The organism is Sulfitobacter sp. G5_S2_6_S6 (assembly GCF_054968505.1).
This window is the reverse complement of sequence record NZ_JBQKUI010000006.1, coordinates 110,224-166,020: the sequence shown is the minus strand read 5'-3', so window position 1 is coordinate 166,020 and position 55,797 is coordinate 110,224. Positions and strand designations below refer to the sequence as shown.

Here is a 55,797-nt window from a genome sequence, read left to right as displayed (position 1 = left end):
GCTGGGGGCAACCCGATGACCCGCTATGCCCGCCAGATGATCCTGCCGCAGGTCGGCCCATCGGGCCAAGAGGCGCTGGCGGCGGCGCGTGTGGTGGTGGTCGGCGCGGGCGGGCTGGCGGCACCGGTACTGCCCCTGCTGGCAGGGGCCGGTGTGGGGCATATCACGCTGGTGGACGGTGATGACGTGGCCCTGTCAAACCTGCACCGCCAGACGCTCTTTACCGAGGCCGATATCGGCACGCCCAAGGTCACCGCCGCCGCCCGCGCCCTAACCGCGCGCAACAGCGCGTGCACCGTGGTGGCCCACCCCGTGACCCTTGGGCCGGAAACCGTGGCAAAGCTGTGCCATGATGCGACGCTCGTGCTGGATTGCGCCGACAGCTTCGCAGCAAGCTATGTGCTATCGGATCATTGCCTGAACGCGGATCTGCCCTTGATCAGCGCCTCGGCCCTTGGGTTTGGCGGCTATGTCGGCGGGTTCTGCGGCGGCGCGCCGTCGCTGCGGGCGGTCTTCCCCGATCTGCCGGACCGCGCGGCGAGCTGCGACACGGCGGGGGTGATGGGGCCGGTTGTCGCCACGATCGGTGCCACACAAGCACAGATGGCGCTGGCCTGCCTCCTTGGACTGTCGCCGTCCCCTCTGGGGCAATTGATCAGCTTTGATCTTGCCTCCTATCGTTCTGGCGGCTTCCGCTTTGATACCGCGCCGGAGCCTGACCACGGTTTCGGATTCGTCGCGCCTTCGCAGATCCGCGCAAGCGATTGGGTCGTCGATCTGCGCGGCCCGGATGAGGCCCCCACATCCGCGACACCCACAGCGCAGCGCATCACCCTGCCCGATTTCCTCCGCAACGCTCCCCGCCCGACACATCAACCCCGTGCGGTGATCGCCTGCCGTTCGGGACTGCGCGCGTGGCAGGCGGCGACCCATCTGGCCAGCTACTGGCACGGCCCCATTACCCTGCTCGCCATGGGCGAGCCTTCCCCGTTGAAAGGACAAACCGATGAAACTTCGTAACATTCTGGCCGCGCTGGCGCTGACCTCTGGCCCGGCGCTGGCGCAGGACGAGATGGTCTTGCTGCTGGACTGGTTCGTGAACCCCGACCACGGGCCGATCATCGTGGCGCAGGAAAAAGGATACTTCGCCGAACAGGACCTGAGCGTAGAGGTCATCGCCCCCGCCGATCCTTCTGACCCGCCCAAGCTGGTCGCCGCAGGCAAGGCGGATCTTGCGATTTCCTATCAGCCGCAGTTGCACCTGCAAATCCACGAAGGTCTGCCCCTGCAACGGGTCGGCACGCTGGTGGCCACGCCGCTGAACTGCCTGCTGGCGCTGACCGATGGTCCCATCGCCTCTCCTGCGGATCTGGCGGGCAAAAAGGTCGGATTCTCGGTAGGCGGTGTCGAAGAGGCCGTGCTTGGCGCGATCCTGACCCATCACGGGCTGTCGCTGGATGATGTGGAGCTGGTAAACGTCAACTGGTCGCTGTCACCGTCGTTGATGTCCGGTCAGGTGGATGCGGTCATCGGAGCCTTCCGCAATTTCGAGCTGAACCAGATGGATATCGAAGGCGTCGATGGCACCTGTTTCTACGTCGAGGAAGAGGGTCTGCCACCCTATGACGAGCTGATCTACGTCGCCAACCGCGACACGATGGACAAGGACATGATCGCGCGGTTTCTGGCCGCGACCGAGAAAGCGACGCAATATATCGTCAACCACCCCGAGGAAAGCTGGGAGGTGTTCGCCGCCACCTCTGCCGATCTGCAGGACGAGCTGAACGCCCGCGCGTGGAAAGACACGCTGCCCCGTTTCGCCCTGCGCCCCACGGCGATGGATGCTGGACGCTACGCCACATTCGAGACGTTCTTGCATGACGCGGGTCTGATCCCCGACATCTCGCCCGTGTCGACCATCGCCATCGATGTGACCGCCCGATGACCGCGCCGGACTATGGCCGCAGCTTCGCGATTTGGCGCGCTGCTGCGGCGGAGGAGTGGCAAGACTATACCCACCATGCCTTTGTCGAAGGGCTGCGCGATGGCAGCCTGCCGCGCCGTTGCTTTGTGAACTATTTGATCCAAGACTATGTTTTCCTTGTGCATTTCTCTCGCGCTTGGTCCATGGCGGTGGTCAAATCGGAAACGATGGAAGAGATGAAGACCTGCGCCGCCACGGTAGATGCGCTGGTCAATCACGAGATGGCGCTGCATATCCGCACCTGTGCTGCGGCGGGTATCGACGAAGCGGCGCTTTTCACCGCGACGGAAGCCCCCGCCAACCTCGCCTATACGCGCTATGTGCTGGATGCCGGGATGCAGGGGGATTTCCTTGATCTGATGACGGCGCTCTTGCCATGCGTCATGGGATATGGGGAGATCGGGCAGCGCCTGGCCCAGACCTGCAGCGCCGACACGCCCTATGCCGAGTGGATCGAGACCTACGCCGACCCCGACTATCAGGCGCTGTGCCAGACGGTGGGCGCGATGGTCGACGCGGCGGTTGCGCGGCGGATCGGAGATTTTGAAACCGCCCCCCGTCGCGCGGCACTGCAAAACCGCTTTTCCACGGCCACACGGCTAGAGGTCGGCTTTTGGCAGATGGGGCTGGACCTGCCATGACCCCACCGCCCGCGCTGCGTCTGACGGGACAACACCGGATTGACGCGCGCCCCCTGTTTGACGTGGATATGACCCTCGCCGCGGGGGCGTGGACCTGCTTGCTCGGCCCGTCGGGGGTGGGCAAATCCACGGTGTTGCGGCTGCTGCTGGGGCTTGAGACGGGCGGCGCGTTTGACGGCACGATCACCGCCTCTGACGGGCAACCACTGGCGGGGCGGATCAGCTATATGGCGCAATCCGACTTGCTGTTACCGTGGCTTACGGTGATCGAAAACATCATGATCGGCGACCGGCTGCGTGGGACCACGCCTGACAGGGACCGTGCCTCCGCCATGCTTGAACGGGTCGGCCTGCAGGATCATGCCCATAAGAAACCCGCCGCCTTGTCGGGCGGCATGCGGCAGCGGGCAGCGCTGGCGCGGACCTTGCTGGAGGATCGCACGGTGGTCTTTCTGGACGAGCCATTCTCGGCGCTGGATGCGGGCACCCGCGCCGCGATGCAAGAGCTCGCGGCAGAGCTGTTGCACGGGCGGACCGTGCTGCTGGTCACCCATGATCCGGCAGAGGCGGCGCGGCTGGCCGACCACATCCTGATCCTCTCTGCCACGGGCGTACAAAGCTGGCCTGTCCCCGCGCTTCCCGCGCCGCGTTTCGTCACCGCGCCCGAGGTTTGGGCCTGCCAAAGCGCGCTGCTGTCCCATCTGCGGGGGGTGCCTGCATGAGACGATACGACATACCACTTGCGATCCTGCTGGGGCTTGGCCTTTGGCAGGCCGCGGTGCTGCTGACCGACGCGCCGCACTATATCCTGCCCTCGCCGTGGCGCGTGGCGCAGGCGGCATATCGCGCCCGTGAGACGCTGATCGAGAACGCATGGGTCACCACTGTCGAGGTGCTGCTGGGGCTGCTGATCGGCACCGCCTTGGGGGCTGTTACCGCGATCCATCTGGCGCTGTCCAAAACGGCAGAGCGTTTGCTGCTGCCGCTGCTGGTCTTTACCCAAGCCGTGCCGGTTTTTGCGCTGGCCCCGTTGCTAACGCTGTGGTTCGGCTATGGCATGGGGTCCAAGATCGTGATGGCGGTGTTGATCATCTATTTCCCGGTGACATCTGCCTTTCACGACGGGCTGAACCGCGTGCCTGATGGCTACCGCGATCTGGCGCAATCGATGGGCGCGCGACCGTTGCGGTTCATGCGCTACGTGCAAATCCCCCACGCGCTGCCAAGCCTTGCGACGGGGCTGCGGCTGGCGGCGGTCTATGCGCCGATCGGCGCAGTGATTGGCGAATGGGTCGGCGCGTCAAAGGGGCTGGGCTATCTGATGCTGCTGGCCAATGGTCGCGCCAAGATCGACCTGATGTTCGCCGCGTTGATCATGCTCGCCTGTTTGACGGTGCTGCTGCATCTCTCTGTCGGGCTGCTGGCGCAACGTCTGACCCGCTATGCCGAAGGGCGCAGCGAAAGCGGGATCACGCGCAGCACCCGCGCGTGATCCTTTCGGTTCTTATTCCGCGTTGGGCCGCACCCGCGCGCCGCTTTTGTCAGCAAAGGCCGCAAGGCGCGCGCGTGCGTCAGGCTGCGTATTGACCACACCGGCGACCACAGCTTCGGCATAGGCGGCATCCATTGCCGACATATTCTGCATATGGCTCACCGCGCTACAGATCGCAAAGTTCGACAGCGGCAGGTTCTGCGCCGCCTTGCGCGCCAGTTCCATCGCCTTGTCCATGCTGGACCCTTCGACGATATACTGCGCGAGGCCCAGATCGACGGCCTCTTGCCCCTGATAGACGCGCCCGGTCAGCATCATGTCGATCATCCGCGCCTTGCCGACCAGATCGGTCACACGGATCGTAGCCCCCCCGCCGGTGAACAGCCCGCGCTGGCCTTCGGGAAGTGCGAAATACGCGCTTTGGTCCATCACCCGCACATGGGCAGAGCTGGCAAGCTCTAGCCCGCCGCCGACAACGGCCCCTTGCAATGCGGCAATCACGGGCACGCCGCCGTATTCCATCTTGTTGAACGCCTCGTGCCACCGCAAACAGACGTGCATGAAATCGGCGGGGCTGCGGTCTTCGTCATGGTGTTCGATCAGATCAAGCCCGGCGCAAAAGTGATCCCCCGCGCCAGCCAGTACCACTGCACGCACACCAGCGCGCGGTGCGGCGGAAAAGAAGGTGACCAGCTCCTCGATCGTGTCGATGTCCAGGGCATTCCGTTTCGTGGGACGGTTCAGGGTCACCACCCAGACGCCATCGTCATGCGCCTTGATGTCCAGGTTACGGTAGCTGGTCGGATCAATCTGAACGGCCATGTGAATTCCTCCTCCTATGGGGCCGGCAATTGTGGTCGGCCCCGGTGCCTTGCTGCTGCAAGGGCTTGCTGAATATATGCAAAAGGCTCTCCCACCTTTTACGTGACTGTGCATTGAGTAGCGCGCCAAACACAGCCCGTCTATCGGTCATCCGCCGATTTCAGCGCGGTTACTTCCCCAAGGGCAACGGAGGCGCAGGGATTCGCCCCGTCGCAATCTGCCGGAGGCGGCAAAACCGTTTGAAAACGCAATGTTACCGTGTGAATCCGCGCCAATCCGGGGCACCGTCAGAAAAAAATCGAAAATAATCACCGGGGCGGCAAAAATGGGGTTGAACCCCGGCTGAACCTTGGGGTAGTAGAGCGCTACCGGGTCGTTAGCTCAGTTGGTAGAGCGCTTCGTTTACACCGAAGATGTCGGGAGTTCGAGCCTCTCACGACCCACCATTCCACCAATACAATTCAGTTCTACCAACGCAACCTGCGCCGACGGCGACAGGGTTTTATGCGTTTGATGTCAAGGGATTGCCTGCGCGGCCCGTGGCATCAGCAAGGCAAAGACCTTGATACGACAAAGCCCCTCACCAAGGTGAAGGGCTGCTGCGGGCGTCGCAAATTTACGCCGGAGATCTTGAGCGATTTTCGCCCTCAGTCGTCGGGTTGATCAGCGGTATCGCCGCCGCCCTGCCCCTGTGTCACCTGCCGCACTTTGACGCGGATCATCTTGCCGTTTTTCAGCTCTTTCTCGTTGATCACTTTCAGCTTGCCGAACGGCAGCAAGTTCAGCTCGCGGCTGTCCGACAGTGCTTCGCCCAATACGGCGAGCATGGCATCAACGACGGGTTTCGCATCGCGCTTTTTCACGCCCGACCTTTCGACCACTGTGTCGATCAGCTCTTTCTTGCGCATCACGGGGCCGAGGATCACAGGGCGCGGTGCTTCGACCACAGCGGGTGCTGCGGCGGTGTCGGGTGCGGCTGGTTTAGGCGTGGAGGTTTTCTTGGGCGTGGCCATTTGACGTCTCGTCCGTTGGGGAGGTTTCATCAAACCCTAGCGGGGCCACCGGGGGAAATCCAGCGGTGCTTGGGGATGACGCAGCCCTGCGCGAAAATCGGGGACGCGCCCACGAAAAAGGCCGCCCCGAAGGGCGGCCTGATGTCGGTTTGATCGATGCTTAATGCGCTGTGGCGCTATCGCCTGCAGCGTTGCGACGGGCCAGCGCGGCGGCTGCGGCGGCATCTTCTGCCTCCTGATCCCATTCGATCGCTTCGGGCTCGCGGACCAGCGCATGTTTCAGCACTTCGGACACGTGTTTGACGGGAATGATGGTCAACCCTTCTTTCACGTTATCCGGGATATCCGGCAGATCCTTTTCGTTCTCGGTCGGGATGAGAACCGTTGTGATCCCACCACGCAGCGCCGCCAACAGCTTTTCTTTCAAGCCGCCGATTGGCATCGCATTCCCGCGCAAGGACACCTCCCCCGTCATCGCGATATCGCGGCGCACGGGGATCTGGGTCAGCACCGACACGATCGATGTCACCATTGCCAGACCGGCAGAGGGGCCGTCTTTCGGCGTCGCACCATCGGGCACGTGGACGTGGATATCCAGCGTGTCGAACTTGGGCGGCTTCACCCCGATCTTGGGGCTGATCGACCGCACATAGCTGCTGGCCGCGTCGATGGATTCCTTCATCACATCGCCAAGCTTACCGGTGGTTTTCATCCGACCTTTACCCGGCAGGCGCAGGGCTTCGATCTGCAACAATTCGCCCCCAACCGAAGTATAGGCCAATCCGGTCACGACGCCGATCTGATCCTCAAGCTCTGCCAAGCCGTAGCGGTGCTTTTTCACGCCGAGGAAATCCTCGATGTTGTCGCCCGTTACGGTGATCTCGTCGGCTTCCTTCTTGACGATCTTGGTCAGCGATTTCCGCGCAACCTTGGCGATCTCGCGCTCAAGGTTCCGCACGCCGGCCTCGCGGGTGTAGTAGCGGATCATGCTGGTCAACGCACTGTCTTCAATGGCAAATTCCTTTGCCTTCAGACCGTGGTTCTTGACCTGCTTGGCCACAAGGTGCTGTTTCGCGATCTCGCGCTTTTCATCCTCGGTATAGCCAGACAGGGGGATAATCTCCATCCGGTCAAGCAAAGGCCCGGGCATGTTGTAGCTGTTCGACGTGGTCAGGAACATGACATTCGACAGATCGTATTCCACTTCCAAGTAGTGGTCGACGAATGTGCCGTTCTGTTCCGGATCAAGCACCTCAAGCATGGCCGACGCAGGGTCGCCACGGAAATCCTGACCCATCTTGTCGATTTCGTCGAGCAAGATAAGCGGGTTCGTGGTTTTCGCCTTTTTCAGCGCCTGAATGATCTTGCCGGGCATGGAGCCGATGTAGGTCCGACGGTGACCGCGGATCTCGGATTCGTCACGCACGCCCCCCAGCGAGATGCGAATAAACTCGCGCCCCGTCGCCTTGGCAACAGACTTCCCGAGCGAGGTTTTACCCACACCGGGAGGGCCGACAAGGCACATGATCGGGCCTTTCAGCTTGCTGGACCGTTGTTGCACGGCAAGATATTCAACGATGCGTTCTTTAACCTTTTCAAGGCCATAGTGATCATCATCCAGCACCTGCTGTGCCTTGGCGAGGTCTTTCTTGGTGCGCGACTTCACGCCCCACGGGATCGACAGGATCCAGTCGAGGTAGTTGCGCACAACAGTAGCTTCGGCAGACATGGGCGACATGTTCTTGAGCTTCTTCAGCTCGGCGTCGACCTTTTCCTTGGCCTCTTTGCTCAGCTTGGTGTCCGCGATGCGGGCTTCCAGTTCGGCGACTTCATTCTTGCCATCCTCACCATCGCCAAGCTCGTTCTGAATGGCTTTCATCTGCTCGTTCAGATAGTACTCGCGCTGCGTCTTCTCCATCTGGGATTTGACGCGGGTCTTGATCTTTTTCTCGACCTGCAGAACGGACATTTCGCCCTGCATCAGCCCGTATACTTTCTCGAGCCGCTCGGAGACGGACAGGGTTTCAAGCAGGTCTTGTTTCTGCTCGACCTCGATGCCGAGATGCCCCGCGACCAGATCGGCCAGACGTGCAGGCTCGGACGCTTCGGTCACCGCCGACAGCGCTTCCTCGGGGACGTTCTTCTTGACCTTGGAATAACGCTCAAACTCTTCGGCGACGGACTTCAGCAGCGCCTGAGTGGTGGTCTCGTCACCGGGCTCTTCCGTCAGATATTCGGCAGAGGCTTCAAAGAAGCTATCGTTTTCAAGGTATTCCGTGATGCGCACCCGCGCCTGCCCCTCGACCAACACCTTTACGGTGCCGTCGGGCAGCTTCAGCAGTTGCAAGACATTCGCCAGGACGCCGGTGTTGAAAATACCATCGGAATCGGGGTCATCCACGCCGGGGTCAATCTGGCTCGACAGCAGGATCTGCTTGTCATCGGCCATGACTTCTTCAAGGGCGCGAACAGATTTATCGCGGCCCACGAAAAGCGGTACAATCATGTGGGGGAACACCACAATATCGCGCAAAGGCAATACCGGGTAGGACGCGTTCAGAGGCTCTAACATGCTCTTTTCCTTATACTGCAAGATGACACTGGCCCCTATCTTAGGCGACCGTTCGTTCATCTCCTGTTCTGAGTAGGATATCTGGGGACCCTACCCGCCTGTTTCAATCCCCATGATGCTGTGATCCGTTCGTATGCGGGCCATCTGGCGTGAGGGTCACCCTAGAATGAACCGCCACCGGCGGACAGACAAGCGCGGATCGTATGATTATCCGCGAAAACCGCCAAGAACCATGGTTAACCGGCCCGAATGACAAAAAACGGGCCGGAAATGTGCTTTTTCGCGTTTAGCGAGCTTACTCTGCCGCGACCTCTTCGAGGAAGGGATAATCGGTATAGCCCTCTTCGCCACCGGCATAGAAGGTTTTCGTATCCCCCTCGTTCAGCGGTGCGTTAAGTTCCAGCCGTTTTGCCAGATCGGGGTTGGCTATATAGGGCCGGCCAAAGGCAACCAGATCAGCTTTGCCGCTGGCCACGGCATCGATCGCCATGTCGCGGTCATAAAGGTTATTTGCCATGTAGACGCCGTTGAACAGCGACCGGAGCTTGCCAAGGTCTTCGCCGCTGTCCAGATCGCGCGACTGGCCGGTCGAGCCTTCGACCATGTGCAGATAGGCCAGATTGTACTTGTTCAGCGCATCCACGACGTAGGTGAACGTCTCTTGCGGGTCATCATCCGCGATGCCGTTCGCAGGCGAGAAAGGCGACAGGCGCAGGCCGACGTGATCGCCATCCCATGCGTTTACAACACCGTCCAGCACTTCGAACAGCAGCCGCGCGCGGTTCTCGACCGACCCGCCATAGGCGTCATCGCGTTTGTTGCTTGAGGTCTTGAGGAATTGGTCCAGCAGATAGCCGTTCGCCCCGTGGACCTCGACCCCGTCAAAGCCTGCCTTGCGCGCCATCTTGGTTGCGTGGACATAATCGGCGACAATGCGCGGCATCTCGTCCAACTCCAAGGCGCGTGGTTCAGATGTCGGAGTCATACCGTCTTTGGTAAAGGTCTTCACCTCTGCCGCGATGGCCGAGGGGGCGACGGGCTTTTGTCCGTCAGGCTGGATGTCCACATGGCTGATCCGGCCCACGTGCCACAGCTGGATCACGATCTTGCCGCCCTTGGCGTGCACCGCGTCCGTCACCTTTTTCCAGGCAGCAACCTGCCCTTCGGTGTAGATGCCGGGGGTCTTGATGTAGCCTTTGCCTTCGGCGCTAATCTGGGACGCTTCGGTGATGATGATCCCGGCACCGGCGCGCTGTGCGTAGTATTCGACGTGCATGTCGCCGACTTCGCCACTGTCGTCATTGGCGCGGCTGCGGGTCAGCGGGGCCATCACGATGCGGTTCGCGGCCTCGATGCCGCCGACCTTCAGGGGGGTGAATAATGCCTCGGTCATGGAAAACTCCTTTGCGGTGTTGTTTCTTGTCTACAGCACCTAACCTTCCGCCCCGTCATCGCAAGGACGGGGCGGAAGGTTTATTCCATTCACCGCAGGGTTTTCCTAAAGCGGGTCGATGTCGCCTTGGGCGCGCTGGCTATGAAAATCAGCCTGCCAAGCGTCAAATGTCCCCGCCGCAATCGCGTCGCGCATACCCGCCATGATTTCCTGGAAATAATGCAGGTTATGCCATGTCAGCAGCATCCCAGAGATCATTTCCTGACTACGGAACACATGGTGCAGATAGGCGCGGCTGTAGTTCGAGCACGCAGGACATGTGCAGGCTTCGTCCAGCGGACGCGGGTCATCGGCGTGGCGTGCGTTCTTGATGTTCACAACGCCGTGACGCGTGAACACCTGCCCCGTCCGGCCAGAGCGTGAGGGCAAAACGCAGTCCATCATATCGATGCCGCGCGCCACGGCCCCGACGATATCATCCGGCTTGCCCACCCCCATCAGATAGCGCGGCCGGTCCACGGGCAGCATATCGGTGGCAAAATCGAGACAGCCGAACATCGCCTCTTGCCCCTCGCCCACGGCAAGGCCGCCCACAGCGTAGCCGTCAAAGCCCACGTCGATCAGGGCCTTGGCGCTTTCCTCGCGGAAGTCACGTTCCAGCCCGCCCTGCTGGATACCAAAGAGCGCATGGCCCGGACGGTCGCCAAAGGCTTCGCGGCTGCGCTTGGCCCACCGCATCGACATCCGCATCGAGTCCGCGATCCGCGCGCGATCCGCAGGCAGCGCGGGACATTCGTCAAAGCACATGACGATATCGGAGCCGAGCAGCTTTTGAATCTCCATCGACCGTTCGGGGGTCAGTTCGTGTTTCGACCCGTCCACATGGCTTTTGAAGGTCACGCCCTTTTCCGTCAGCTTGCGCAGCCCCGACAGGCTCATCACCTGAAACCCGCCGGAATCGGTGAGGATCGGCTTGTCCCAGTTCATGAACTTGTGCAGCCCGCCCAAACGGTCGATCCGTTCGGCAGTGGGGCGCAGCATCAGGTGATAGGTATTGCCCAGCAGGATGTCCGCACCGGTCGCGGCGACGCTTTCGGGCATCATCGCCTTGACCGTGGCGGCCGTGCCCACAGGCATGAAAGCCGGCGTGCGAATATCGCCCCGCGGGGTAGAGATAACACCGGTACGCGCCGCACCATCGCGGGCCTGAAGATCGAACGAGAATTTTTTCATGACTGCGGCTATAAGATGTCCCCCGCATAGGCGCAATCGCGCAGTTTAGCCGCGCGTTCCACAAGGCTGTCATGGAAGCACCGTAAATCTGCGCTATGTCCAGCCGGAACCGCCGGGGCGCTGCCCCGGACCCCGGGATTTATGCCATTTGGAAGCCCGTGTCGTGGCTTGAGTAGACGCAGGCGACCTGCTAGGCGGCGGGATGATTTAGCTGTGCCGGAGTGCGTGACATGCAAGAATTGACGTTTGGCTGGGAAGAATGGGTCGCCCTTCCCGAATTGGGGCTTCCCGCGATCAAGGCAAAGATCGACACCGGCGCGCGCACATCGGCGCTGCACGCCCATGACATCGAAGTCTTTGGCCCCGCCTCCAAGCCCAAGGTCCGGTTCAACGTGCATCCTGTGGCCGGCAACGAAGACATCACCATCACATGCTCCGCGCCCATTATTGACCGGCGCGAGGTCACCTCGTCGAATGGCGAGGCAGAGCTGCGCTATGTCATCTCGACCAAGATGGATGTCGCAGGGCAAAGCTGGCCCATTGACGTGACCCTGACCAACCGTGCGGGCATGACCAGCCGCATGTTGCTGGGCCGTCAGGCGCTGACAGATCACATCACCATCTCGCCCACCGAGAAACGGTTGCAACCGGATCTGAGCTATGACGTCTACCATACCGCCGCTGTGCGCCACCGCGCGCCCAAACGCGCTTTGCGGGTCGCCGTGCTGAGCCGTGAAGCCAGCAACTATTCCACCTCGCGTCTGGTCGAAGTCGGCGAGGCCCGTGGCCATACTGTCGAAGTGATCGACACCACCCGCTGCTATATGGCGATCAACGCCATGGCTCCCGAAGTGCATTACGATGGCAAACGTCTGCCGCGCTATGACGCGGTAATCCCGCGGATCGGTGCCTCGGTCACGCCCTATGGCTGCGCGGTGATCCGGCAGTTCGAAACCATCGGGACCTACTGCGTCAACGGCTCTGCCGGTATCTTGTCGAGCCGCGACAAGCTGCATGCGCATCAGGTCTTGGCGTCGAAGAAAATCGGCATGCCGACCACCGCTTTTGCCGCCTCGCCCAAGGACACGTCGAACCTCATGGCACTGGTCGGCACCGCGCCGCTCATCGTGAAACTGCTGGAATCCACCCAAGGCAAAGGTGTTGTGCTGGCCGAGACAAAGAAGGCCGCGGAATCCGTCATTGATGCCTTCCGCGGGCTCAAGGCAAACTTTCTTGTGCAGGATTTCGTCAAGGAAGCCGCGGGCGAGGATCTGCGCTGTCTTGTGGTGGATGGCAAGGTCGTGGCCGCGATGAAGCGCACCGGCGCGGAGGGCGATTTCCGCTCCAACCTGCACCGTGGCGGCACCGCTCAGGTCGTGCGCATCACCAAGGTTGAACGCGACACCGCCCTGCGCGCGGCACGGGCCTTTGGTCTGGGCACTGCCGGTGTGGATCTGCTGCGGTCGGACAGCGGGCCAAAGGTGCTAGAGGTCAACAGCTCTCCCGGGTTCGAAGGGATCGAGAAAGCCACCGGCAAGGATATTGTCGGCATGGTCTATGATATGATCGAAGCGCGGGTAAAGCCGCAGCCGGTGCGCAAGCGCAAAGCCTAAGTTCTGCAGTGGTTCGCGGGTCCGCCCTCTGGACGGTGCCCGCTGCAATCCCTATATAAACGATAAGAAAAAGGAGCGAGGCCCTGATGACCGACAGCACACAACCTCTTGAAGGCACCCCTCTGATTGCGCCCTCGTCAACGGATCATCCGCTGTACGAGCAGATCACCGAAGCCTGCCGCACTGTCTATGACCCTGAGATTCCAGTGAACATCTATGAGCTGGGGTTGATCTACACGATCGACATCAACGCGGAAAACGAGGTCAACATCAAGATGTCCCTCACCGCGCCCGGCTGCCCCGTTGCAGGCGAGATGCCCGGCTGGGTCGCCGATGCGGTCGAACCCCTGCCCGGCGTGAAAACCGTCGACGTGGAACTGGTCTGGGAGCCACCATGGGGCATGGATATGATGTCTGACGAAGCCCGTCTTGAACTGGGCTTCATGTAAGCCAATAGGCTGAAACCGGGGCGCATTTCACGTCCCGGTTGATTTTACATGAGTTTCACGCAATGGTCGCATCATTGTAACATAGGGTAGCCACACCGCTGCCAGATGATTTTATTTGGAGCGATCATGCGACTAACTACTGCCCTTACAGCTTTGGCTTTGGCCCCCACCGCGCTGCTGGCCGACGCCCACAGCACCCCCGTCCCTGTCGAATACGGTGCCCGTCCTGCCTATCTGGTGGACAAGCTTCCCGATGGCGACCTCAAGGACAAGCTGGCGTCCTGCATGGGCCAGACCGCGTCCAAATCCGATTTCTCCATCGGGCACCGCGGCGCCCCGCTGATGTTCCCCGAGCATACCGTACAGTCCAACGTTGCCGCCGCCCGTCAGGGTGCAGGCATTCTGGAATGCGACGTGACCTTTACCGCCGATCACGAACTGGTCTGCCGTCACGCGCAGAACGATCTGCACACCACCACCAATATCCTCGTCTCCGATCTGGCCGAGAAATGCACCACCGGCTTCACCGCGGCTGCGGGCGAAGAAGGTGCCAGCGCGGAATGCCGCACCTCGGACATCACCTTGGCAGAGTTCCGCACCCTGACGCCCAAGATGGACAGCGCCGACGCCACCGCCACCACCGCCGAAGACTATCAGGGCGGCGTGGCCAGCTTCCGCACCCAGCTGTACAGCGACGGTGCCGATCTGATGACCCACGCGGAATCGATCGAGCTGTTCAAATCCCTCGGTGCGAAATTCACCCCCGAGCTCAAGTCCCCTTCGGTCGAGATGCCCCATGACGGCTTCAGCCAGGAAGACTATGCGCAGAAGATGATCGACGAATACAAAGCCGCGGGCATCCCTGCCTCGGACGTTTGGGCGCAGTCGTTCAACCTGGATGACGTGCTTTACTGGATCAAGGCAGAGCCAGAGTTCGGCAAACAGGCCGTCTATCTCGTGGAATGGAGCGAAGGTTTCGACGAACAGGACCCCAGCACCTGGACACAGGATTTCGCCCAGTTGAAAGAGCAAGGCGTGCAGTACCTGGCCCCATCGCTGAACATGCTTCTGACCAACAAAGACGGCGCTCTGGCCGCCTCTGACTATGCCAAGAAAGCCAGCGAAGCCGGTTTGAACCTGATCGCCTGGACGCTCGAACGCTCCGGTCCGCTGTCCACGGGCGGTGGCTGGTATTTCCAATCCGTTGGCGACATCATCACCGACGACAGCGACTATCTGGTCGCGCTGGACGTGCTGGCACAGGACGCTGGCGTCAAGGGGGTCTTCTCTGACTGGCCCGCAACCGTCACCTACTATGCCAACTGCATGGGTCTGTAACCTACGGGGTCTGATCCGGCGCAATCGCGCATGACGACATGGGCCGTCCCTTCGGGGGCGGCCTTTCGCTATTGTGCATCCCCCCGCTTGAGAAACCCTGCCAAAGCCCTTATCTTGTCGGTAACAGGAGTATTCAGCATGTTCGCAATCCCAGGCAAGCAAGCCGTCACCATCACCCCCAAAGCCGCCAATCAGATCACCAAGCTGATGACGTCCGCCGGCCACGCCGGTCTGCGCATCGGCATCAAGAAGGGTGGCTGCGCCGGCATGGAATATACGATGGAGTATGTGAACGAGGCCGACGCCAATGACGAGGTCGTCGAACAGGACGGCGCGCGCGTGATGATCGCGCCAATGGCGCAGATGTTCCTTTTCGGCACCGAGATCGATTATGAAACCTCGCTGCTGGAATCCGGCTTCAAGTTCCGCAATCCCAATGTGACCGAAGCCTGCGGCTGCGGCGAATCCATCAAATTCGGCTAACGGTATCGCGCCGCGCTGGCGGGGCGTGACCGCAGCTTGCCGTTGCCCTGTCGGGGTGGCGCTGGTATCCCTTTGAAAAACCACATGAAGGATATGCATATGCGCCGCAAGCTTGCCGCTGGAAACTGGAAGATGAACGGCACGCTGGCCGGTCTGGACATGTTGGCCGAAGTGGCCGCCGCGATGGACAGCACCCGTGCAGAGGCGGTGATCTGCCCGCCCGCCCCCTACCTTCTGTCAGCGGTCACCAAGGCCCAAGGCACCCCCGTTGCCATCGGCGCGCAGGATTGCCACGCAGAGCCGAAAGGTGCCTTCACTGGCGATATCTCTGCCTCGATGATCAAGGAGGTCGGCGCGACCTATGTGATCCTCGGCCATTCCGAACGCCGCGATGCCTATGGCGAAACGGATGCCGACGTTGCGGCCAAGGCGCAGGCCGCTTGGAACGCGGGGCTGACGGCCATCATCTGCATCGGCGAAAGCGAGGCGGATCGCAGCTCCGGTACCACCCTGGATGTCATCGCCGAACAGCTTGCAGGCTCCCTGCCCGACGGCTGCACCGGCGAGAATACCGTCGTCGCGTATGAACCCATCTGGGCGATTGGCACCGGCAAAATCCCGACGCTTGACCAGATCGTCGAGGTGCATGACGTCATCCGCGCAACACTGGCCGAACGCTTCGGCACGGATGTCAGCGACGCGCTGCGGCTGCTGTACGGCGGCTCGGTCAAACCGGACAACGCGGCGGAGATCTTCAAGGTCGACAACGTGGACGGTGCCCTGATCGGCGGGGCGAGCCTTACACCCGCTGATTTCGTCCCGATCCTTCAGGCGCTCGCTGCCGCGTGATCTTCATTTTGCCAAATAAACTCACAGCATGACATAGACAAAAAGGCGGCGCATCCGATGGGGTGCGCCGCCTTTTTCGTTTCCCTTGTAATGTCTCGCCCTAGCGGGTGATGATCTCCGGCCCCATCATCAGGGTCGGCAGCCAGGTCGAGATGACCGGGATATAGGTCACCATCAGCAGGAAGATGAACAGCACCACGGTGAAGGGCAGCGCGGCCTTGACCACATTCATCATCGGCATATTCGCCACGCCCGAGGTCACGAAGAGGTTCAGACCCACCGGCGGGGTGATCATCCCGATTTCCATGTTCACCACCATGATGATCCCCAGATGGATCGGGTCGATGCCCAGTTCAATCGCGATGGGGAAGACCAGCGGGGCGACGATGATCAACAGGCCCGACGGCTCCATGAACTGCCCGCCAATCAGCAAGATCACGTTGACGATGACCAGGAACATGATCGGCCCGAAACCGGCGCTCAGCATCGCGGCAGAGATCTGCTGCGGGATCTGCTCGTCAGTCAGCACGTGCTTTAGGATCAACGCGTTGGCGATGATGAACATCAGGGTGACGGTCAGCTTGCCGGCCTCGAACAGCGTATCGCGGGTATCGCGGTGGAAAAAGACAGTGACCAGCGCCAAGGGCTTGCGCATCAGCGACAGGTTGCGCCCCTCGCCTTCGACGTGCAGCGGGCCCATATCGCGATAGACAAAGGCCGCAATGAAGAAGGCATAGACAGCAGCCACCGCGGCGGCTTCGGTCGGGGTAAAGATACCGCCATAGATACCGCCAAGGATGATCACGATCAGCATCAGCCCCCAGCCCGCTTCACGCCCCGAGGCAAAGACCTCGCCCCAGCCGCGCCATTCGCCCTGTGGCAGCTTCTTGACCCGCGCCATGATATAGATGGTCAGCATCAGCATGGTGCCCGCCATCAGTCCGGGGATAACGCCCGCAAGGAACATCCGGCCCACAGAGACATCCGTGGCAGAGGCATAGACAACCATCACGATGGACGGCGGGATCAGGATGCCCAGGGTGCCCGCGTTGGCGATGACACCGGCGGCGAATTCCTTGGTGTAGCCGGTTTCCCGCATCCCCGCGATCACGATGGACCCGATGGCAACCACCGTGGCGGGCGATGATCCCGACAGGGCGGCGAACAACATACAGGCAAAAACACCCGCAATCGCCAGACCACCCGGAAAATGTCCGACCAGCGCGATAGAGAAACGGATGATCCGCTTGGCCACACCGCCCGTCGACATGAAGGACGACGCCAGCACGAAGAACGGGATCGCGAGCAGCGTGTAGTGCCCCGCCATCGCCTGAAAGAAGGTCTGCGCGATGGACGCAAGCGAGCTGTCGGACAGCACCAGCAGAAAGACGATCGACGAGAAGCCAAGGCTGACGGCAATCGGAACGCCCAGCAACATCAGCCCGACGATCATGGTAAATAGGATAAGGACTTCCATGCGCTCAGGACTCCGCGTTCATGTGTTTGACGGCTTCGATATCATCTTCGGCCTCGTGACTGACGATCAGCGCTGTGGCCTGCCCGGTAAAGACACGCACACCGGCCTGGATGAAACGGAACAACAGCAGCGCCATACCGAAGGGCAGCATGAAATAGGGGATGAACCGTGGCAGTTTGCCGTAGGTTTCGCCCTCGTTCATGATCGGCTCGATAAAGCGCAGCCAATCCGGCATGGGGATATCGACGGTTTCATACCACGCCTGATCGCGGCTATCGGCAAAACCTGTGGGGAACCAGCGGCCCGTGGTGGCGTCCAGCCCCGCAAAGGGGGCCCAGTAATCCCACGCGCCTTTCATCAGCAAGGCCCCGTAGACCACGCAGATCACTGCCGCAACCAGCGCGAGCACCCGGCGTTTGGGCAGCGAAAACAGGTTCACGACCGCGTCCACCCCCAGATGCGCCGTGACCTTGACCGCATAGCTCATGCCAAACAGCACCAGCCAGGCGAAAAGGAAGGTCACCGCTTCAAGCCCCCAGATGATGCCGGTGTTGAAACCATAGCGCAGGACGACGTTGATAAAGGTGATAAGCGTCATCAGACCAAGGATGATGGCAATCGCCGTTTCCTCAAGCTCGTTGACAATGCGCCCGAGCGCAGAATGAGATTGAACACCATGTGACATGGGAATGCTCCGCTGTGAGAGGAGAGTGGATCAGGCCCGCACGCCGCGGGGCATGTCGGGGCCTGACGCAAGTGATATGCCCCGTCCGTCGCCAGACGGGGCAGAACAGGGTTTAGTGCTTAGCGTTGATCGCTTGGGCTTCGTCGATGTTTTCCTGACCGACGTCTGCGGTGAACTCTTCCCAGACGGGCTTCATCGCGGTGACCCAGGCTTCGCGCTGCGCGTCGTCCAGTTCACGGACCACACCACCGGCATCGATGATCGCCTGTTTGGCTTCGGCGTTCACTTTGGACGATTCCGCGTTGCGGGTGTCGGTCACTTCCTGAACGATGGTCGCCAGCTGGTCACGCACATCGGCGTCCAGGCTGTCCCACCAGTCGGTGGAGGTCACAAGCATGTAGTCCAGAACACCGTGGTTGGTTTCGGTTGTCCCGTCCTGCACCTCAAAGAACTTCTGGCCATAGATGTTGGACCAGGTGTTTTCCTGACCGTCGACAACGCCGGTTTGCAGCGCGCCGTAAACTTCCGAGAAGGCCATCGGCTGGGGCGATGCGCCCATTGCCGCCATCTGGGCCTTCAGCACGTCAGAGTTCTGCACGCGGAATTTCAGACCATTGGCATCCGACGGCACGTTAAGCGGCTTGTTCGCCGACATCTGCTTCATGCCATTGTGCCAGAACGCCAGTCCCAGCAGGCCACGGCGCGTCATGGATTCTTTCATCGCAACACCGGTTTCGGAGTTCTGGAACTCGTCTACAGCGTTGATGTCCTTGAACATGAAGGGCAGATCGAAGATGCGGAACTGCTTGGTGAACTGCTCGAACTTCGACAGCGACGGCGCGGCCATCTGAACGTCGCCTTGCAGCAGCGCCTCAAGAACCTGGTCATCGTTGTACAGCGTGGAGTTCGGGAACACTTCCATGCAGGCTTTGCCGTTCATCTCGTCATTGACGCGCTGTTCCAGCAAGGACGCGGCGATGCCTTTGGGGTGACGGTCTGTGTTGGTCACGTGGCTCAGCTTGATGACGACTTCGCCATCGTCGCACGCCGCGGCAACAGCACCGGCGCTTACGGAAAGGGTCATAGCCACCAGAGTGGTTGTCAGGAATTTCATGTGATGTCTCCTCCCAGAGAACTGTTTTTCAAGTCTCGGCATCCGGTCGTTCCAAATGCGGTGGCGTTACTAGAGCGTTATTTCGCCGACCTCACAAGGAAGAGAGGTTGAAAGATGAGGATCGCGTTAAATATGTTATTTATCAAAGCGTTGATGTGTCTAGTTAAGGTTACAAACCAACCCGCCACACGCTAGCTGTGCGGATTACCGCACAGCACGCAGCGCAGTTGTGCGAAAATCCGCACAGGCTAGCTGCGAAAGTCCTCGGGCCGAATCCCGTAGCGGGCCAGCTTGTCATAGAAGGTCTTGCGCGGCAGTTTCAGCGCCTGCGCCGCCGCACTCGCCTGCCCCTCGGCACGGCGCAAGGCCGCGCGCAGCAGGGATTGTTCCACCTGCGCCATCTGGTCCGCCAGCCCGAGGTTCGCATCCGGCGTCACCTCGTCCGAGACCCCCATGACAAAGCGCATCGCCTCTGACATCAGCGCGCGCGCGTTGCCGGGCCAGTCCCGCGCCATCAGCCCCGCGATCATTTGCGGCGTCACTTCGGGCGGCTGCACGCCCGACTGCTCTGCCGCCTGATCGACGTAGCGGCGAAACATCGTGGCGATATCCTCGGGGCGTTCAGCCAGCGACGGGATGCGCACGGTCATGACCTCGAGCCGGTAATAGAGATCCGCGTGGAACTGCCCCTCGGCCACCAATGACTGTAGCTCCCGCGCGCTGCCCGCAATGAGACGCACATCTGGCACCTGCTCAAGCGCTTCGATCAGGCTCAGTTGGGTCTGCGCGGGAAGCTGCGCGACCTCGTCCAGAAACAGGCACCCGCCCGAGGCGGCGTGCAGCGCATCGCTCACATCATCGGGACTAAGCCCCGCGGCAGCACGTTTGACGAAGGGCCCTTTGGAGCGGCGCGAGGATAGGTGGATCACCTCTGACACCTTCGAAATACCAGAGCCCGACGGGCCGGTGACCAGCACCTCGGCATTGGCCTGCGCCACGCGCCGCACCTTGTCGCGCAGCCGTTCTGACAGATCCGACGACCCGAAAATCATCCGCGCCGCCGGATCGCCGGTTTCCACGATATGCAGCAGCCGACGGTTTTCCAGCACCAGCGCGCGGGTTTTCAGTGCGCGTTCAATCACAGTGACCAGCGCGGCGGGGGCGCAGGGTTTTTCAAGGAAATCAAAGGCCCCTGCCTCCATCGCGCGCACGGCCATGGGGATGTCGCCTTCGCCTGTCAGCAGGATCACCGGCAGGTCGGGATCCTGTTCATGGGCATAGGCCAGCAGGTGAAACCCGTCGCGCCCGGGCATGCGCATGTCCGATAGGATGATGCCATCGAACCGCTCGGTGATCCTATCCTTGGCAGCCACGAACGACCCCGCGGCGACAACATCAATATCGGCAAGCTCCAGCGTCTGCGCCAGCGCCTCGCGGACAGAGGCATCATCATCGACCAAAAGAACGGTTCTGCTCATGCCTGCCCCTCCTCGCCCGTATCGGCGCGTTCCAGCGTGACAGAGAACATCGCACCGCCCGCGTCAAGGTTGGTGCCACGGATCCCCCCGCCAAAGCTTTGCACAATCCCGTAACTGATCGACAGCCCCAGCCCCATGCCCCCCATCGCACCCTCGGCACCGCCCCCCACGGATTTGGTCGTGTAGAACGGGTCGAACACCTTGTCTGGCATCTCGATCCCCGGTCCGGTGTCTCGGAACTGCACCCGCACGGGGTCGGCGGGATCGATTGTGATGCTCAGCCGTTTGGTGTCGCTGCTGCTCATGGCATCGACGGCGTTGGTGATGAGGTTTACAAAGACCTGCCCCAAGCGCACCTCGCCGCCGCGCACCCAGACGGGGGCATTGGCGGGCTGGTAGTCAAGGGTCACGCCCGCGTCGCGCAGATAGCTTTGGGTCAGCTCCACCGCGCTGGCGACCACGCGGGTCACATCCACGCGGGTCTGCGGCACGCTTTCTTGCCGCGCAAAGGCCCTCAGGTTCTGGATGATCCGCGCCATCCGGTCGGCCATCTGCGAGATGCGGGTCAGGTTTTCAGCCGTCCTGTCGGGGCGGTCACGCTCAAGGAATTGCACCGCGTTTTCTGCAAAGGACCGGATCGCCATCAGCGGCTGGTTCAGCTCGTGGCTGATGCCCGCCGACATCTGGCCAAGCGCCGACAGCTTGCCCGCCTGCACCAGATCCGCCTGCGCGCGGCGCAGTGCGGCCTGCGCCTCTTCCCGCTCGGTCGCTTCGCGGCGCAATTCGGTGTTGCTGGCGTTCAGGGCGGCGGTGCGTTTGGCGACCTGCCGCTCAAGCGCCGCGTTCGCCTCTGACAGGGCGCGGCGGCGCTCGGTCGCGAGAAACAGCAGCGCGCCAAAGGCAAGGCAAAGCGCTGCCACCGCCGCCGCCTGTGCCCGTGCCAAACGTTGCGCGCCCTCGATATCCAGCAGCACCTCGCCCGTCATCCCCACCACCGGCAAGGCGCGGGTCAGATGCAAGGCGGCGTCGGGCAGATACGGCCCCCAGCCCATATGCCAGATCTCGTGGCCGCGCACGTCAGACACCGCGAAATCCAGCGCCGCACCATCTGGCGGCACCAGCCCCTGCGCCGCACGGGGACGCGCCCAGAACAGCAGCTCTGACCGGTTTGCGATCTGGACGACCCCGTCGGTGTCGGTGAAGAACGCCGCCGGATTGCTGCCGCGCCAGTCATAATCGATGCCGTTCAGATCAGTCGACACCACAACGGCACCGCGCACCTGCCCGTCGGGCGCGAAGACAGGGGCGGCGTGGAAATAGGCGCGGTCGGTCAAGGGCGCGGCGGGGCCGTGCCCCCATCCAAGTGCACCGCGCAAGGCCCGCAGGACAAAGCGTTGATCCGCCCGTGGCACCCGCACCGCTTCCGCGCCAAGTGCCGCGACGATCACATCGCCGGATCGGTCAAGCACCTGCACATCCAGCGCCGTGGTCTTATCCGCGACCTCTTGCAAAAATGCCTGCGCCTCGACCGCCGGACGCCGGTCCAGCACCTGCGCCACCTGCGGGTGATCCGCCAGAAACACCGCCAGATCGCGGTACCGCTGCAACTGCCCGACCAGACGGTCGCTGACCAGCGACAGATCCGCCTGCCCCCGCGCGCGCAGCTGGTCCAGCCCTTGCAGATAGGCATAGCGCCAGACCCCGCCGGAGAGGACCGACACGGTGATCAGAAACAGCACAAAGGTCGCGACGCGGCGGCGCATTCCGGAGGTCATGGCGTTATTTGGCACAGACCCGCTTGCAAAGACCAGAGCCACAGCTATTGCTAGGCCCCATGAAAACACTGAACCTTTCCCCGCTTGATCCCGACTTCGTCCAAAACCCCTATGCCGCCTATACGCGCGCACGTGCGCAGGGCCCCGTGCTGTTCTGGCAAGACTACGGGATGATGGCCGCTTTTGATGCGGCGACGGTGCAGGCCTTGCTGCGTGACCGCCGTTTGGGCCGCGAGACCCCTGCCGACCAGCGCAAGCCCACGCCCGATCACATGCGCGACTTCTATGCGGTGGAAGACCAATCGATGCTCGAGCTTGAGCCGCCAACCCACACCCGCCTGCGCGGGTTGGTGCTGCGTGCCTTTACCTCGCGCCGGATTGCCGGTCTCGCCCCCGAGATCGAAGAGATTGCCCAAGCCCTGCTGGCCGACCTGCCCAAGGGCGAAGCCTTTGACCTGATCCCCGCTTTTTGCACCCAATTGCCCGTGCGCATCATCGCGCGGCTGCTTGGCGTGCCAGAGGATATGTGGCCCGACCTGCTGCGCTGGTCCAATGATATGGTCGCCGTCTACCAGATCGGCCGGACCCGCGCGACCGAAGAGGCCGCCAATACCGCCGCCGCAGATTTCACCGCCTTCCTGCGCCGCTATGTCAATGAGCGTCGCCAAGACCCGCGTGACGACCTGATCACCCAGTTGATCGCTGCCGAAGAAGACGGCGAAAAACTGAGCACGGATGCGCTGATCGGCACGTGTATCCTGCTGCTGAACGCAGGCCACGAGGCGACGGTACACGCGCTTGGCAACGGGATCGCCTGCTTGCTCGAAAATAACACGCCCGCCAGCGCCCTCGCCCCCGATGCGATCAACGCCACGGTCGAAGAGATCCTGCGCTACGACCCGCCCCTGCATGTCTTTGAACGTTTCGCCTACGAGGATATCGAACTGGGCGACGTCACGCTGGAAAAGGGCCGCAAAATTGCACTGGTGCTGGGGGCCGCGGGTCGCGATCCCGCGCTTTACGACCAGCCCGATGTGTTCGACCCGACCCGTCCGGCCAAGGCCCACGCGGCCTTTGGCGGTGGTTTGCATTTCTGCGTCGGCGCGCCGCTGGCTCGGCTGGAAATGCAGATCGCGTTGCGTGCGCTTTTTGACCATGCGCCAAACCTGCAACTGGCCGAAGCACCGCGCTTTGCCAATACCTACCATTTCCACAAGCTGGAACGGTTGATGGTGACGATCTAAGTCGCGCCTCCCCGCGCCACGGCGTTACAGCGGCAGCATCGTGGTCGATTTGATCTCTTCCATCGACAGCAACGCTGTGACGTTGTGCACGCGGACCTCAGAAATCAGCGCCTGATAAAAGGCATCATAGGCGCGGGCGTTCTTGACGCGGACCTTCAGGATATAGTCGATGTCCCCCGCCAGCCGGTGCGCCTCTTGCACTTCGGGACGGTTTTTCAACGCCTTGAGGAACGCCGCCTGCCAGTCGGCCTCGTGGGACGACGTACGGATCAACACGAAGAAACACGCTTCGAAGCCAAGCGCCTCTGCGTCCAGCACAACCGTATGCTGCCCGATCACCCCGGCCTCGCGCAGTTTACGAATCCGGTTCCACACAGGGGTCTTGGAACTGCCGACCTCGCGCGCGATATCGTCCAATGACTGGCTGGCATCGCGTTGTAACTGCGCTAGAATTTTCCGGTCCACGTCATCGATCCGAACGTCCATTCTGCTTTTCCTTCACTCTGTGGTCTGTTGTTCTGTTTGCGCGGCTGAATGGAACGTACGTCCTTATATCCCCAGACACCTAGCGCCTTATTGGAATTATTTCCTATATAGAGCTCAAGCTAAGCGCAAGGACCGAACCACATGGATCATTTCCCAATCTACCTGTCCACCAAGGGCCAGCGCATCGTCTTGTCAGGCGGTGGCGAAGCGGCATTGGCCAAGCTGCGCCTGCTGCTCAAGACCGAAGCCAAGATCAGCGTCTTCGCCCCGACCCCCGTGCCCGAGATCGCGGCATGGGCCGATGCGGGCCGCCTGACGCTACACACCCGCGCCCTGCGCCATGGCGATGTGCTGTGCGCGAAACTCTTCTACGCAGCCGATGAAGACGAGACCGAAGACGCCCGCACCGCCGCGATTGCGCGTGCCGAGGGGGCATTGGTCAATATCGTCGACAATCTGCACGACAGCGCCTTTATCACCCCCGCCATCGTCGACCGTGACCCCGTGACCATTGCCATCGGCACCGAAGGCGCGGCCCCCGTGCTGGCCCGTGCGATCAAGGCCGATCTGGAAGAGCGTCTGCCCACAACGCTGGGAACGCTGGCGCGGATCGGCAAGGGTTTCCGCAAGATGGCCGACGCCCTGCCCTTTGGCCGCCCGCGCCGCGATTTCTGGCGTGACTATTACTTTGCCGCCGGCCCCCGCTCCGTGGCGGATGGCAAAGCCGCCGTCGAAAACGCGCTGAACACGCTGCTGGCCGACCACCAGTCCCGCGCCGCGCGTGCCGGTCACATCGCTTTTGTCGGTGGCGGCCCCGGTGACCCCGAACTGCTGACCCTCAAGGCGCGCCGCGCATTGGACGAGGCCGATGTGGTGATTTACGACCGGCTGATCAGCCCCGAGATCCTCGAACTCGCCCGCCGCGAGGCGCTGATGATCGACGTGGGCAAGGAAGGCTTCGGCCCCTCCACCGCGCAGGAAACCATCAACGATCTGCTGGTCGAACACGCGCAGGCGGGGGCCCAGGTGGTCCGTCTGAAATCCGGCGACGCCACCATCTTTGGCCGCCTGGACGAAGAGATCGACGCCGTGGACGCCCATGGCATCGGCTGGCACATCGTACCGGGGATCACCTCCGCCTCTGCCGCCATCGCGACCATCGGGCAAAGCCTGACGAAACGCGGGCGCAACGCCTCTGTCCGGTTCCTGACGGGTCATGACATGAAAGGGTTCGCCGATCATGATTGGGCCGCTTTGGCCCGCCCGGGCGAGGTCGCCGCGATCTATATGGGCAAGAAATCCGCGCGGTTCATCCAAGGCCGCCTGCTGATGCACGGGGCCGATCGCAGCACGCCTGTCACGCTGGTCGAAAACGCCTCGCGCGCGGATCAGCGGATTGTCGAGACCACGCTGGACCGTCTGCCCACCGACCTGAGCGCGGCCAATCTGACCGGCCCCGCCCTGACTTTCTATGGGCTGGCACCCCGTGCCGCCGCCCGCGCCACCACCGAATTGTTTCAAGAGGAGATGGCATAATGGCCAAGCCCTTCACCCCCAAAGTCGTCACCGCCAATGCCTTGCTGGAAGGCGACGTGATCTACCAGACCGCCACCGGCTGGACCCGCAAACTGGAAGAGGCCGAAGTCCTGACCGACGAGGCCGTCGCCGATGTGCGTCTGATCGATGCGATCCAGCAAGCAGACCTGACCGTCGGGGCCTATCTGGCCGATGTCGACACCAGCACAGACACACCCAAGCCATCGCATTTCCGCGAAGCATTCCGCGCCAAGGGTCCAAGCAACTACACCCACGGCAAGCAGGAGGTTCAATAATGTACAGCTACACCGAATTTGACGATGCCTTCATCGCCGAACGCAATGCACAGTTCCGCGCACAGGTCGAACGCCGCATCGACGGCTCCCTGACCGAGGATGAATTCAAGCCCCTGCGCCTGATGAACGGGCTCTATCTGCAGCTGCACGCCTATATGCTGCGGGTCGCGATCCCCTATGGCACGCTCAGCAGCCGCCAGATGCACAAGCTGGCCGATATTGCTGCCAAATGGGATAAGGGCTACGGCCATTTTACCACGCGCCAGAACATCCAGTACAACTGGCCCCAGCTGCGTGATGTCCCCGATATGCTGGACGCGCTGGCCGAAGTGAACATGCATGCCATTCAGACCAGCGGCAACACCATCCGCAACGTGACCGCCGACCATTTCGCCGGTGCCGCCGCGGATGAAATCGCCGATCCGCGCCCCGTGGCCGAACTGATCCGGCAGTGGTCCACCGACCACCCCGAATTCCAGTTCCTGCCGCGCAAGTTCAAGGTCGCTGTCTCTGGCGCGCCCCATGACCGTGCGGTGATCAAGGCCCATGATATCGGCCTGCAAATCGTCGAGAAAGACGGCGAGATCGGCTATCAAGTCATCGTCGGCGGTGGCCTTGGCCGGACCCCGATGATCGGCAAGGTGCTTTATGACTTCGTCAGCTCCGAAGACCTGCTGCCCACGCTCGAGGCCATTGTCTCGGTCTATAACCTGTTGGGCCGCCGCGATAATAAGTACAAAGCGCGTATCAAGATCACCGTGCATGAGAACGGCATCGACGACATCCGCGCACGGGTGGACGCCCGCTATGCGTTGATCCGTCCGCAGTTCACCGGCGTCGACCAGCAGATGCTGTCGCGGATCGAGGCGGATTTCGCCAGCCCGACGTTCAAGACCGCCCCGACGGACGCTTATACTGCTGCCTATGACAGCGATCCCGTGTTCAAAAGTTGGGCCGACACCAACCTGACCGACCACCGCGATCCGTCCTACGCGATCGTGTCGATCAGCCTCAAGGCCCACGGCAAGACCCCGGGCGACGCCACTGCCGAACAGATGCACCGTATGGCTGAACTGGCGGCCGAGTACGGCCATGACGAACTGCGCATCAGCCACGAGCAGAATGTGATCCTGCCCCATGTGCACCGCGGCGACCTGCCTGCGCTGCACGCGGCGTTGAAAGAGGTCGGCCTTGCCACGGCCAATATCGGCCTGATCAGCGATATCATCGCCTGCCCCGGCATGGACTACTGCGCGCTGGCCACAGCCCGCTCGATCCCGATTGCCCAGGAAATCGCGACCCGCTTTGACGAGCTGAAGCTGGAACACGATGTCGGTCCGCTCAAGATCAAGATCTCGGGCTGCATCAATGCCTGCGGCCACCACCACGTGGGCCACATCGGGATTCTCGGGCTCGACCGCGCCGGTGTCGAAAACTACCAGATCACTCTGGGCGGTGACGGCACCGAAAACGCCGCCATCGGAGAGCGCGCCGGTCCGGGTTTTTCCGCCGACGACATTATTCCGGCGATTGAACGGTTGGTAAAAGGCTACCTCGACCTGCGCAGCGACGCGGGCGAGACCTTCTTGCAAACCTATCGTCGCCTCGGTCTTGCCCCGTTCAAGGCCGTCCTCTACCCGGAAGCACAAGCCAATGCCGCGTGATCAACTGACACTTCCAAATGGGGAAAAAATCCTCCCCGAAGGGCCGGACCGCGTCGCAGCGCTGACCCGTCAGGTGGAAAAGCTGAACGATGGCCTGCGCCATCACAGCGCCACCGACGTGCTGCGTGCCGCGATCGACAACGTGCCCAATCTGGCGCTTGTCTCAAGCTTCGGGGCGGAATCCGTCGCCCTGTTGCACCTTGCCTCTATGGTGAAACGTGATCTGCCGGTGTTGTTCATCGACACAGAGATGCTCTTTGCTGAAACGCTGGTCTATCAGCAAGAGCTGAGCGAACGGTTGGGGCTGCGCAATGTGCAGACGATCCGGGCGCAGGACGTGGCAGAGAAAGACCCCGATGGGACGCTGCATCTGCGCGACCCGGACGCCTGCTGTGCCTTCCGCAAGACCGTGCCCCTGCAGCACGCGCTAGAGGGGTTCGACGGTTGGATCACGGGGCGCAAGCGGTTCCAGTCCGGCACCCGCGCCAGCCTGCCGTTCTTCGAGGTCGAAACCCCCGCCGATGCGCCTGCGCGGATCAAGGTGAACCCGCTGGCCCATTGGCAGGCCTCCGACGTGTCGGACTATATCGACGAGAACCGCCTGCCCCGTCACCCGCTGGTGGCCCAAGGCTACCCCAGCATCGGGTGCGCCCCCTGCACCACCAAGGTGAAACCGGGCGAAGACCCCCGCGCCGGTCGCTGGAGAAACATTGAAAAAGAAGAATGCGGCATCCATTTTGTCGATGGCAAGATGGTCCGCACAGGAGCAAAGACATGACACAGTTGATCAATGATCAGGGGTTTGTGGCGGATGATTTCGCCACGCCCTACGCCCCCTTCGATGCTGCTGAAGGCGTAGAGGCGGGTGCGACCGCCCTTGACGTCCCCTCTGACGTGCAGCCGGAAACGATCCCTGTTGATGGTGCGATCTCGATGATCCGCGTGGCCTTCCCCAGTTCGGCCGACGGGCGTGGCTTTACCATCGCGCGCCAACTGCGGTTGCGCGGCTACACCGGACGGCTGCGCGCACATGGACATGTGATTGCAGACCAATACGCTATGGCGCGCCGGTCGGGCTTTGACGAGGTCGAGATCCCCGATGATCTGGCCGCGCGTCAACCGCAGGACCAATGGCTGGCCCGTGCAAACTGGCAAGAGCATAATTATCAGGCGCGTCTGCGCGGCTGATCGGGGTTTTCGCCCCAAGATGCTTTCCCTGCCCCCTCCCTTCCCCTAGAGAAAGGCTGCGTGCCGCGATCCGCGCGTAGATGAAATTATGACCGAGCAGAATGTAGTGACCCAACCCGACGCCAAACCCGTACCCACGTTGCCTGACGCGCAGACCGTGACTTCTGTCAAACACTGGACGGACCGGCTGTTTTCCTTCCGCGTGACCCGCCCTGCGTCCTTGCGCTTTCGCTCGGGCGAGTTTGTGATGATCGGCCTGATGGGCGATCCGCACCCCGAGACCGGCAAGCAAAAGCCGCTGCTGCGCGCCTATTCCATCGCCTCGCCCTCCTGGGACGAAGAGCTGGAGTTCTATTCGATCAAGGTGCAGGACGGCCCGCTGACCTCGAAGCTGCAACACATCCAGCCCGGCGACCAAATCATCCTGCGGCCCAAGCCCGTCGGCACGCTGGTGCATGACGCGCTGCTGCCCGGCAAACGTCTGTGGCTTTTCGCCACCGGCACGGGCTTTGCACCCTTTGCCTCGCTGCTGCGCGAACCGGAGACCTACGAGAAATTCGACCAGATCATCATGACCCACACCACCCGCGATGTGGCCGAGCTGGACTATGGCCGCACGCTGGTCGAGAGCCTTGCCGATGATCCGCTGATCGGCGAGATGATCGGCGACAAGCTGGTCTATTATCCCACCACCACCCGTGAACAAAGCCCCAAGATGGGCCGCATCACTAATCTGCTGCAGGACGGCACGGTGTTCAAAGACCTCGGCATCGACGGTATCAGCGCCGACACCGATCGCGGCATGGTCTGCGGGAGCCTTGAATTCAACAAGGACATCAAGGAGGTGCTTGAAGGTTTCGGGCTGGAGGAAGGGGCGAACTCCGACCCCAAACACTACGTCGTTGAAAAGGCCTTTGTCGGCTGATCCAACGCAGCGGTGTCCTTGCATGGGGCACCACAGATAAAACAAAAGCCGCGCTCTCTTTCGAGGCGCGGCTTTTTCATGTCTGGCGGATCGGCTTTGCGTGGGCCTCGATTAAAGCGCCAGCGCCTCGCGGATCCGTGCGAGGATCGCGCGCAGGGCATCGGGATTTTCACCGGCGGTGACCAGCCCTTGCTTCAGCAGCGCTTTTTGCGTGGCGGGCAGATCAGAGGTGTCGATCATGGTTTGCACCTTTTCCAGATCAAAGCCATCGACGGTAGTCAACTGCTCTGGCGTGTCAGCATCGGCGGTGACGTCGGCCTGAACTTCTGTATCGGCTGCAGCCCCCGCATCAGCGCTGGCCTGTGCATCTGTCGCGGCGACGGCGGCGGCTTCTTCCTCTTGAACCGCTGCGGCGTCTGCTTCGGCTTGCGGGTCAGCGGCGGGTGCCGTGCCCGCTTGTGTGGTGCTGGCGGCATCGCTTGCCTCTGAATCGCTGGCAGCCATGGCATCGGCCTCTGCGCTGGTGGAAACCTCCGCGTTGCCTTCTGCGGTATCATTCGCCGCTTGCGTTGCATCCTCGGCGATCTGCTTGCCCGCGTTCATGGCATCCTCGCCCGCCTCTGCCGCGGCATCGGCCACATCCTCAGCCGCTTCCGACAGCGCGTCGGCTGCGGTATTCGCGGCCTCTGTGGTGGCTTCTACCGCCTCGGTCACTGCGCCCTCTGTCGCCTCGACAGCGTCGCCCACAGCTTCGGTCGCACTTTCCAGCGCGGCGGGAGCATTGACGGCATCCGACGCATCGGTCGCAATCTCCTGGACCGAGCGGCCCGAATACAACATGTACGCGCCAAGCGCGATCAACCCTGCGATGACAATCCAGATGAGGTTTTTCATGATGCTGTGGTTCCTTTGAAGTTTGTTAATCCCCTGCTGCACATACTATATGCCAACACATAGCGTCAAATGCGCGATACGCTGCTTCCCCTTGGGTAAATCCCCCAAAAATACGCGGTTTTACCCTGTATATGCGCCATTTTGCGACTTGAAGAAGACCATGAGCAGGTTTACCTTCCGTGCTCGACATCAGTACAACAATCAAAGGACGACCATCATCGCTCGCAGACCGCATAACGCGCCGCCGCAAAGAGACACCGGCCCGCGCATCAACGAAAACATCCGCGCCAACGAAATCCGCCTGATCGGTGCGGATGGGGAAAACGTCGGCGTCGTGACACCGGATCGCGCCATGGAAATGGCTGTTGATGCCGGACTTGATCTGGTCGAGATTTCGCCCAATGCCAACCCGCCCGTGTGCAAGATCATGGACTTTGGCAAATTCAAGTATGAGACGCAAAAGCGTGAAGCCGAAGCGCGCAAGAAGCAAAAGATCATCGAGATCAAAGAGGTCAAGTTCCGCCCGAACACCGATACCAATGACTATGACGTCAAGATGCGCAACGTGTTCAAGTTCCTCGACAATGGGGACAAGGTAAAGATCACGCTGCGGTTCCGCGGCCGTGAGATGGCCCACCAGAACCTTGGCCGCGAGCTGCTTGAACGCGTTGCCGAAGACACCAAAGAGGTTGGCCGCGTTGAAAACTTCCCGAAGATGGAAGGCCGCCAGATGGTCATGCTCATCGGGCCGCTGCCAAGCAAATAATTCCGGGTCTTACAGTCCCGAGACGCAAAAAGCCCCCGCAGTTTCCTGCGGGGGCTTTTCTATGTCTTGAAGGACGCGGTTACTGACGCAGCAGACCTGTGATGTTGCGCACAACCGCACGACGGTTGGCGGGTTCAGCGGTCTCGGTCGGTACTTTCAACGCGCTTTCACCGTAGCCTTGGGTGATCAGGTTGGCTGGCGGCACGTCAAAATACTCGGTCAGGGCCAATGCAACGGTCTCGGCACGACGGTCAGACAGCGCAAGGTTGTAGCCCGCATTGCCAACCGCATCGGTGTGCCCTTCCACAAGGATCACAGTGCGCGGATCATCCTTGATGGCATTGCTGATCGCGGTCCCGATCTTGGACAGCGCGCGGGCCTGTTCAGGCTGGATTGCAGCCGACCCTGTGGCGAAACGCACAGCGTCCAGCTCGATCTCTGGTGCTAGGGCACGGACCTGACGGACATCACGCACCTGACGCAGCGAATACCGCTGGGCCTGATCCCCACGCAGCTGCGTTTGCAACGCGGCACGCAGCGCTTCCTCGTTCTGCTGGCTGGCCAGCGTATTGGCCTGCGGACGGACCTGAGGCAGCTCGTTCACAACGATACGCTCTTCGGCTTGGGTGTCATCGAACAGCACATATTCATTGCCCTGTGGATCGACGTTGATCCGGCGCAATACGGTGCCGTCCCGACCCAGAATGGTCACGATCTTGCTGCCGTTAGGCTTGATCACAGTGGTGCGCGAAGAGCCGTCGTTGAACGTCTCGCGGCGGACTTCGTCACCGGCCTGACGCACAAGCGCATCATCGTCTTTCAAAACGCGCAGGTCCCCATTCGGATCTTCAACAACCAGACGGTCACCCGAGTTGCTCACGACCTTCGAGCCGTTATTCAGGATCGACCCGACAGCCACAGCACCGATGCCGACAAGCAAGGCTTTCTCGAACTTGCTCAGCCCGTCGTCGTCATCCTTTTTGGCTTCGGTTTTGGCCTCGGCAGAGGTGTCACCAGTGACGGCCGTCGAAAATTCTTCGTTCGAGGCGCGCGTGTCTTCTTCGGTGACCTCTTCTACCACAACATCGGCCTTGGCTTCACCGCTGTCAGCAGCGGCGGCGGCTTCGGCAGCAGCGGCTGCATCAGCGGCGCGCTGTTCCTGACGGGCTTCTTCCGCAGCCTGTTCGGCGGCAAGATCAGCGGCAATCTGCTCTTCCGTTTGCTGCTGGGTTTCGGCCTCCGCCTGCGTTTCAGTGTCGGAAGAGCTGTCTGCCGGCACGTCGGTCTCGGCTTGGGTTTCTTCGGTCGACTCAGTCTCTGCCGGCTCTGCCTGAGCTTGCGCCTCTGCCTCTACGCCAGCGTCGTTTTCAGCGGCAGGGGCGTCTGCCTGTGTCTCGGCAGACTGCGCTTCAGGGCTGTCCGAGGTTTCGGCAGCCGCAGCGGCGTCTTGCTCTGCCTCGGCTTCGGCTGCGGCCTTGGCTTCAGCGTCTGCGGCGATCTGTGCAGCGACCGCATCCTCACGCTCTGCTTCGGCCTGCGCTTCGGCGGCAGCAGCTTTCTCGGCCTCGGCGGCTTGTGCGTCTGCAGCGGCCTGAGCTTCGGCGGCCTCTTGTTCAGCGGCCTGCGCGGCGGCGGCGGCTTCTGCATCGGCGGCAGCTTGCGCTTCAGCGGCTTCTGCTTCAGCTGCAGCGGCGGCGGCCTCTGCGTCGGCAGCAGCTTGCTCTTCCGCGGCGGCTTGGGCTTCTGCAGTGGCAGCGGCTTCGGCCTCGGCGGCGGCGGCAGCTTGCTCTTCCGCGGCGTCTACGGTTTCAGCGGCGGCTTCTGCATCGGGCTCGGCTTGCGCGTCGGTCTGGGCTTCCGCCTCAAGACCAAGCGCCTGCGCCAGATCGCCATCGGCACGCAATGTCATCATTTGATCCGCATCCGCCACGACACTGCCGTCAGGCAGCACGCATGGGAACACGGTTTGCTCCCCTTCGGCCACGCAGCTTTCTGTTGTCTGGGCAAAACCACCTGTGGGCAAAGCCAGCGCCAAACACATGGTCAAAGAGGTCGTCGATTTCAAAAGTTTATACATTCCTAATCCTCACGGGGTTATGGACGCCGTTCGGGCAGCGTTACGGCACAACACCGGTGCTGCAAAATCGTTCCCAACCCTGCGCAAGTGATAATCATCCAGACAGCAAAAAACCGCCCCAAGGTTTCCCAAGGGGCGGTTTTCATTGAAGTATCGCGTGGTTTAGGTCAGCGCGGCAACTGCCCGTTTTGTCATCACAGCAACCAGATGCGCACGGTAGTCACCACTGCCGTGTAGATCGCTGATCATGCCGTCACCGGGCAGGCTCAACCCCGATAGGGCATCCACGGCAAAACTCCCGCTCAGCGCGGCTTCTGCATCGCTCCACCGGAAGACGCCATCCTCCGACGCCCCCGTCACCGCGACCCGCACACCGTCCGCGAATTTTGCCACAAACACCGCCACCAGCGGGAAGCGCGAGGCAGGTTGGATGAATTTCTCGTAATGTGCCTTCTCGGGGATCGGGAAACGCACTTCGGTGATGATCTCGCCCTCGTCCAGAGCGGTGGCGAACATCCCCTCAAAGAAATCATCCGCCGCGATCTCGCGCGCGTTGGTCACGATCGTCGCACCGCTGGCAAGCACCCCTGCCGGATAACAGGCCGAGGGGTCGTTATTCGCGACCGATCCGCCGATGGTGCCACGGTTCCGCACGGCCGGATCACCGATCCGCGCGGCCAGACTGGCCAGCCCGGGGTAATGTGCCTCTGCCTCTTTGGCGACGGTCGCATGTACGGTACCCCCACCGATACACAGACGACCGTCATCGCCCATACGCACACCGCGCATGTCCTCGATCCCGCTCAGCGACACCAGAACCGACGGCATCGCCAAGCGTGCCTTCAGCGTGGGGATCAGCGTTTGCCCGCCACTTAACGGTTGCGCCTCGTCCTGCCCCAATGCCGAGACCGCCTCGGCCACTGTCGCGGGTTTCACTACATCAAAATCATACATCTTGCGTCCTTCCAGTCAGAGAGCGGGCAACGGCCCCAAACGCCTCTCTTCATTTTGCCAATAAACTCCGGGGGCGCGGGGGTTGGCCCCCGCTACACCTATTTTTTTCGCGCCACGGCGCGAAGATGCAGCCCCCGCCTTGTCTCATCCTCTTATCCGTTCATCGCCGCCCAAACCCGCGCCGGTGTGACAGGCATGTCGATATGCCCGACATCCTTACCGCCCGATCGCATGGCGTCCAACACTGCATTCACCACCGCAGGCGGCGACCCGATGGCCCCTGCCTCACCGCAGCCTTTCACGCCCAAGGGGTTGTGCGTACAGGGCGTCTGGCACGAATGGTCAACGGTATAGAACGGCAGATCGCTGGCCCGTGGCATCGCGTAATCCATGTAGGACGCGCTGAGCAACTGACCGTCGCTGTCATAGGCGCAATTCTCCATCAGCGCTTGCCCGATGCCTTGCGCGATCCCGCCGTGGACCTGACCGCTGACGATCATCGGGTTGACGATATTGCCAAAGTCATCCGCCGCCGCAAAACGGTCAATGGTGACATGGCCGGTTTCGGGGTCCAGCTCGACCTCGCAGGCGTAGGCACCGGAGGGATAGGTAAAGTTCGACGGATCGTAGAAAGCCGTCTCCTCCAGACCGGGCTCGATATCCTCCAGCGGATAGTTATGCGGCACATAGGCAGCCAGCGTCACATCCCCCCAAGCAACGGATTTATCCGTCCCCGCCACGGTAAAGGCTCCGTCTTTCAGCTCGATATCCCCTTCCGAGGCTTCCAGCAGGTGCGACGCGATCTTGGTGGCCTTGGCGATGATCTTTTCTGTGGCGCGGACCATGGCCGACCCGCCAACCGCAAGGGAGCGCGAGCCGTAGGTCCCCATCCCCATCGGGGTGTTGGCCGTGTCGCCATGCACGATCTCGACCATCTCTTCGGGGATACCGATCATCTCGGCGATCACCTGCGGGAAGGCGGTTTCATGCCCCTGCCCGTGGCTGTGGCTGCCGGTCATCACGACCAGACCGCCCGTCGCATTGACCCGCACGGTGGCGGATTCATACAGACCCGCCCGCGCGCCAAGCTGCCCCACAAGGTTCGAGGGCGCGATGCCGCACGCCTCGATATAGCAGTTCACGCCGAACCCACGCAGCTTGCCCTTGGCCTCGCTTTCGTTGCGGCGCGCGTCGAAACCGGCGAAATCGGCGATCTCTTCAAGCTTGTCCATCGTGGCCACATAATCGCCCGTGTCATATTCCACCGCGACCGGCGTGGCATAGGGGAATTCGGTGATGAAGTTCTGCCGCCGCAGCGCAATCGGGTCGACCCCAAGCTCATGGGCGCATTTATCCACCAGCCGTTCCAGCTGATAAGTCGCTTCTGGCCGGCCCGCGCCGCGATAGGCATCGACGGGCACGGTATTGGTAAACACGGCCTTTACGTTCACATAGATCAGCGGCGTCTTGTAGTTGCCCGCCATCAAGGTGCCGTGCAGCCATGTGGGCACCGACGGCGCGAAGGTCGACAGATAAGCCCCCATATTCGCGTAGGTATCCGTGCGCAGCGCGGTAAAGTTATTGTCCGCGTCCAGCGCCATCTGGATCTTCGTCACATGGTCGCGCCCGTGGGCGTCGGACATGAAGGCCTCGGACCGGCTGGAGGTCCATTTCACCGGACGGTTACAGGCTTTGGCGGCAAAGGTGCAGAACGCCTCTTCCTGATAGTGGAAAATCTTGGTGCCAAAGCCGCCGCCCACATCGGGGGCCACGACGCGCAGCTTGTGTTCGGGGATGCCCAGAACAAAGGCCCCCATCAGCAGGCGGATCACATGGGGGTTCTGGCTGGTCGTGTAAAGCGTATGATCGCCTGTCCCGCGTGCATAGTCGCCGACGGCGACGCGCGGCTCCATCGGATTGGCGACCAGACGGTTGTTGACCAGTTCCAGCGTGGTGACATGGGCCGCGTCTTCAAAGGCCTTGTCCACGGCAGCCTTGTTCTCTTCGACAAAGCCCCAATCGTAGCAGAGGTTCGAGGTCAGATCGTCATGAACCTTGGGCGCGTCTTCCTGCACGGCCTGCTTCATATCGACGACGGCGGGTAGATCGGTGATATCGACGACGATCGCCTCTGCCGCATCGCGGGCCTGCGACAGGGTTTCCGCCACGACAGCCGCAATCGGTTCGCCCACGTGGCGGACCTTGCCTTCGGCCAGCACGGGGTGGCGCGGCTCTTGCATGGGCTCGCCATGCTTGTCCGTGACCTGCCAGCCGCAGGGGATCGACCCAACCTCGGCGAAATCAGCACCGGTAAAGATTTTCACGACCCCCGGCATCCCCTCTGCCGCGGCTGTATCGACCGAATTCAGCACCCCATGGGCGATATCCGAGCGCAGAAAGAACACATGCGCCTGTCCGTGCAGGTTGATATCGTCGGTATAATTCCCCTCACCGGTCAAAAACCGGATATCCTCGCGCCGCTTGCTGCTGGCACCAATTCCGCCGTCCTTTGGCATGGTCAATTCCTCCCTATGGGGCACGGATCGGGTCCGTACCGTCGTATGTGGCTTTTGCGTTTGGCTTTATTCTTATGTCGTCAATCTATGGGTTGCTGCGGTTCCCCGTTTGCATGGGAAAGCGCGGTTTTCAGGATGGGTGCGCCGTGTCCTCCCGCCCCTGCATCAACAGGGCCGCACGTCGCACGGTGGTTATTCGGCAGCCAGCGCGCTGACGTCCTGACCGGATGCGGCCATGATCGCTTTGACGATGTTATGGTAACCGGTGCAGCGGCAGATATTGCCGTCCAGATAGTGCCGCACCTCTGCCTCGGTCGGCTTGGGGTTGTCTTTCAGCAGCGCCGAGGCCGACATGATCATGCCCGGTGTACAAAAACCGCATTGCAGCCCGTGGTGGTCCTGAAACGCCTGCTGGATCACTGTCAGCGATCCATCGGGGTTGGCCATGGATTCGATCGTCTTGACCTCGGCCCCGTCCGCTTCGACCGCGAGCATGGTGCAGGCCTTGACCGCCTCGCCGTTGACATGAACCACGCAGGCCCCGCACTGGCTGGTGTCGCAGCCGATATGCGTGCCGGTCAGGCTCAGGTTTTCGCGCAGGAATGACGCCAGCAACGTGCGCCCTTCGACGGCACCGGATGCAGGTTTGCCGTTCACGGTCATTTTGACCTCGGTCATGATGTTCCTCCCGTTTTATGTCATGTGTTGGGTAGAGTTAAGCACGCCAAAGGGGCGTTGAGAACAGAAATTTTTCGCATGGGTTGAACTTCGCGGGCGCGGCGCGGCGACGGGCCTTGCGTCAGGGTCGGTCAGCCGCGTCTTGGTTGCGGACGGGTGGCGATCTCTTTCAGCAGGCCACCCACCCCCATGCGGGCGATATCGCGCGGGGATACCTCTATGCCGCAGATCACCCGCGACAGCACCCAATCCGCCCCATTCAACGCAGGCGCGCGCGCGCAGCCCGGCAGGCCGATCACCGGCGCATCGCCCATCTGCCCCAGAAACAGCAGATTGCCCGGATCAACCGGCATGCCAAAGCGCGAGACCTCTCCGCCCGCGGCGCGCAGGGCCTGCGGGGCCACGTCATCGATGTCAGAGGTGGCAGAGCCGGTGAGGATCAGCGTCAGCGCCGTATCCGCCGCCGCAATGGCATCGCGCAGGGCGGTGACCTCATGCGGGACCATGACGACTTTTTTCAGATCCACATCCAGCGCAGAAAGCCGGTCTGCGATGGCCTTTTTCCCCTTGTCGCCCGCGCCGCCGTCAATCTCGGTGATGATCAGCGTCGCGTCCTTGATTTGCGGTGGCACCAGCCGGATCGCGCCGCGTCCGGCATCACAGGCGGCAGCAAGATCGCTTTGCGCGACGGCGTAAGAGATAATCTTGATCGTCGCCACCATGCCCCCCGCTGCCATCTGCTGGAACGGCGGGACCGTGGCCAGCGTGATCATCGGGTGCACGGCGTTCAACGCTTCAAGCGCGCTCACATCCAGCTGCGCCACCCCCGGCCCATCGGCCAGCAGGTTCACGCGGCCGGTAAAGGCGCGCGTCATCGTCAGATGGGGATGCGCCGCCAGAACGGCCTGCGCCACTTGTGCCGCGGCGGTGTTTTCATCCACATCCCCTGACGCGAGCTGCGCCACAATGATGCTGTCGATGCCCTCTGCCCGAAGCTCGGCAAGATGGGCGGGCTCTAGCCGTAACCCCTTGCGCAAACGGCCCGAGGGCAGTGCGATGGAATGGGCCAGCACGGCACCCTCGGCCTGCGCCGTGTCGATGGGGCCGAACTTCACGGTTTTCTCAGGGCTTGGATCATCTGCGACAGGATCGACACCGCGATCTCGGGCGGGCTGGCGGCCCCGATGTCCAGCCCGACGGGGCCGTTGATGCGCGCGATGTCGGCGGCGGTAAAGCCCGCCTCTTCCAGCCGTGCCACGCGGGAGGCATGGGTGCGTTTCGATCCGAGCGCCCCGATATAGAAGGCGTCGGACCGAAGCGCTACATGCAGCGCGGGGTCGTCCAGTTTGGGGTCATGGGTCAGCAGCACAACGGCGCTGCGGGTATCGACGCCGACGGTGTCCATCGCCGCGTCCGGCCAGTCGTTGATCACCTGAGCATCGGGAAAACGCGCTTGCGATCCAAACGCCTCGCGCGGGTCGATGACCACGGCGTCAAAGCCCGCGACCTGCGCCATGGGCACCAAGGCTTGCGCGATGTGGACCGCCCCGACGATCACCAGCCGCAGCGGCGGGTTGTGAATCGCGACAAATGTATCGCCATCCTCTTCAACGCCGGAACGGTCCATGCGAAAGCGGTCAGCATAGCCGCCCGTGACCAAGCGCCCCACCCCGCCCGACAGGGGCACCTGATAGGCCACGGGCTGGCGCGCGGCGCGGGCGCGGACGAGGTCGCCCAGAACGTCAAACGGCATCGCCTTTGCGCCCACAGGTTCGACCAACACGCGAATCTTTCCGCCACAGGCCAGCCCCACGGCAAAGGCATCGCCATCGCTGACGCCATATTCCAGCAACCGCGGCGTGCCGTCCTCGATCGCCTCAAGCGCTTCGACCACCACGGCCCCCTCGACACAACCGCCCGAGACAGAGCCCTGCATCTCGCCATCCGCGGCGATGGCCAGCTGCGCGCCCACCCGTCGCGGGGCAGAGCCCCATGTCTCCACCACCGTGGCCAGCGCGGCACCTCGGCCCGCTTGCGCCCATGCATAGGCGCGTTCCGGTGCGTTCTCGAAAATCTCCATGGCGGGTGGTCTCCTTACCTTGTCGCGGCGGCGACTGTTCTTATGTAGGGCGTCCCATGCCCCCGCTCAATGAGATAACGGGGAGATAACTTGCACGCCGCCCTGCACACTACTACATCTTGGGCAATGACATGCCAGACGGAGCGCCCCACACATGCCCATGCAAGCCCGCGAAATCGAAGACCTGCTGCGCGAGACCTTTCCAAACGCCAAGATCACCGTCGAAGGCAATGACGGCGTGCATATGGCCGCGATGATCATCGACGAAAGTTTCCGTGGCCAGAACCGCGTGCAACAGCAACGTGCCGTCTATGCCGCGCTCAAGGGCCGGATGGATGGATCGAACGGCGATTTGCACGCGCTGGCGCTGACAACCAAAGCGCCGGATTGATCCGGTGGACCCGATCCTGGTCCTGATCCTCAGCGTCTTGGTGCTGATCGTGGCGGTTCTGCGCGGCCTACAGGCGCTGAAACACACACGCGACACCGAACGCGGATCAAAGCCGGGCAAGGGCTATCACGAAATTGACGCGACCTATCATTCGGGTGGCGGCGGCGGCGGACATCAGACCAACTACCGCATCCCCCGCGACCCTCAAGAATACGCGAAACGCTTTATACCAAAGGACAAATCGAAATGACCGACGCAAAGACGCAAATTCAGGAAACCATCACCGCCAACAATGTTGTGCTGTTCATGAAGGGCAACAAGACGATGCCGCAGTGCGGGTTCTCCTCCCGTGTCGCGGGCGTGTTGAACTATATGAATGTCGACTACACCGACGTGAACGTATTGGCCGACGAAGAGCTGCGTCAGGGGATCAAGGATTTCTCTGACTGGCCCACCATCCCGCAGCTTTACGTCAAAGGCGAATTCGTCGGCGGCTGTGACATCATCACCGAAATGATGCTGTCGGGCGAGCTGGACACGCTGCTGGAAGACAACGGCGTCGCCTTCGACAAAGAAGCCGCTGACAAGATCCGCGAAGCTAACGGCTAACGGTCGACTGACAAAAAAACGGGTGCGCCTTGGATCAAGGGGCACCCGAACCGCGCTACGCAAATCGGCGCGCACCCTGTATAGAACGCGTTACTGCGCCTGACACGCCGCGTAGAGCGTGACATCTTCCTCCGCCGCCGCATCATGCCAGAATAGCGTCGCGGTGTCCCCCTTGGTCCACCAGACATAGCCAGAACCGTCCGAGGGCCATGCATAGCGCGCCCCTGATGCCGCGCGGGTCCGGACCAGCGTGACCATGCGGTTTTCCACATAAAGCACAGCCGTCGCCTCCCCCTGTTCGGGAGTGGTATAGGAAACCGGCACCTCGACCCCGCGCTCGCAGATATAGGTGGCGGTGACCGGCATGGCCTGCGCCAAAGCGCTGCCCCCTACCCCGAGCCACCACGCCGCCGCGGCCCCGAATGCGATGGCGCGCGGCAGGGTCACTGGGCCCCGTCTTGGGCCTTGTCTCGGGCCCCGTCTTGAGCCTTGTCTTCGATCTCGCTCGCCAAGGCTTCGGCGCGGGCGGCCATTTCGGCAAGGCTGTCGGTGACGCTTTGCGGGATCACAGGCACCTCGATCCGCTCTGGCTCCACCACGACATTGCGCAGGCTTGCAAGTTCCGCGTCACGCTCTGCCAGTTCGGCGCGGGCTTCCTTGATCTTATCCTCGACGCTGGCGGTTTTATCGGCAAGCAGCAGGCCCGCCATCAACAACATCCGCGCTTCGGGCATCCGGCCCACCTGATCCGACAGCACCTGCGCTTCGTCGTCGAGCATCTTGGCAGCGGCGTGCAGGTAGTCTTCCTCGCCCTCCTGGCAGGAAACTTCGAATTGGCGACCGCCGATAGAGATAGAAACTTCGGGCATCAGGCAGACTCCTCGGCAGTGGGAACAAGCGGGGTAAGAACAGAGAGGATCGCGTCCGCCTCTGCCACATCGGCGCGACGGGCGGCATGCAGCGCGTCAAGCTCTGCCTGCAAGGCGGCATTGATCAGATCGGCGTCCCCCACCCCTTCGGCATTGGCTTCGCGCAGCGCAGCGCAGGCATCGGCCAGCTGCGCATTGGCGCGGCGCACCCGCTGGATTTCCAGATCAAGCTTTTCGGTCTGGGCCTGTGCCGCGGACGCACTGTTGTTGCGCGCCTGTGCTGTGGCCAGTTCAGCCCGCAGATGCGCGGTTTCATCCTCCAGCCGCTTTTTCAGGGCAGTGACCTGTTCAGAAAGCTCTGCGTTGACAGCGCGTTCCTGCGCCAGTTCTTCCGAAAGATCGGGGACCTCCGCCTTGGCGACGGCCAGTTTGTCAGCTCCGCGCGATGCCCTTTCAAGCGCCGCCAGAATACGGCCTTGCAAGTGTTCTATGTCGCTCATCGCAGGGTTCCTCGTAAAACGTCGTATGTCAGTCGTAAAATGCAGTTTGCCAACCATCGAATCGCTGGTCAACGTGGTTTCCGCTGATCCTACCGAAACCAAAGGCGGAATACTGCCCCTTTAAGAACAATGCCTTGGCCCGGCGGAAAAGCTCTGCTGCAGGCGATGCCCTCTGGGCCTTGATCTTTGCGGGGTGGCTGGTATTGATCCGCGCAATCCCTTTTCCCCCTTATAAGGAAGCTTGCACCGTGGATCTGAACGCCCTCGCCAAAGCCCATCCCGCCCATTGGTCCAAAGCGACCGCCATTCGCGCCCTGACGCTGGACGCTGTCGCCGCCGCCAATTCCGGCCACTCGGGCATGCCGATGGGCATGGCGGATGTCGCCACTGTCTTGTTTGAAAAGCACCTGAAGTTCGACGCGTCCAACCCGCTGTGGCCTGACCGCGACCGGTTTATCCTGTCGGCCGGCCACGGGTCCATGCTGATCTATTCGCTGCTGCACCTGACCGGCTACGAGCAATTCCCCCTCGAAGAGATCAAGAACTTCCGCCAGATGGGCGCACGCACCGCGGGCCACCCTGAAAACTTCCTGGCCGACGCGATTGAAACCACCACCGGCCCGCTGGGTCAGGGGATCGCGAACTCTGTCGGCTTTGCCATGGCCGAGGAAATCCAGCGCGCGCAATACGGCAAAAAGATCGTCGACCACTTCACCTATGTGATCGCGGGCGACGGCTGCCTGATGGAAGGCATCAGCCACGAGGCGATTGCCCTTGCGGGCCGCCACAAGCTGAGCAAACTGATCGTGATGTGGGACAACAACGACATCACCATCGACGGGCCGGTATCGCTGTCCGACAAAGTGGATCAGGTCGCGCGGTTCAAGGCGGCTGACTGGCACGTCATCGAAATCGACGGCCACAACCCCGACGAGATCGACGCCGCCCTGACCGAGGCGCGCAAATCCGATCTGCCCACGATGATCGCCTGCAAAACGCATATCGCGCTTGGTCACGCCGCGCAGGATACCTCGAAAGGTCACGGCGCGCTGACCGATGCGGACCAAATGGCCGCTGCCAAAGCCGCCTATGGCTGGACAACCGGCCCGTTCGAAGTCCCTGCCGATGTGAAATCCGCCTGGGAAGAGATCGGCAAACGCGGCGCAGACGACCGCCGCGCCTGGGAAGAGCGTTTCGACGCCATGTCGCGCACAAAGCGTGAAGAGTTCAACCGCGCGCTGGCCGGTGACGCCCCCAAGAAGCTGAGCGCGACGATCAAGGCGTTCAAAAAGCAGACGTCGGAAAACGCGCCAAAACTGGCCACCCGCGCCAGCAGCGAAAAGACGCTCGAGGTGTTGAACCCGCTCTATACCGAAACCGTGGGCGGCTCCGCTGACCTCACCGGTTCTAACAACACCAAGACCGCTGATCTGGGCGTGTTTGACGTGGACAACCGTGGTGGGCGCTACGTCTACTGGGGGATCCGTGAACACGGCATGGCCGCCGCGATGAACGGCATGGCGCTGCACGGCGGTATCCGCCCCTACGGCGGCACGTTCATGTGTTTCACCGACTACGCCCGCCCCGCCATGCGCCTCGCCGCGCTGATGCAGGTGCCAAGCGTGTTTGTCATGACCCACGACAGCATCGGCTTGGGCGAAGACGGCCCGACGCACCAACCCGTCGAACATCTGGCGATCAGCCGCGCGACACCCAACACCTATGTGTTCCGCCCCGCTGACACGGTTGAAACCGCCGAGGCCTGGGAAATCGCGCTGAGCAGCAAGAAGACACCGTCCGTGCTGTCGCTGACCCGTCAGGGCCTGCCCACTGTGCGGCTCGAGCACAAGAACAAGAACCTCACCGAACAGGGTGCCTATGTTCTGGCGGACGCCGAAGGCAAACGTCAGGTCATCCTGATCGCCACCGGCTCTGAGGTTGAGATCGCGCTGAAAGCCCGTGACCTGCTGCAAGCCGAAGGCATCGGCACCCGCGTCGTGTCCATGCCCTGCATGGAGCTGTTCGCCGCGCAAGACGAAGCCTACCGCCGCCGCGTCCTGCCCGCCGGCCCCGTCCGCGTCGGCGTCGAAGCCGCCGTACGCCAAGGCTGGGACCGCTGGCTCACCGGCGAGCGTGGCAAGTGGAACAAGGCCGACTTCGTCGGCATGGACCGCTTCGGTGCCTCCGCCCCCGCGGAAGAGCTGTTCGAAAAGTTCGACATCACCCCGCAGAACGTCGCCGACAAGGCCAAAGCGCTGCTGTGATCTGAACTGTTTAGCGAGACGAGAATGGGGGAGCATTTTGCTCCCCCTTTTTGGTTTGTGGGGGCGCAGGAAACGTTCGATCCGACGTCCATAGCAGTCGACACAGTCTATCTGATCGACGCACTTTGCAGATCTGCGGTGGCTCAGGGGCAGACACACTAGGTGGAAATCACGGCATTTGCTGTGATCGGTTCCACCAAAAGCCAGCCATCAACAAATCTTGGTAGCGGCGGGATTTCAGGGCGGCCTCAGCCATTTGTTCCAACCCTAACCGTTCAAGTCTTTGGTCTTCGACAAGCGCCCCAATTCGAGACAGCATACTGTAGGCGCGAACCGCATGCTCCCCCGTCAGCGTGTCGGATTTCGCTAGCTCTGTCGCTTTCGCCTGCGCCCAAACACGTTGCCCTTCGCCCGTGTCACTTAGCAACAACTGTTGCGCATGCTGCAGCTTTGCATAGGCGAGCTCTTCATCGGAAAGGGCACCACGCGCAGCAAGCAAAAGCAGATCCACGTCCTGAACCGGAATCTCCGAGGTCAGCATACTCATCCAAGAAAACAATGGTTGTTCCAACCCTGCCATATAGGCGATGGCTGTTTCAGTTTCTCCGAGCCGCGCCTTTAGCGTCGCCATTTCACGCCGTGCCTGCGCATCCAGCCGACGAGTGCCCCACCGAATACTCCCGATCTCGGAAGCGTCACTTGCAGTTTTCCCATCCTTCGTGCGGAACGTTCTAAGCGCCACGTCAAGCCGCGCCTGAACTTCCCCCTCGTCGGCACCAGCAAGTAACAAAACACGCGCAGCTTCGATATGTGCAAAGACGGGGAAGATCGCGGGTTCGGTGTCAGCTCGATCCTCGAAGGCGCGTGCCATCTCAAGGGCAAGTGGCTGCAAGCCAAGGTCGACGGCGCGTTCAATAATGCGCTCCATCCAGACATATTCCGGAAAGGGCTTTTTGGTCGAGAACGCGGTAAAGGCCTCTTCCAGATACGTGGCTGCGAGGGTCATATCCGGCTCTGCCGCCGCGGCGGTCAAAAGTATGGAAAGATGCGTACCGCCTGCCTCGCGATAGAGCTGCAGAAATGTTGACGGGCCAACGAGCCGCATAAGGTTTTCACTTGGGTTGATGGAGGCGTTGTCCGTTCGCGGCAAAGATTGAAGCACCTTTAATGCTTTGTCTCGGCTCCCTAAAGCTGCGTGCAACTCAGCCGCTTCCACAAGGTGGCTAATGCGCGGCCGGACGGGTTCATTTTGTGCAATATCGACGATGCGCTGCGCGATCTCTGATACTACGTCACGCGGGATTGCGTCCGCAGTGCTTCCGTCGCGCGCAGACAGCCCGTAGGGCCTGCGGCCAAGGAAATCTAGCGCAGTGATCCAAAGGGTGCCAGCACCAACGCCCGGTGTCATTTCCATCGCTTCCTGCAGGCTCTTGCCCTCGCGAAGCGCCCCTGTAAGACGGTGGCTAGCAAGCATCCTGTCGACGGTCGCCTCAACGTCCTCTGGCAGCGGCTCATTTTCGCTTTCAGCACGTAGCGCCAAGGCAAAAGCGTCGTCGATGCGCCCCATTTGGGCCAACATGCTCACTTCAGGCATGTGTGGCGGAACGAAGCGCGCATCCATCGCCTGCTCTACGCCCAAGCTGGAGAGGCATTGAGACGAAGTATCGTTTTTGCACGCCGCGAAGCGTTCGTTTTCCGCGCGGATCGACGGGCCTAGGGTCAAGCCCAAGTAGACCAGCATCGCAGCCGACGTCGCTGCGAGAAAATATCTAAACGAGGTGTGAAACAAAAAGGGGTTCCCTATGCCGTCTAGAATAGCGCTAGTTTGCAATTTAGGCGTAATGTAGACGACGAAGCGGTAAATCGTGCCCCACGGTCTTTAGGCAAGCTGAGCGCGCGCACACAAAAAAGGGGCGCAACCTGCGCCCCCTTCCTCTCCCTCATATACGCCCCGTTTACGCGTGTGCGCCGGCATCCTTGCTGTTGAAGACCGCGCGCCACAGCGGGGTGATGATCTTTTCGCCGACGGGGATTAGCACCAGCCCTAGGGCCAGACCAAACACACCGTCCATCGCGGCTTTGGCGACCCATTCGGCGGCACCTTCATACGCGACCGGAACCATATGGCCGAAAGCGACGGCGTAGTCATGGATCAGGTGGCCAAGCGCGCCGAAGCCGAGCTCTTCCATACCGTGCACGATGATCGATCCGCCGACCCAGAGCATGGCCGCCGTCCCGATGACGGTCAGCGCCTTGAGGAACCACGGCATGCCGCGCACGATCCCGCGACCCAGACCACGGGTCAGGCCGAGATTGCCGTTCTTGGCCATATAAAGCCCTACATCATCCATCTTTACAATCAGCGCGACGGAGCCATAGACCGCGACTGTGATGATCACGGCGGCGGCGGCCAAAGCGCCTGCCTCCATCCAGAAATTTGACACCTCGAGGTTTGACAGCACGATGGTCATGATCTCGGCCGAGAGGATAAAGTCGGTCTTGATCGCGCCTTTGGCTTTTTGCTCTTCCAGCTTGGCGGGGTCCTTGATCACCTTTTCATCGGCACCGGGGGGATGATCCTCGTGGCCTTTTCCCCCGACCCCAAGCGCATGGGCGATCTTTTCAGCGCCTTCAAAACACAGATAGGCCCCACCCAACATCAACAAGGGCGCGATCAACCAGGGCGCGAAATTCGACAGCAGCAAACCGGCGGGCAACAAGAAGACCAGCTTGTTCTTCAGCGACCCTTTGGTGATGCGCCAGATGATCGGCAGCTCGCGATTGGCCTCGAAGCCGCTGACGTATTTCGGGGTCACGGCGGCGTCGTCGATGACAGCACCCGCGGCCTTGGCGCTGGCCTTGGCGGCCTGGCCGAACACATCATCCACGCTGGCCGCGGCCACTTTTGCAATCGCTGCTACATCATCCAACAGGGCTAATAGGCCGCTCATTCAGTCTCTCCATATTTGTTGGCGTAAGGGTAGCGCAGCGCAGGCAGAAGGCAAAGCCGATCTGAGGGTTATCGCTAACACGAATATTTATCGCTAACATACGGAAATTAGGGGGTTTTAGCCCTTTCCCATATTCACGACCACCAGATATAGAACCGGCAAAGTTCCAGATCTTTGCCAAAGGACGCCCCCATGACCATCAAAGTCGGTATCAACGGATTTGGCCGCATCGGCCGCTGCACCCTGTCACATATCGCGGCGTCGGGCCGGGATGACATCGAGGTGGTGCGCATCAACGCGACCGGCCCGCTGGAGACTGCGGCACATCTGATCAAATACGATTCCGTCCACGGGCGTTTTCCCAATGAAGTCAAAGTCGGCAACGGCACGCTGGATCTGGGGCGCGGAGAGATGGAGGTTATGTCGACCTACCAGATGAACGAGCTGAACTGGGAAGGGTGCGACGTCGTGCTGGAATGCACGGGCAAGTTCAACGACGGGCTGCTGGCAAAGGTCCACTTGGATCAGGGCGCGAAACGCGTGTTGCTGTCGGCACCGGGCAAGAACGTCGACCGCACGGTGGTCTACGGCGTGAACGACGGCGAATTGCAGGCCTCGGACACAATGGTATCGAACGGGTCGTGCACCACCAACTGTCTGGCCCCGATGGCCAAGGCGCTGCATGATGCGTTCGGCATCGAAAGCGGCATCATGACCACCGTGCACAGCTATACCGGCGACCAGCCGACGCTGGACCGCCGCCACGAAGACCTGTACCGCGCGCGCGCCGCTGCGATGGCGATCATCCCGACCTCTACCGGTGCGGCGAAAGCCTTGGGTGAAGTGCTGCCCGCGCTCAAAGGCAAGCTGGATGGCACCGCCATGCGCGTTCCAACGCCAAACGTCAGCGCGGTTGACCTGACCTTTATGGCAGGCCGTGATGTAACGGTAGAAGAGGTCAACGAGGCCATGCGCGCCGCTGCAAACGGCCCGATGTCGCGGGTCTTTGCCTATGATGCGGAACAGAAAGTGTCGGTCGATTTCAACCACACCGAACATTCGTCGATCTTCGCGCCCGACCAGACCAAGGTCGTTGGCAACCGTCTGGTGCGTGTCCTGGCGTGGTATGACAACGAATGGGCCTTCTCTGTCCGTATGGCCGATGTCGCCGTCGCCATGGGCAAACTGGGCTAAGACTTGCGACGCGCGGGTTGCCCTGTCATATCTGGGCCACCCGCAGGCAAGGACCACCGCCCCCATGGACACCCCCATCGCTGTCTCTCTCGCTGCTGTACTGCTGACCGCACTGGGGATTGATGCGTTGATCTATGGCAGCGAACATCTGATTTTCCTGACCAAGAAATTTGTCGACCTGATCGAATGGGTGGCGTTCTGGCGCTGATCCGACAGTCGGCCCCTTCCCTCCGATCGCTTCCGGCGCAATATTGCCCTGCACAGGTTGACTCTTTGTCATAAATGTCGATGTTAGCGCTATCAAATTCAGGAGGACGCCCCATGGCTACCAAATTGGCAATCAATGGCTTTGGCCGTATCGGTCGTAATGTTTTGCGCGCGCTGATGGAGCGTGGCGACGATGATTTGCAGGTGGTGGCGATCAACGATCTCGCCCCGCTGGAAACCAACGCACATCTGTTCGAATTCGACTCGGTCCACGGGCGCTTTGGCCGTCCGGTCACCCTGGGCGACAACACGATGGATGTGGGCCAAGGCCCGATCCGCGTGACAGCAGAACGCGACCCAGCTGCCCTGCCTTGGGGCGATGTGGACATCGTGCTGGAATGCACCGGCATCTTCACCACGCGCGAGGCGGCGGCCAAGCATCTGGCGAATGGATCGAAACGGGTCGTCATCTCTGCCCCCGGTAAAGACGCCATGAAAACAATCGTCTACGGTGTGAACCACGATCTGATCACCGCCGAAGACACGGTGCTGAGCAACGCCTCCTGCACCACCAACTGCATGGCACCGCTGGCCAAGACCCTGCATGACGCCTTCGGCATCAAGCACGGCCATATGACCACAATCCACAGCTACACCGGCGACCAGCCGGTGCATGACACGGCGCACAGCGACCTGTACCGTGCCCGCGCCGCGGCGCTGTCGATGATCCCCACCACCACCGGTGCGGCCAAGACACTGGGTAAAGTACTGCCCGAGCTTGACGGGCTGATCGGCGGCACCGCGATCCGCGTGCCCACACCGAATGTATCCTGTGTCGATCTGGTGGTCGAACTGTCGAAAGACACCACGGTGGAGGAGGTCAACGCCACCCTGCGCACCGCCGCCGAAGGCCCGCTGAAAGGCATCCTTGGTCTGGTTGAACGTCCTCTGGTGTCGATCGACCTGAACCACGATTCACATTCCTGTGTCGTGGCCCTTGATCAGACCTCTGTCCAAAGCGGGACACAGCTGCGGGTTCTGGGCTGGTATGACAACGAATGGGGGTTCTCGAACCGTATGCTCGACACCTCGCGCGAGGTTGCGAAAACCCTCTGATCGTTACTGCGAGAAACGCTTTAACAGCTCGGCATTGACGGCGGGCGTCACAAATTTGCTGACGTCCCCGCCAAGCCGGGCGATTTCCTTGACCAACCGGCTGGCAATCGCCTGATGCTCGGCCTCTGCCATCAAGAAGACCGTTTCGACGCTGTCATCCAGCTTACGGTTCATCCCCACCATCTGATACTCGTACTCGAAATCCGCCACGGCACGCAGCCCGCGGATGATCATCTGTGCCCCCACATCATGGGCGCAATCGATCAGCAGGTTCTCGAAGGGATGCACCACGATCTCTGTCCCGGTCTCCTGGTTCAGCTTGCGGCATTCCTCTTCGATCTGGGCGACACGCTCTTCCAGCTCGAACAATGGCCCCTTGTCACGGTTGATCGCGACACCGATCACCAGTTTATCAACAAGCGTCGCCGCCCGCCGGATGATGTCGATGTGACCCAAAGTAATAGGGTCGAAGGTGCCGGGGTAAAGGCCTACGCGCATGGGAGAGTCCAGTCATTTCAAGTCGTTATTCGAAGTGCAAGCAAGCATTTACACCGCGAAGATGCAACGCCAATTTCGGTGGGCTAGTGGCCCCTGATCATCCCCTCCAGGGCGTCTTTCTCCATCGAAAGCTCCATCAGGCGGGCCTTGACCACATCCCCCAAAGAGATCAGGCCGATCAGAACCCCATCCTCCAAAACAGGCATGTGGCGAAAGCGGCCTTGCGTCATCTTGGCAAGGATATCATCCGCGGTTTCATCCTTGGCGCAGGTGATCAGATCGCGCGTCATCAGCGCCTCTACGGTGTCGTCCAGACAGCCGCCGCCCTCGCGGCCAAGGGTGCGTACGATGTCACGCTCCGACAGGATACCATCGGGCGTTTTGCCGTCCGCTGACACGACCAGGGTCCCGATCCGCTTTTCCGACAACATCGCCGCCGCCTGCGAGATACGCGTGCCCGGTTTTACCGTCGTAACACTGTCATCCGCTTTGGTTTTCAGGATTTGGGAAACTAGCATGGTCGGCCCCTTCGCAAGAATATTACCTATAGGTCAGGTTCCCTTTAATACTGTTGCGTGTCAAGCAATTGCCTCCAGTTTCGCCACTTCGGCGCGGACGCCCTGCGCCAGAGCTTCCGCAAAGCGGCTCAGACGCAGATTGCGCCGGTCGTCTTCGTGCCGAATCAAATAAAAGGCGCGGCTCAGATGCACGTCGCCGGTCAGGATGCGCGTCACCCCCGGCGTCGCAGGAAGCGAGAAATCATGCACAATCCCGACGCCGCCCCCTTGCCGGATCATATTCACCTGAACGGACACGGAATTAGAGGCCAAAGGCACCCGCGTCATGCCAAGCTCCGCCAGATAATCAAGCTCGCGATCAAAGATCATGTCGGGGATATACCCCACCAACCGGTGCCCCTGCAGGTCTGCAACGGTCCGGATCGCGGGACGCGCGGCAAGATAGCTGTCGGCGGCGGCAAGATGCAGCTGGTAGTCGGCGATTTTTTGCACAACCAGCCGCCCCGCCGTGGGCGCGCTGACCCCGATCGCCATATCCGCCTCGCGCCGCGACAGGTTGAACACCCGCGGCAGGGCGACAATCTGGATATCAAGCCCCGGATTATCCGCCACCAAACGGGCGCAGACCTGTGGCAGTAGATAGTTGGCGCAGCCGTCCGGTGCCCCGATCCTGATCTGCCCTGCCAATTGATCCGACGGCACGACCACATCCGCCGTGGCCTGCCGCATCGCCTGCTCTGCGGCTTCGGCGCGCGACAGCAACTGCACGCCCGCCTCGGTCAGCGCGTAACCCGAGGGCGATTTCACGAATAATACCGCCTGCATGGTCTTCTCCAGACGCGCCATGCGTCGCCCCAAAGTCGCGGGGTCCAACCGCAACAGCTTCCCCGCGCCCGATAGGCTCTGCTCGCGCGCGACGGCCAGAAACAGCCGCAGGTCGTCCCAGTTTCCCATCATCGGCCACGGCTCCTTTCACGTTTCGTTTTCTGCACAGACTTCATTTTGCCCGTAAACTCCGGGGACGTCCGTAGGACGGGGGCAGCGCCCCACCCTACCCTTTCAGCCCGCGCAAGGCTTTGCAATAATGCAAAACGATTTTGACGCCATGCCTCTTTTGCTTTGTTTTTTGCAAGCCTAACCTGCCGCCAAACGCACAGAAGGAGCATTCCATGCAAGAGTTGACCCATTACCTGAACGGCGCCCACGTCAAAGGCACGTCAGGCCGCTTTGCCGACGTGTACAACCCCGCAACCGGCGAAGTGCAGGCCAAGGTGCCGCTGGCTGGCGAGGCAGAGCTGGATCAGGCCGTGAAATACGCCATGGCCGCGCAACCCGCATGGGCCGCGGTGAACCCCCAGCGTCGGGCGCGGGTGATGATGAAGTTCGTGGATCTGCTGAACCGCGATATGGACAAGCTCGCCGAAGCGCTGAGCCGCGAACACGGCAAGACCCTGCCCGATGCTGCCGGTGACGTGCAGCGCGGTCTGGAAGTGGTGGAATACTGCATCGGCGCGCCCGAGCTGCTGAAAGGCGATTTCACCGACAGCGCGGGCCCCGGCATCGACATGTATTCCATGCGTCAGCCCCTTGGCGTCTCCGCAGGCATCACGCCGTTCAACTTCCCCGCTATGATCCCCATGTGGATGTTCGCCCCCGCCATCGTTTGCGGCAACGCCTTCATCCTCAAACCGTCCGAACGTGATCCATCCGTGCCCCTTATGCTGGCCGAACTGCTGGAAGAAGCGGGCCTGCCCAAAGGTATCATTCAGGTCGTCAATGGCGACAAGGAAGCGGTTGACGCGATCCTGCATCACCCTGTCATTCAATCGGTGGGCTTTGTCGGCTCCACCCCCATCGCCGAATATATCTACGGCACGGGCTGCGCGAATGGCAAACGCGTCCAATGCTTTGGCGGCGCCAAGAACCACATGATCATCATGCCGGACGCCGATCTGGACCAGGCCGCGGACGCGCTGATCGGCGCGGGCTATGGCGCGGCGGGCGAACGCTGCATGGCGATCTCGGTCGCTGTGCCTGTGGGCGAGGAAACCGCCGACCGTTTGATCGAAAAGCTGGTGCCGCGCATCGAGAAGCTGAAAGTCGGGCCATATACCTCGGGCAATGACGTCGATTACGGCCCCGTGGTCACCGCAGCCGCAAAGGCAAACATCGAACGGCTGGTACAGACCGGCGTCGATCAGGGGGCCACGCTGGTTGTCGACGGGCGTGACTTTAAGCTGCAAGGCTACGAGGAAGGCTTCTTTGTCGGCCCGCACCTCTTTGACAACGTCACCCCCGATATGGACATCTACAAGCACGAGATCTTCGGGCCGGTTCTGTCCACCGTCCGCGCCAAAACCTATGAAGAGGCGCTTGGTCTTGCGATGGATCACGAAATGGGCAACGGCACGGCGATCTTTACCCGTGACGGCGACGCGGCGCGTGACTTTGCAGCGCGCGTCAACGTCGGCATGATCGGGATCAACGTGCCGATCCCCGTGCCGCTCGCCTATCACACTTTTGGCGGCTGGAAGAAATCGGTCTTTGGCGACCTGAACCAGCACGGGCCGGATGCGTTCAAATTTTACACACGCACCAAAACCGTGACCTCGCGCTGGCCCTCGGGCATCAAAGAAGGCGGCGAGTTCAACTTCAAGCCGATGGAATAAGCCCCATCCTCGCCCTTCGGCGGCTCCCCCGCCGGAGGGTGCTTGCGCGACGCCCACGTGCATGCTTACAATTAAACACACGTTCAATTCGACCGGTCTTGGGAGGGATCACCGTTTATGGATTTCGCACTTTCAGAAGAGCAAACCGCGATTTTCGACATGGCCTATGGCTTTGGCCAGGAACATATCGCCCCTTTCGCCCAGAAGTGGGAGAAAGACGAAACAATCCCCAAAGACCTTTGGCCCAAGATTGCAGAGCTGGGCTTTGGCGGGCTTTACGTGTCCGAGGATGCGGGCGGATCTGGCCTGACGCGGCTTGATGCGACGCTGGTGTTCGAAGCGCTCAGCATGGCTTGCCCATCGGTCGCGGCCTTTCTGTCGATCCATAACATGTGCGCCAAGATGCTGGACAGCTTTGCCAGTGACGACCTCAAGTCGCGGATCATGCCCGACATCCTGAGCATGAACACCGTGCTCAGCTATTGTCTGACGGAACCCGGATCGGGCTCTGACGCGGCGGCGCTCAAGACGAAATGTACCCGCACGAACGAAGGCTACACCCTGAACGGCACCAAGGCGTTCATCTCGGGCGGCGGCTATTCCGACGCCTATGTCGCGATGGTGCGCACCTCGGATGAGGGGGCCGCGGGCGTGTCCACCGTCTTTGTCGAAGACGGGACTGCGGGGCTTTCCTTTGGCGGGCTAGAGGATAAAATGGGCTGGCGCAGCCAACCCACGTCCCAAGTGCAGTTTGACGATTGCAACATTCCTGCCGGAAATCTGGTGGGTGAAGAGGGAAAAGGTTTCAAATATGCAATGATGGGGCTGGATGGCGGCCGTTTGAACATCGCCGCCTGTTCCTTGGGTGCTGCACAGACCGCGCTGAACGCCACGCTCAACTATATGGGCGAGCGTAAAGCATTCGGCAAACCCATCGACCAGTTTCAGGGTCTGCAATTCCGCCTCGCCGAGATGGAGATCGAACTGCAAGCCGCCCGCGTTTTCCTGCGCCAAGCCGCGTGGAAGCTGGACACGGGCGCGCCGGATGCCACCAAGTTCTGCGCCATGGCGAAGAAGTTCGTGACAGAGGCAGGCAGCAAGGTCGTCGATCAATGTCTGCAACTGCACGGCGGCTATGGCTATCTGGCGGATTACGGCATCGAAAAGCTGGTGCGTGACCTGCGTGTCCACCAGATCCTTGAAGGCACCAATGAAATCATGCGCGTCATCGTGGCGCGGGATATGCTGAAGAACCGATGACCGATATCTCCATCCGTATTTCAGGGCGCGCGGGACGGATCACCCTCACCCGCCCCCAAGCGCTGAACGCCATGACCTACGACATGTGTCTGGCCATCGAAGACGCCTTTGACGCTTGGCAGCATGACCCGAAGGTCGATCTGATCATCCTTGACGCCGAAGGGGATCGTGCCTTTTGCTCGGGCGGTGACATCGCCGAACTTTACGCCACAGGCACCAAGGGAAACTACGCCTACGGGCGCAAGTTCTGGGCGGATGAATACCGGCTGAACGCCAAGATCTTCGCCTATACCAAGCCCGTCGTCTCCTTCTTGCAGGGGTTCACCATGGGCGGCGGCGTGGGCATCGGCTGTCATGGCTCGCACCGCGTGGTGGGGGAAAGCAGCCAGATCGCGATGCCGGAATGTGGCATCGGTCTGGTGCCCGATGTGGGCGGCAGCCTGATGCTGGCGCTGGCCCCCGGACGGGTGGGCGAATATCTGGGCACAACCGCGTCACGCATGAAGGGTGAAGATGCGATTTATGCCGGTTTCGCAGACACTTACATCGCAGAGTTAAACTGGCCCGACGTGATAGCCGCGCTTGAGAATTCAGGCGATGTGGCCATTCTGGAAACCGCAAGCACCACGCCGCCCGCCTCTGCACTAGAGGCGCAGGCGGCCGAGATTGACAGCTTCTTTGGCGGCGAAACGCTGGCCGATATCCTCAACGCCCTGCGCGCATCCGACAGCGAATTCGCTGCAGACACGCTCAAGAAGATGCAGCGCAGCAGCCCGTTGGCGATGGCCTGCACGATCGAGATCATCCACCGTCTGCGCGGCCCCTCGCTGAGCATCGAGAAGGCGTTGGATATGGAATACCGCTTTACCTTCCGCGCGATGGAGCATGGCGATTTCCTTGAAGGGATCCGCGCGGCGATCATCGACAAGGACCGCAGCCCCAACTGGCAATATGCCGATATGAACGTCCCCCTTGCCGCGACAGCCAAGATGCTGCGCCCGCTGGCCGAGGACGCCCTGACACTGGAGAGAACCAC

At 61.5% G+C, this 55,797-nt stretch carries 55 protein-coding genes and 1 tRNA gene (3 of these 56 running past the window's edge); 30 read left to right on the top strand and 26 right to left on the bottom strand.

Features of this window, described 5'->3' with window-relative positions:
• Positions 1 to 19: the end of a thiamine phosphate synthase gene (locus ACTRWK_RS12130; protein ID WP_289081787.1), read on the top strand. The gene continues 578 nt to the left of window position 1, outside the view; 19 of the gene's 597 nt are visible here — the last part of the coding sequence; its start codon lies off the left edge, out of view; it ends in the stop codon at positions 17 to 19.
• A protein-coding gene (locus tag ACTRWK_RS12125; protein ID WP_037944070.1) for a ThiF family adenylyltransferase crosses the window boundary here: on the top strand, positions 1 to 1,020 show its 3' portion. 3 nt of this gene lie to the left of the window's left edge; 1,020 of the gene's 1,023 nt are visible here — the last part of the coding sequence; its start codon lies beyond the left edge, outside the window; its stop codon occupies positions 1,018 to 1,020. The genes ACTRWK_RS12130 and ACTRWK_RS12125 overlap by 22 nt, the downstream gene beginning before the upstream one ends.
• Entirely contained in the window at positions 1,007 to 1,945 is a 939-nt protein-coding gene (locus ACTRWK_RS12120; protein WP_005853063.1) for an ABC transporter substrate-binding protein, read from the top strand. Before ACTRWK_RS12125 ends, ACTRWK_RS12120 begins: the two co-directional genes overlap by 14 nt.
• Positions 1,942 to 2,625 (top strand): thiaminase II, encoded by a 684-nt coding sequence (gene tenA / locus ACTRWK_RS12115; protein ID WP_037944069.1) that lies wholly within the window; start codon positions 1,942 to 1,944, stop codon positions 2,623 to 2,625. The genes ACTRWK_RS12120 and tenA overlap by 4 nt, the downstream gene beginning before the upstream one ends.
• A complete protein-coding gene (locus tag ACTRWK_RS12110; RefSeq protein ID WP_037944067.1) occupies positions 2,622 to 3,347 on the top strand; it encodes an ABC transporter ATP-binding protein in 726 nt (241 codons plus the stop codon). Before tenA ends, ACTRWK_RS12110 begins: the two co-directional genes overlap by 4 nt.
• Entirely contained in the window at positions 3,344 to 4,117 is a 774-nt protein-coding gene (locus tag ACTRWK_RS12105; RefSeq protein WP_037944066.1) for an ABC transporter permease, read from the top strand. Before ACTRWK_RS12110 ends, ACTRWK_RS12105 begins: the two co-directional genes overlap by 4 nt.
• 12 nt (positions 4,118 to 4,129) lie before the next feature.
• Here ACTRWK_RS12105 and ACTRWK_RS12100 read toward each other — a convergent pair whose 3' ends face one another.
• Positions 4,130 to 4,939: a crotonase/enoyl-CoA hydratase family protein gene (locus ACTRWK_RS12100; RefSeq protein ID WP_009826810.1), complete on the bottom strand. Its 810-nt coding sequence runs from the start codon at positions 4,937 to 4,939 to the stop codon at positions 4,130 to 4,132.
• 370 nt (positions 4,940 to 5,309) lie between these two features.
• On the opposite strand from ACTRWK_RS12100, the gene ACTRWK_RS12095 reads away from it, so the two are divergent.
• Positions 5,310 to 5,385 (top strand) — tRNA-Val (locus ACTRWK_RS12095).
• A 201-nt stretch (positions 5,386 to 5,586) separates the two neighbouring features.
• On the opposite strand, the gene ACTRWK_RS12090 is transcribed toward ACTRWK_RS12095, so the two are convergent.
• The 4 genes from ACTRWK_RS12090 to tgt form a co-directional block, all read right to left on the bottom strand.
• A complete protein-coding gene (locus ACTRWK_RS12090; RefSeq protein ID WP_289081786.1) occupies positions 5,587 to 5,952 on the bottom strand; it encodes an HU family DNA-binding protein in 366 nt (121 codons plus the stop codon).
• A gap of 160 nt (positions 5,953 to 6,112) precedes the next feature.
• Positions 6,113 to 8,524 (bottom strand): endopeptidase La, encoded by a 2,412-nt coding sequence (gene lon / locus ACTRWK_RS12085; RefSeq protein ID WP_005853049.1) that lies wholly within the window; start codon positions 8,522 to 8,524, stop codon positions 6,113 to 6,115.
• 295 nt (positions 8,525 to 8,819) lie between these two features.
• On the bottom strand, positions 8,820 to 9,917 hold the full coding sequence (locus ACTRWK_RS12080) for an alkene reductase (protein WP_037944063.1): 1,098 nt from the start codon (positions 9,915 to 9,917) through the stop codon (positions 8,820 to 8,822).
• A gap of 105 nt (positions 9,918 to 10,022) precedes the next feature.
• Positions 10,023 to 11,150, bottom strand: coding sequence for a tRNA guanosine(34) transglycosylase Tgt (gene tgt, locus ACTRWK_RS12075; RefSeq protein ID WP_037944062.1), 1,128 nt, complete (start codon positions 11,148 to 11,150; stop codon positions 10,023 to 10,025).
• A 230-nt stretch (positions 11,151 to 11,380) separates the two neighbouring features.
• Here tgt and rimK point away from each other — a divergent pair, with 230 nt between their 5' ends.
• From rimK to tpiA, 5 genes are all read left to right on the top strand, one after another.
• Entirely contained in the window at positions 11,381 to 12,763 is a 1,383-nt protein-coding gene (rimK, locus tag ACTRWK_RS12070) for a 30S ribosomal protein S6--L-glutamate ligase (RefSeq protein ID WP_037944061.1), read from the top strand.
• An 86-nt stretch (positions 12,764 to 12,849) separates the two neighbouring features.
• A complete protein-coding gene (locus tag ACTRWK_RS12065) occupies positions 12,850 to 13,212 on the top strand; it encodes an SUF system Fe-S cluster assembly protein (RefSeq protein ID WP_005853043.1) in 363 nt (120 codons plus the stop codon).
• 126 nt (positions 13,213 to 13,338) lie between these two features.
• Positions 13,339 to 14,550, top strand: a complete 1,212-nt coding sequence (locus ACTRWK_RS12060; RefSeq protein WP_184582287.1) for a glycerophosphodiester phosphodiesterase family protein — start codon at positions 13,339 to 13,341, stop codon at positions 14,548 to 14,550.
• A 138-nt stretch (positions 14,551 to 14,688) separates the two neighbouring features.
• Positions 14,689 to 15,033: a HesB/IscA family protein gene (locus tag ACTRWK_RS12055; protein ID WP_005853040.1), complete on the top strand. Its 345-nt coding sequence runs from the start codon at positions 14,689 to 14,691 to the stop codon at positions 15,031 to 15,033.
• Positions 15,034 to 15,132: 99 nt separating this feature from the next.
• Complete coding sequence (gene tpiA / locus ACTRWK_RS12050; RefSeq protein WP_289081785.1) at positions 15,133 to 15,882, top strand: triose-phosphate isomerase; 750 nt, start codon at positions 15,133 to 15,135, stop codon at positions 15,880 to 15,882.
• A gap of 100 nt (positions 15,883 to 15,982) precedes the next feature.
• On the opposite strand, the gene ACTRWK_RS12045 is transcribed toward tpiA, so the two are convergent.
• The 5 genes from ACTRWK_RS12045 to ACTRWK_RS12025 all read right to left on the bottom strand — a co-directional run bounded on the left by ACTRWK_RS12045 (position 15,983) and on the right by ACTRWK_RS12025 (position 22,399).
• A complete protein-coding gene (locus ACTRWK_RS12045) occupies positions 15,983 to 17,359 on the bottom strand; it encodes a TRAP transporter large permease (RefSeq protein WP_009826801.1) in 1,377 nt (458 codons plus the stop codon).
• A 4-nt stretch (positions 17,360 to 17,363) separates the two neighbouring features.
• Complete coding sequence (locus tag ACTRWK_RS12040) at positions 17,364 to 18,044, bottom strand: TRAP transporter small permease (protein WP_037944057.1); 681 nt, start codon at positions 18,042 to 18,044, stop codon at positions 17,364 to 17,366.
• Positions 18,045 to 18,156: 112 nt separating this feature from the next.
• Positions 18,157 to 19,158 (bottom strand): DctP family TRAP transporter solute-binding subunit, encoded by a 1,002-nt coding sequence (locus ACTRWK_RS12035; protein WP_005853033.1) that lies wholly within the window; start codon positions 19,156 to 19,158, stop codon positions 18,157 to 18,159.
• A gap of 248 nt (positions 19,159 to 19,406) precedes the next feature.
• A complete protein-coding gene (locus tag ACTRWK_RS12030; RefSeq protein ID WP_037944055.1) occupies positions 19,407 to 20,636 on the bottom strand; it encodes a sigma-54-dependent transcriptional regulator in 1,230 nt (409 codons plus the stop codon).
• Positions 20,633 to 22,399 carry an ATP-binding protein gene (locus tag ACTRWK_RS12025; protein WP_037944053.1) on the bottom strand — a complete coding sequence of 589 codons (1,767 nt, stop codon included), beginning with the start codon at positions 22,397 to 22,399 and terminating at the stop codon, positions 20,633 to 20,635. Before ACTRWK_RS12025 ends, ACTRWK_RS12030 begins: the two co-directional genes overlap by 4 nt.
• A 71-nt stretch (positions 22,400 to 22,470) precedes the next feature.
• Here ACTRWK_RS12025 and ACTRWK_RS12020 point away from each other — a divergent pair, with 71 nt between their 5' ends.
• The gene (locus tag ACTRWK_RS12020; protein WP_184582291.1) at positions 22,471 to 23,655 is read left to right on the top strand and encodes a cytochrome P450; all 1,185 of its coding nucleotides are present in this window, start codon (positions 22,471 to 22,473) and stop codon (positions 23,653 to 23,655) included.
• Between the two features lie 24 nt (positions 23,656 to 23,679).
• On the opposite strand, the gene ACTRWK_RS12015 is transcribed toward ACTRWK_RS12020, so the two are convergent.
• A complete protein-coding gene (locus ACTRWK_RS12015; protein WP_005853026.1) occupies positions 23,680 to 24,141 on the bottom strand; it encodes an Lrp/AsnC family transcriptional regulator in 462 nt (153 codons plus the stop codon).
• A 141-nt stretch (positions 24,142 to 24,282) separates the two neighbouring features.
• Between ACTRWK_RS12015 and cysG the strand changes: the two genes are divergently transcribed.
• The 6 genes from cysG (at position 24,283) to ACTRWK_RS11985 (ending at position 29,750) form a co-directional block, all read left to right on the top strand.
• Entirely contained in the window at positions 24,283 to 25,677 is a 1,395-nt protein-coding gene (gene cysG / locus ACTRWK_RS12010) for a siroheme synthase CysG (RefSeq protein WP_289081783.1), read from the top strand.
• On the top strand, positions 25,677 to 25,973 hold the full coding sequence (locus ACTRWK_RS12005; protein ID WP_005853022.1) for a DUF2849 domain-containing protein: 297 nt from the start codon (positions 25,677 to 25,679) through the stop codon (positions 25,971 to 25,973). The genes cysG and ACTRWK_RS12005 overlap by 1 nt, the downstream gene beginning before the upstream one ends.
• Positions 25,973 to 27,637 carry a nitrite/sulfite reductase gene (locus ACTRWK_RS12000; RefSeq protein ID WP_037944050.1) on the top strand — a complete coding sequence of 555 codons (1,665 nt, stop codon included), beginning with the start codon at positions 25,973 to 25,975 and terminating at the stop codon, positions 27,635 to 27,637. Before ACTRWK_RS12005 ends, ACTRWK_RS12000 begins: the two co-directional genes overlap by 1 nt.
• Positions 27,627 to 28,415, top strand: coding sequence for a phosphoadenylyl-sulfate reductase (locus ACTRWK_RS11995; protein WP_005853020.1), 789 nt, complete (start codon positions 27,627 to 27,629; stop codon positions 28,413 to 28,415). Before ACTRWK_RS12000 ends, ACTRWK_RS11995 begins: the two co-directional genes overlap by 11 nt.
• On the top strand, positions 28,412 to 28,825 hold the full coding sequence (locus ACTRWK_RS11990) for a DUF934 domain-containing protein (protein WP_005853018.1): 414 nt from the start codon (positions 28,412 to 28,414) through the stop codon (positions 28,823 to 28,825). The genes ACTRWK_RS11995 and ACTRWK_RS11990 overlap by 4 nt, the downstream gene beginning before the upstream one ends.
• 88 nt (positions 28,826 to 28,913) lie before the next feature.
• On the top strand, positions 28,914 to 29,750 hold the full coding sequence (locus ACTRWK_RS11985) for a ferredoxin--NADP reductase (protein WP_289081782.1): 837 nt from the start codon (positions 28,914 to 28,916) through the stop codon (positions 29,748 to 29,750).
• A gap of 111 nt (positions 29,751 to 29,861) precedes the next feature.
• Here the strand turns inward: ACTRWK_RS11985 and ACTRWK_RS11980 are convergent, their stop codons facing one another.
• Positions 29,862 to 30,644, bottom strand: a complete 783-nt coding sequence (locus tag ACTRWK_RS11980) for a hypothetical protein (RefSeq protein ID WP_289081781.1) — start codon at positions 30,642 to 30,644, stop codon at positions 29,862 to 29,864.
• Positions 30,645 to 30,804: 160 nt separating this feature from the next.
• Between ACTRWK_RS11980 and infC the strand changes: the two genes are divergently transcribed.
• Complete coding sequence (gene infC, locus ACTRWK_RS11975; RefSeq protein WP_005853012.1) at positions 30,805 to 31,410, top strand: translation initiation factor IF-3; 606 nt, start codon at positions 30,805 to 30,807, stop codon at positions 31,408 to 31,410.
• Positions 31,411 to 31,489: 79 nt separating this feature from the next.
• On the opposite strand, the gene ACTRWK_RS11970 is transcribed toward infC, so the two are convergent.
• The 6 genes from ACTRWK_RS11970 to ACTRWK_RS11945 form a co-directional block, all read right to left on the bottom strand.
• On the bottom strand, positions 31,490 to 33,487 hold the full coding sequence (locus tag ACTRWK_RS11970; RefSeq protein ID WP_289081780.1) for an OmpA family protein: 1,998 nt from the start codon (positions 33,485 to 33,487) through the stop codon (positions 31,490 to 31,492).
• A gap of 162 nt (positions 33,488 to 33,649) precedes the next feature.
• Positions 33,650 to 34,441 carry an FAD binding domain-containing protein gene (locus ACTRWK_RS11965; protein ID WP_005853008.1) on the bottom strand — a complete coding sequence of 264 codons (792 nt, stop codon included), beginning with the start codon at positions 34,439 to 34,441 and terminating at the stop codon, positions 33,650 to 33,652.
• 152 nt (positions 34,442 to 34,593) lie between these two features.
• Complete coding sequence (locus ACTRWK_RS11960) at positions 34,594 to 36,957, bottom strand: xanthine dehydrogenase family protein molybdopterin-binding subunit (protein ID WP_289081779.1); 2,364 nt, start codon at positions 36,955 to 36,957, stop codon at positions 34,594 to 34,596.
• A gap of 192 nt (positions 36,958 to 37,149) precedes the next feature.
• Positions 37,150 to 37,635 (bottom strand): (2Fe-2S)-binding protein, encoded by a 486-nt coding sequence (locus ACTRWK_RS11955; RefSeq protein WP_005853005.1) that lies wholly within the window; start codon positions 37,633 to 37,635, stop codon positions 37,150 to 37,152.
• Positions 37,636 to 37,766: 131 nt separating this feature from the next.
• The gene (locus ACTRWK_RS11950; protein ID WP_289081778.1) at positions 37,767 to 38,750 is read right to left on the bottom strand and encodes a molybdopterin-binding protein; all 984 of its coding nucleotides are present in this window, start codon (positions 38,748 to 38,750) and stop codon (positions 37,767 to 37,769) included.
• Entirely contained in the window at positions 38,747 to 39,715 is a 969-nt protein-coding gene (locus tag ACTRWK_RS11945; protein ID WP_064216059.1) for an XdhC family protein, read from the bottom strand. Before ACTRWK_RS11945 ends, ACTRWK_RS11950 begins: the two co-directional genes overlap by 4 nt.
• A 154-nt stretch (positions 39,716 to 39,869) precedes the next feature.
• On the opposite strand from ACTRWK_RS11945, the gene ACTRWK_RS11940 reads away from it, so the two are divergent.
• The 3 genes from ACTRWK_RS11940 to grxD are packed head-to-tail and all read left to right on the top strand — an operon-like array spanning position 39,870 to position 40,715.
• On the top strand, positions 39,870 to 40,106 hold the full coding sequence (locus ACTRWK_RS11940; RefSeq protein ID WP_005853000.1) for a BolA/IbaG family iron-sulfur metabolism protein: 237 nt from the start codon (positions 39,870 to 39,872) through the stop codon (positions 40,104 to 40,106).
• 4 nt (positions 40,107 to 40,110) lie between these two features.
• On the top strand, positions 40,111 to 40,356 hold the full coding sequence (locus ACTRWK_RS11935) for a hypothetical protein (protein WP_009826787.1): 246 nt from the start codon (positions 40,111 to 40,113) through the stop codon (positions 40,354 to 40,356).
• Positions 40,353 to 40,715 carry a Grx4 family monothiol glutaredoxin gene (grxD, locus tag ACTRWK_RS11930; RefSeq protein ID WP_037944040.1) on the top strand — a complete coding sequence of 121 codons (363 nt, stop codon included), beginning with the start codon at positions 40,353 to 40,355 and terminating at the stop codon, positions 40,713 to 40,715. Before ACTRWK_RS11935 ends, grxD begins: the two co-directional genes overlap by 4 nt.
• 90 nt (positions 40,716 to 40,805) lie before the next feature.
• Here grxD and ACTRWK_RS11925 read toward each other — a convergent pair whose 3' ends face one another.
• Genes ACTRWK_RS11925 through ACTRWK_RS11915 form a run of 3 tightly spaced genes read right to left on the bottom strand, consistent with a single transcriptional unit; the run spans position 40,806 to position 42,084 of the window.
• Positions 40,806 to 41,162 carry an MliC family protein gene (locus ACTRWK_RS11925; RefSeq protein WP_289081777.1) on the bottom strand — a complete coding sequence of 119 codons (357 nt, stop codon included), beginning with the start codon at positions 41,160 to 41,162 and terminating at the stop codon, positions 40,806 to 40,808.
• Positions 41,159 to 41,584 carry a cell division protein ZapA gene (locus ACTRWK_RS11920; RefSeq protein ID WP_168592222.1) on the bottom strand — a complete coding sequence of 142 codons (426 nt, stop codon included), beginning with the start codon at positions 41,582 to 41,584 and terminating at the stop codon, positions 41,159 to 41,161. The genes ACTRWK_RS11925 and ACTRWK_RS11920 overlap by 4 nt, the downstream gene beginning before the upstream one ends.
• On the bottom strand, positions 41,584 to 42,084 hold the full coding sequence (locus ACTRWK_RS11915; RefSeq protein WP_132996737.1) for a hypothetical protein: 501 nt from the start codon (positions 42,082 to 42,084) through the stop codon (positions 41,584 to 41,586). Before ACTRWK_RS11915 ends, ACTRWK_RS11920 begins: the two co-directional genes overlap by 1 nt.
• A 248-nt stretch (positions 42,085 to 42,332) precedes the next feature.
• Between ACTRWK_RS11915 and tkt the strand changes: the two genes are divergently transcribed.
• Positions 42,333 to 44,348 (top strand): transketolase, encoded by a 2,016-nt coding sequence (gene tkt, locus ACTRWK_RS11910; RefSeq protein WP_037944997.1) that lies wholly within the window; start codon positions 42,333 to 42,335, stop codon positions 44,346 to 44,348.
• A 169-nt stretch (positions 44,349 to 44,517) separates the two neighbouring features.
• Here the strand turns inward: tkt and ACTRWK_RS11905 are convergent, their stop codons facing one another.
• Both ACTRWK_RS11905 and ACTRWK_RS11900 read right to left on the bottom strand, forming a co-directional pair.
• The gene (locus tag ACTRWK_RS11905) at positions 44,518 to 46,137 is read right to left on the bottom strand and encodes a hypothetical protein (RefSeq protein WP_462843941.1); all 1,620 of its coding nucleotides are present in this window, start codon (positions 46,135 to 46,137) and stop codon (positions 44,518 to 44,520) included.
• Between the two features lie 166 nt (positions 46,138 to 46,303).
• Positions 46,304 to 47,299, bottom strand: coding sequence for a DUF808 domain-containing protein (locus ACTRWK_RS11900; protein WP_180827568.1), 996 nt, complete (start codon positions 47,297 to 47,299; stop codon positions 46,304 to 46,306).
• Positions 47,300 to 47,491: 192 nt separating this feature from the next.
• Here ACTRWK_RS11900 and gap (ACTRWK_RS11895) point away from each other — a divergent pair, with 192 nt between their 5' ends.
• The 3 genes from gap (ACTRWK_RS11895) (at position 47,492) to gap (ACTRWK_RS11885) (ending at position 49,816) form a co-directional block, all read left to right on the top strand.
• The gene (gene gap, locus ACTRWK_RS11895; protein ID WP_009826779.1) at positions 47,492 to 48,493 is read left to right on the top strand and encodes a type I glyceraldehyde-3-phosphate dehydrogenase; all 1,002 of its coding nucleotides are present in this window, start codon (positions 47,492 to 47,494) and stop codon (positions 48,491 to 48,493) included.
• Positions 48,494 to 48,557: 64 nt separating this feature from the next.
• Positions 48,558 to 48,701 carry a hypothetical protein gene (locus ACTRWK_RS11890; RefSeq protein WP_005852981.1) on the top strand — a complete coding sequence of 48 codons (144 nt, stop codon included), beginning with the start codon at positions 48,558 to 48,560 and terminating at the stop codon, positions 48,699 to 48,701.
• Positions 48,702 to 48,814: 113 nt separating this feature from the next.
• Positions 48,815 to 49,816, top strand: a complete 1,002-nt coding sequence (gap, locus tag ACTRWK_RS11885; RefSeq protein ID WP_037944032.1) for a type I glyceraldehyde-3-phosphate dehydrogenase — start codon at positions 48,815 to 48,817, stop codon at positions 49,814 to 49,816.
• 3 nt (positions 49,817 to 49,819) lie between these two features.
• Here gap (ACTRWK_RS11885) and coaD read toward each other — a convergent pair whose 3' ends face one another.
• The 3 genes from coaD to ACTRWK_RS11870 all read right to left on the bottom strand — a co-directional run bounded on the left by coaD (position 49,820) and on the right by ACTRWK_RS11870 (position 51,789).
• Positions 49,820 to 50,314 carry a pantetheine-phosphate adenylyltransferase gene (gene coaD, locus ACTRWK_RS11880; protein ID WP_005852979.1) on the bottom strand — a complete coding sequence of 165 codons (495 nt, stop codon included), beginning with the start codon at positions 50,312 to 50,314 and terminating at the stop codon, positions 49,820 to 49,822.
• A gap of 83 nt (positions 50,315 to 50,397) precedes the next feature.
• A complete protein-coding gene (locus tag ACTRWK_RS11875; RefSeq protein WP_005852978.1) occupies positions 50,398 to 50,832 on the bottom strand; it encodes a CBS domain-containing protein in 435 nt (144 codons plus the stop codon).
• 60 nt (positions 50,833 to 50,892) lie between these two features.
• Complete coding sequence (locus tag ACTRWK_RS11870) at positions 50,893 to 51,789, bottom strand: LysR family transcriptional regulator (protein ID WP_009826775.1); 897 nt, start codon at positions 51,787 to 51,789, stop codon at positions 50,893 to 50,895.
• A gap of 212 nt (positions 51,790 to 52,001) precedes the next feature.
• Between ACTRWK_RS11870 and ACTRWK_RS11865 the strand changes: the two genes are divergently transcribed.
• The 3 genes from ACTRWK_RS11865 to ACTRWK_RS11855 form a co-directional block, all read left to right on the top strand.
• Positions 52,002 to 53,501, top strand: a complete 1,500-nt coding sequence (locus ACTRWK_RS11865) for a CoA-acylating methylmalonate-semialdehyde dehydrogenase (protein ID WP_132996742.1) — start codon at positions 52,002 to 52,004, stop codon at positions 53,499 to 53,501.
• Between the two features lie 117 nt (positions 53,502 to 53,618).
• Entirely contained in the window at positions 53,619 to 54,761 is a 1,143-nt protein-coding gene (locus ACTRWK_RS11860; protein WP_304950608.1) for an acyl-CoA dehydrogenase family protein, read from the top strand.
• Positions 54,758 to 55,797: the 5' portion of an enoyl-CoA hydratase/isomerase family protein gene (locus ACTRWK_RS11855; protein ID WP_304950609.1), read on the top strand. 4 nt of this gene lie beyond the right edge of the window; the window shows 1,040 of its 1,044 coding nt (coding positions 1–1,040); it begins with the start codon at positions 54,758 to 54,760; the stop codon falls past the right edge of the window. The genes ACTRWK_RS11860 and ACTRWK_RS11855 overlap by 4 nt, the downstream gene beginning before the upstream one ends.

Excerpts from the sequence above, each read along its gene's own strand:
- ACTRWK_RS12120 (WP_005853063.1), top strand. The coding sequence starts at position 1,007 with ATGAAACTTCGTAACATTCTGGCCGCGCTGGCGCTGACCTCTGGCCCG.
- tenA (WP_037944069.1), top strand. The coding sequence starts at position 1,942 with ATGACCGCGCCGGACTATGGCCGCAGCTTCGCGATTTGGCGCGCTGCT.
- ACTRWK_RS12110 (WP_037944067.1), top strand. The coding sequence starts at position 2,622 with ATGACCCCACCGCCCGCGCTGCGTCTGACGGGACAACACCGGATTGAC.
- ACTRWK_RS12105 (WP_037944066.1), top strand. The coding sequence starts at position 3,344 with ATGAGACGATACGACATACCACTTGCGATCCTGCTGGGGCTTGGCCTT.
- ACTRWK_RS12100 (WP_009826810.1), bottom strand. The coding sequence starts at position 4,939 with ATGGCCGTTCAGATTGATCCGACCAGCTACCGTAACCTGGACATCAAG.
- ACTRWK_RS12090 (WP_289081786.1), bottom strand. The coding sequence starts at position 5,952 with ATGGCCACGCCCAAGAAAACCTCCACGCCTAAACCAGCCGCACCCGAC.
- lon (WP_005853049.1), bottom strand. The coding sequence starts at position 8,524 with ATGTTAGAGCCTCTGAACGCGTCCTACCCGGTATTGCCTTTGCGCGAT.
- ACTRWK_RS12080 (WP_037944063.1), bottom strand. The coding sequence starts at position 9,917 with ATGACCGAGGCATTATTCACCCCCCTGAAGGTCGGCGGCATCGAGGCC.
- tgt (WP_037944062.1), bottom strand. The coding sequence starts at position 11,150 with ATGAAAAAATTCTCGTTCGATCTTCAGGCCCGCGATGGTGCGGCGCGT.
- rimK (WP_037944061.1), top strand. The coding sequence starts at position 11,381 with ATGCAAGAATTGACGTTTGGCTGGGAAGAATGGGTCGCCCTTCCCGAA.
- ACTRWK_RS12065 (WP_005853043.1), top strand. The coding sequence starts at position 12,850 with ATGACCGACAGCACACAACCTCTTGAAGGCACCCCTCTGATTGCGCCC.
- ACTRWK_RS12060 (WP_184582287.1), top strand. The coding sequence starts at position 13,339 with ATGCGACTAACTACTGCCCTTACAGCTTTGGCTTTGGCCCCCACCGCG.
- ACTRWK_RS12055 (WP_005853040.1), top strand. The coding sequence starts at position 14,689 with ATGTTCGCAATCCCAGGCAAGCAAGCCGTCACCATCACCCCCAAAGCC.
- tpiA (WP_289081785.1), top strand. The coding sequence starts at position 15,133 with ATGCGCCGCAAGCTTGCCGCTGGAAACTGGAAGATGAACGGCACGCTG.
- ACTRWK_RS12045 (WP_009826801.1), bottom strand. The coding sequence starts at position 17,359 with ATGGAAGTCCTTATCCTATTTACCATGATCGTCGGGCTGATGTTGCTG.
- ACTRWK_RS12040 (WP_037944057.1), bottom strand. The coding sequence starts at position 18,044 with ATGTCACATGGTGTTCAATCTCATTCTGCGCTCGGGCGCATTGTCAAC.
- ACTRWK_RS12035 (WP_005853033.1), bottom strand. The coding sequence starts at position 19,158 with ATGAAATTCCTGACAACCACTCTGGTGGCTATGACCCTTTCCGTAAGC.
- ACTRWK_RS12030 (WP_037944055.1), bottom strand. The coding sequence starts at position 20,636 with ATGAGCAGAACCGTTCTTTTGGTCGATGATGATGCCTCTGTCCGCGAG.
- ACTRWK_RS12025 (WP_037944053.1), bottom strand. The coding sequence starts at position 22,399 with ATGCGCCGCCGCGTCGCGACCTTTGTGCTGTTTCTGATCACCGTGTCG.
- ACTRWK_RS12020 (WP_184582291.1), top strand. The coding sequence starts at position 22,471 with ATGAAAACACTGAACCTTTCCCCGCTTGATCCCGACTTCGTCCAAAAC.
- ACTRWK_RS12015 (WP_005853026.1), bottom strand. The coding sequence starts at position 24,141 with ATGGACGTTCGGATCGATGACGTGGACCGGAAAATTCTAGCGCAGTTA.
- cysG (WP_289081783.1), top strand. The coding sequence starts at position 24,283 with ATGGATCATTTCCCAATCTACCTGTCCACCAAGGGCCAGCGCATCGTC.
- ACTRWK_RS12005 (WP_005853022.1), top strand. The coding sequence starts at position 25,677 with ATGGCCAAGCCCTTCACCCCCAAAGTCGTCACCGCCAATGCCTTGCTG.
- ACTRWK_RS12000 (WP_037944050.1), top strand. The coding sequence starts at position 25,973 with ATGTACAGCTACACCGAATTTGACGATGCCTTCATCGCCGAACGCAAT.
- ACTRWK_RS11995 (WP_005853020.1), top strand. The coding sequence starts at position 27,627 with ATGCCGCGTGATCAACTGACACTTCCAAATGGGGAAAAAATCCTCCCC.
- ACTRWK_RS11990 (WP_005853018.1), top strand. The coding sequence starts at position 28,412 with ATGACACAGTTGATCAATGATCAGGGGTTTGTGGCGGATGATTTCGCC.
- ACTRWK_RS11985 (WP_289081782.1), top strand. The coding sequence starts at position 28,914 with ATGACCGAGCAGAATGTAGTGACCCAACCCGACGCCAAACCCGTACCC.
- ACTRWK_RS11980 (WP_289081781.1), bottom strand. The coding sequence starts at position 30,644 with ATGAAAAACCTCATCTGGATTGTCATCGCAGGGTTGATCGCGCTTGGC.
- infC (WP_005853012.1), top strand. The coding sequence starts at position 30,805 with ATGAGCAGGTTTACCTTCCGTGCTCGACATCAGTACAACAATCAAAGG.
- ACTRWK_RS11970 (WP_289081780.1), bottom strand. The coding sequence starts at position 33,487 with ATGTATAAACTTTTGAAATCGACGACCTCTTTGACCATGTGTTTGGCG.
- ACTRWK_RS11965 (WP_005853008.1), bottom strand. The coding sequence starts at position 34,441 with ATGTATGATTTTGATGTAGTGAAACCCGCGACAGTGGCCGAGGCGGTC.
- ACTRWK_RS11960 (WP_289081779.1), bottom strand. The coding sequence starts at position 36,957 with ATGCCAAAGGACGGCGGAATTGGTGCCAGCAGCAAGCGGCGCGAGGAT.
- ACTRWK_RS11955 (WP_005853005.1), bottom strand. The coding sequence starts at position 37,635 with ATGACCGAGGTCAAAATGACCGTGAACGGCAAACCTGCATCCGGTGCC.
- ACTRWK_RS11945 (WP_064216059.1), bottom strand. The coding sequence starts at position 39,715 with ATGGAGATTTTCGAGAACGCACCGGAACGCGCCTATGCATGGGCGCAA.
- ACTRWK_RS11940 (WP_005853000.1), top strand. The coding sequence starts at position 39,870 with ATGCCCATGCAAGCCCGCGAAATCGAAGACCTGCTGCGCGAGACCTTT.
- grxD (WP_037944040.1), top strand. The coding sequence starts at position 40,353 with ATGACCGACGCAAAGACGCAAATTCAGGAAACCATCACCGCCAACAAT.
- ACTRWK_RS11920 (WP_168592222.1), bottom strand. The coding sequence starts at position 41,584 with ATGCCCGAAGTTTCTATCTCTATCGGCGGTCGCCAATTCGAAGTTTCC.
- ACTRWK_RS11915 (WP_132996737.1), bottom strand. The coding sequence starts at position 42,084 with ATGAGCGACATAGAACACTTGCAAGGCCGTATTCTGGCGGCGCTTGAA.
- ACTRWK_RS11900 (WP_180827568.1), bottom strand. The coding sequence starts at position 47,299 with ATGAGCGGCCTATTAGCCCTGTTGGATGATGTAGCAGCGATTGCAAAA.
- gap (WP_009826779.1), top strand. The coding sequence starts at position 47,492 with ATGACCATCAAAGTCGGTATCAACGGATTTGGCCGCATCGGCCGCTGC.
- ACTRWK_RS11890 (WP_005852981.1), top strand. The coding sequence starts at position 48,558 with ATGGACACCCCCATCGCTGTCTCTCTCGCTGCTGTACTGCTGACCGCA.
- gap (WP_037944032.1), top strand. The coding sequence starts at position 48,815 with ATGGCTACCAAATTGGCAATCAATGGCTTTGGCCGTATCGGTCGTAAT.
- coaD (WP_005852979.1), bottom strand. The coding sequence starts at position 50,314 with ATGCGCGTAGGCCTTTACCCCGGCACCTTCGACCCTATTACTTTGGGT.
- ACTRWK_RS11875 (WP_005852978.1), bottom strand. The coding sequence starts at position 50,832 with ATGCTAGTTTCCCAAATCCTGAAAACCAAAGCGGATGACAGTGTTACG.
- ACTRWK_RS11870 (WP_009826775.1), bottom strand. The coding sequence starts at position 51,789 with ATGATGGGAAACTGGGACGACCTGCGGCTGTTTCTGGCCGTCGCGCGC.
- ACTRWK_RS11865 (WP_132996742.1), top strand. The coding sequence starts at position 52,002 with ATGCAAGAGTTGACCCATTACCTGAACGGCGCCCACGTCAAAGGCACG.
- ACTRWK_RS11860 (WP_304950608.1), top strand. The coding sequence starts at position 53,619 with ATGGATTTCGCACTTTCAGAAGAGCAAACCGCGATTTTCGACATGGCC.